41 protein-coding genes are annotated in these 41990 nt (G+C 69.1%); 22 read left to right on the top strand and 19 right to left on the bottom strand.

The genetic code is table 11. The features are described from left to right. Positions 1-97: 97 nt before the first annotated feature. Entirely contained in the window at positions 98-544 is a 447-nt protein-coding gene (locus KUTG_RS15200) for a MarR family winged helix-turn-helix transcriptional regulator (protein WP_043717525.1), read from the bottom strand. A gap of 28 nt (positions 545-572) precedes the next feature. Here KUTG_RS15200 and KUTG_RS15195 point away from each other — a divergent pair, with 28 nt between their 5' ends. Beyond that, positions 573-1394, top strand: coding sequence for a p-hydroxycinnamoyl CoA hydratase/lyase (locus KUTG_RS15195; RefSeq protein ID WP_043717524.1), 822 nt, complete (start codon positions 573-575; stop codon positions 1392-1394). Between the two features lie 44 nt (positions 1395-1438). Here the strand turns inward: KUTG_RS15195 and KUTG_RS15190 are convergent, their stop codons facing one another. Then, positions 1439-2314 (bottom strand): helix-turn-helix transcriptional regulator, encoded by an 876-nt coding sequence (locus tag KUTG_RS15190; RefSeq protein ID WP_052394561.1) that lies wholly within the window; start codon positions 2312-2314, stop codon positions 1439-1441. Positions 2315-2442: 128 nt separating this feature from the next. Here KUTG_RS15190 and KUTG_RS15185 point away from each other — a divergent pair, with 128 nt between their 5' ends. The 9 genes from KUTG_RS15185 to KUTG_RS15150 all read left to right on the top strand — a co-directional run bounded on the left by KUTG_RS15185 (position 2443) and on the right by KUTG_RS15150 (position 9063). Beyond that, positions 2443-3204, top strand: a complete 762-nt coding sequence (locus KUTG_RS15185; protein ID WP_043717523.1) for an SDR family oxidoreductase — start codon at positions 2443-2445, stop codon at positions 3202-3204. A 576-nt stretch (positions 3205-3780) separates the two neighbouring features. After that, a complete protein-coding gene (locus KUTG_RS15180; RefSeq protein WP_043717522.1) occupies positions 3781-4416 on the top strand; it encodes an HNH endonuclease family protein in 636 nt (211 codons plus the stop codon). A 180-nt stretch (positions 4417-4596) separates the two neighbouring features. Beyond that, positions 4597-4755, top strand: a complete 159-nt coding sequence (locus KUTG_RS61275; RefSeq protein WP_198047173.1) for a hypothetical protein — start codon at positions 4597-4599, stop codon at positions 4753-4755. 169 nt (positions 4756-4924) lie between these two features. Next, positions 4925-5416 (top strand): hypothetical protein, encoded by a 492-nt coding sequence (locus tag KUTG_RS15175; protein ID WP_043717521.1) that lies wholly within the window; start codon positions 4925-4927, stop codon positions 5414-5416. 72 nt (positions 5417-5488) lie between these two features. Next, positions 5489-6319 carry a lytic transglycosylase domain-containing protein gene (locus KUTG_RS15170; protein ID WP_052396594.1) on the top strand — a complete coding sequence of 277 codons (831 nt, stop codon included), beginning with the start codon at positions 5489-5491 and terminating at the stop codon, positions 6317-6319. Positions 6320-6354: 35 nt separating this feature from the next. Further along, positions 6355-6744 (top strand): hypothetical protein, encoded by a 390-nt coding sequence (locus tag KUTG_RS15165; RefSeq protein ID WP_043717519.1) that lies wholly within the window; start codon positions 6355-6357, stop codon positions 6742-6744. A gap of 4 nt (positions 6745-6748) precedes the next feature. Next, on the top strand, positions 6749-7066 hold the full coding sequence (locus KUTG_RS15160) for a DUF3817 domain-containing protein (RefSeq protein WP_043717518.1): 318 nt from the start codon (positions 6749-6751) through the stop codon (positions 7064-7066). Between the two features lie 46 nt (positions 7067-7112). After that, positions 7113-8426, top strand: coding sequence for a nucleobase:cation symporter-2 family protein (locus KUTG_RS15155; protein WP_043717517.1), 1314 nt, complete (start codon positions 7113-7115; stop codon positions 8424-8426). A 28-nt stretch (positions 8427-8454) separates the two neighbouring features. Beyond that, positions 8455-9063: a malonic semialdehyde reductase gene (locus tag KUTG_RS15150; RefSeq protein ID WP_043717516.1), complete on the top strand. Its 609-nt coding sequence runs from the start codon at positions 8455-8457 to the stop codon at positions 9061-9063. 7 nt (positions 9064-9070) lie between these two features. Here the strand turns inward: KUTG_RS15150 and KUTG_RS15145 are convergent, their stop codons facing one another. Together KUTG_RS15145 and KUTG_RS53460 are read right to left on the bottom strand one after the other, a co-directional pair. Further along, positions 9071-9514, bottom strand: a complete 444-nt coding sequence (locus tag KUTG_RS15145) for a hypothetical protein (RefSeq protein ID WP_157494547.1) — start codon at positions 9512-9514, stop codon at positions 9071-9073. 191 nt (positions 9515-9705) lie between these two features. Continuing rightward, a complete protein-coding gene (locus KUTG_RS53460) occupies positions 9706-10401 on the bottom strand; it encodes a hypothetical protein (protein WP_052394559.1) in 696 nt (231 codons plus the stop codon). A 251-nt stretch (positions 10402-10652) separates the two neighbouring features. On the opposite strand from KUTG_RS53460, the gene KUTG_RS15135 reads away from it, so the two are divergent. Beyond that, complete coding sequence (locus KUTG_RS15135; protein ID WP_043717514.1) at positions 10653-10856, top strand: cold-shock protein; 204 nt, start codon at positions 10653-10655, stop codon at positions 10854-10856. A 522-nt stretch (positions 10857-11378) separates the two neighbouring features. Here the strand turns inward: KUTG_RS15135 and KUTG_RS15130 are convergent. The 4 genes from KUTG_RS15130 to KUTG_RS15115 all read right to left on the bottom strand — a co-directional run bounded on the left by KUTG_RS15130 (position 11379) and on the right by KUTG_RS15115 (position 14720). After that, complete coding sequence (locus KUTG_RS15130; RefSeq protein WP_157494546.1) at positions 11379-11738, bottom strand: hypothetical protein; 360 nt, start codon at positions 11736-11738, stop codon at positions 11379-11381. 120 nt (positions 11739-11858) lie between these two features. Beyond that, on the bottom strand, positions 11859-12800 hold the full coding sequence (locus KUTG_RS15125) for a DUF3152 domain-containing protein (RefSeq protein WP_084579340.1): 942 nt from the start codon (positions 12798-12800) through the stop codon (positions 11859-11861). 36 nt (positions 12801-12836) lie between these two features. Then, a complete protein-coding gene (locus KUTG_RS15120; protein WP_043717512.1) occupies positions 12837-14153 on the bottom strand; it encodes an MFS transporter in 1317 nt (438 codons plus the stop codon). Between the two features lie 36 nt (positions 14154-14189). Continuing rightward, the gene (locus KUTG_RS15115; RefSeq protein ID WP_084581143.1) at positions 14190-14720 is read right to left on the bottom strand and encodes an NADPH-dependent FMN reductase; all 531 of its coding nucleotides are present in this window, start codon (positions 14718-14720) and stop codon (positions 14190-14192) included. 99 nt (positions 14721-14819) lie between these two features. Between KUTG_RS15115 and KUTG_RS15110 the strand changes: the two genes are divergently transcribed. Both KUTG_RS15110 and KUTG_RS15105 read left to right on the top strand, forming a co-directional pair. After that, positions 14820-15179, top strand: coding sequence for a helix-turn-helix domain-containing protein (locus tag KUTG_RS15110; protein ID WP_198047770.1), 360 nt, complete (start codon positions 14820-14822; stop codon positions 15177-15179). Positions 15180-15228: 49 nt separating this feature from the next. Next, a complete protein-coding gene (locus KUTG_RS15105) occupies positions 15229-15639 on the top strand; it encodes a VOC family protein (RefSeq protein WP_043717510.1) in 411 nt (136 codons plus the stop codon). Between the two features lie 74 nt (positions 15640-15713). On the opposite strand, the gene KUTG_RS15100 is transcribed toward KUTG_RS15105, so the two are convergent. Beyond that, positions 15714-16979 carry an alginate lyase family protein gene (locus KUTG_RS15100; RefSeq protein ID WP_232240809.1) on the bottom strand — a complete coding sequence of 422 codons (1266 nt, stop codon included), beginning with the start codon at positions 16977-16979 and terminating at the stop codon, positions 15714-15716. Positions 16980-17245: 266 nt separating this feature from the next. Between KUTG_RS15100 and KUTG_RS15095 the strand changes: the two genes are divergently transcribed. Together KUTG_RS15095 and KUTG_RS15090 are read left to right on the top strand one after the other, a co-directional pair. Beyond that, on the top strand, positions 17246-19918 hold the full coding sequence (locus tag KUTG_RS15095) for a lectin (protein WP_052396593.1): 2673 nt from the start codon (positions 17246-17248) through the stop codon (positions 19916-19918). A gap of 109 nt (positions 19919-20027) precedes the next feature. Next, complete coding sequence (locus tag KUTG_RS15090) at positions 20028-21923, top strand: serine/threonine-protein kinase (RefSeq protein WP_043717509.1); 1896 nt, start codon at positions 20028-20030, stop codon at positions 21921-21923. A gap of 407 nt (positions 21924-22330) precedes the next feature. On the opposite strand, the gene KUTG_RS15085 is transcribed toward KUTG_RS15090, so the two are convergent. Next, the gene (locus KUTG_RS15085; protein ID WP_043717508.1) at positions 22331-24124 is read right to left on the bottom strand and encodes an anthranilate synthase family protein; all 1794 of its coding nucleotides are present in this window, start codon (positions 24122-24124) and stop codon (positions 22331-22333) included. 156 nt (positions 24125-24280) lie between these two features. Beyond that, entirely contained in the window at positions 24281-25252 is a 972-nt protein-coding gene (locus KUTG_RS15080) for a magnesium transporter CorA family protein (RefSeq protein WP_043717507.1), read from the bottom strand. A 66-nt stretch (positions 25253-25318) separates the two neighbouring features. On the opposite strand from KUTG_RS15080, the gene KUTG_RS15075 reads away from it, so the two are divergent. Further along, entirely contained in the window at positions 25319-26686 is a 1368-nt protein-coding gene (locus KUTG_RS15075) for a serine hydrolase (RefSeq protein ID WP_157495559.1), read from the top strand. 40 nt (positions 26687-26726) lie between these two features. Further along, positions 26727-27014: a zinc-ribbon domain-containing protein gene (locus KUTG_RS15070; protein WP_043717505.1), complete on the top strand. Its 288-nt coding sequence runs from the start codon at positions 26727-26729 to the stop codon at positions 27012-27014. Between the two features lie 87 nt (positions 27015-27101). Here the strand turns inward: KUTG_RS15070 and KUTG_RS15065 are convergent, their stop codons facing one another. The 3 genes from KUTG_RS15065 to KUTG_RS15055 are packed head-to-tail and all read right to left on the bottom strand — an operon-like array spanning position 27102 to position 30754. Beyond that, a complete protein-coding gene (locus KUTG_RS15065) occupies positions 27102-28685 on the bottom strand; it encodes a DUF3558 family protein (RefSeq protein ID WP_043717503.1) in 1584 nt (527 codons plus the stop codon). A gap of 27 nt (positions 28686-28712) precedes the next feature. Further along, complete coding sequence (locus KUTG_RS15060) at positions 28713-30254, bottom strand: PH domain-containing protein (protein ID WP_063753526.1); 1542 nt, start codon at positions 30252-30254, stop codon at positions 28713-28715. Next, positions 30251-30754 (bottom strand): PH domain-containing protein, encoded by a 504-nt coding sequence (locus KUTG_RS15055; RefSeq protein WP_232240808.1) that lies wholly within the window; start codon positions 30752-30754, stop codon positions 30251-30253. The genes KUTG_RS15060 and KUTG_RS15055 overlap by 4 nt, the downstream gene beginning before the upstream one ends. Before the next feature lie 139 nt (positions 30755-30893). Between KUTG_RS15055 and KUTG_RS15050 the strand changes: the two genes are divergently transcribed. Then, positions 30894-32318: an amino acid permease gene (locus tag KUTG_RS15050; protein WP_043717500.1), complete on the top strand. Its 1425-nt coding sequence runs from the start codon at positions 30894-30896 to the stop codon at positions 32316-32318. A 56-nt stretch (positions 32319-32374) separates the two neighbouring features. Here KUTG_RS15050 and nagA read toward each other — a convergent pair whose 3' ends face one another. Then, positions 32375-33331 carry an N-acetylglucosamine-6-phosphate deacetylase gene (nagA, locus tag KUTG_RS15045; protein ID WP_369794472.1) on the bottom strand — a complete coding sequence of 319 codons (957 nt, stop codon included), beginning with the start codon at positions 33329-33331 and terminating at the stop codon, positions 32375-32377. 31 nt (positions 33332-33362) lie between these two features. Between nagA and KUTG_RS66200 the strand changes: the two genes are divergently transcribed. Continuing rightward, positions 33363-33569, top strand: coding sequence for a hypothetical protein (locus KUTG_RS66200; RefSeq protein WP_369794471.1), 207 nt, complete (start codon positions 33363-33365; stop codon positions 33567-33569). Between the two features lie 97 nt (positions 33570-33666). Here the strand turns inward: KUTG_RS66200 and KUTG_RS15040 are convergent, their stop codons facing one another. Next, positions 33667-34518 (bottom strand): hypothetical protein, encoded by an 852-nt coding sequence (locus KUTG_RS15040; protein WP_043717499.1) that lies wholly within the window; start codon positions 34516-34518, stop codon positions 33667-33669. Positions 34519-34676: 158 nt separating this feature from the next. Continuing rightward, a complete protein-coding gene (locus KUTG_RS15035; protein ID WP_084579338.1) occupies positions 34677-35411 on the bottom strand; it encodes a GAF and ANTAR domain-containing protein in 735 nt (244 codons plus the stop codon). A 261-nt stretch (positions 35412-35672) separates the two neighbouring features. On the opposite strand from KUTG_RS15035, the gene KUTG_RS15030 reads away from it, so the two are divergent. The 3 genes from KUTG_RS15030 to KUTG_RS15020 all read left to right on the top strand — a co-directional run bounded on the left by KUTG_RS15030 (position 35673) and on the right by KUTG_RS15020 (position 38621). Then, positions 35673-36041, top strand: a complete 369-nt coding sequence (locus KUTG_RS15030) for a PadR family transcriptional regulator (protein WP_052394553.1) — start codon at positions 35673-35675, stop codon at positions 36039-36041. Positions 36042-36395: 354 nt separating this feature from the next. Then, on the top strand, positions 36396-37223 hold the full coding sequence (locus KUTG_RS15025) for a hypothetical protein (protein ID WP_043717495.1): 828 nt from the start codon (positions 36396-36398) through the stop codon (positions 37221-37223). 48 nt (positions 37224-37271) lie between these two features. Beyond that, positions 37272-38621: an FAD-dependent monooxygenase gene (locus KUTG_RS15020; RefSeq protein WP_043717494.1), complete on the top strand. Its 1350-nt coding sequence runs from the start codon at positions 37272-37274 to the stop codon at positions 38619-38621. A gap of 1 nt (position 38622) precedes the next feature. Here the strand turns inward: KUTG_RS15020 and KUTG_RS15015 are convergent, their stop codons facing one another. Both KUTG_RS15015 and KUTG_RS53455 read right to left on the bottom strand, forming a co-directional pair. Continuing rightward, positions 38623-41295, bottom strand: coding sequence for a BTAD domain-containing putative transcriptional regulator (locus KUTG_RS15015; RefSeq protein ID WP_052394552.1), 2673 nt, complete (start codon positions 41293-41295; stop codon positions 38623-38625). Further along, positions 41296-41907: a TetR/AcrR family transcriptional regulator C-terminal domain-containing protein gene (locus tag KUTG_RS53455; protein WP_052394550.1), complete on the bottom strand. Its 612-nt coding sequence runs from the start codon at positions 41905-41907 to the stop codon at positions 41296-41298. Positions 41908-41990: the final 83 nt, after the last annotated feature.

Genomic DNA, 41990 nt, shown 5'->3' with positions numbered 1-41990 from the left:
CGTGCCGAGGTGGTGGCTGCCGGAGCGGATCGTGCTGGTCGAGGCGCTGCGCTGACCACCGTCGGCAAGCACGACAAGAAGGCGCTGCGGGCCCGGCTCAGCTCTCCGAACCGGAGCTGAGCATGCGCACACAGCTGCGCAGCAGCAGAGGCAGGCGGTCGCGGTCGCCGGTGGACAGCTCGGCCAGCATGCGCGTCTCGATCTCGTTGATCAGCGGCTCGCACTTGTCCAGCACCGCCTCGCCGGCCGCGGTGAGCTCGGTGCGCATGATCCGGCCGTGCGCCGGATCGGCCTCGCGCCGGATCAGGCCGGCCTTGGTCAGCGCCGCGATCACCTCGCTCATCGACTGCGGCGTGGTCATCGCCCGCCGAGCCAGCTGCGCGTTGGACAGCCCGGTCTGCCGCTGCAACACGGACAGGGTCGTGTACTGCGGCACGGTCAGGCCATGCGGGCGCACGGCGTCCTCGATGAGCAGCCGCAGGGCGCGGTCCAGCCGCCCCACGAGGTAGCTCAGCCGCGGCTCCGGCGCTTGCTGGGAAAACACGACAACAGACGTTACCCGGGAGGTAGCAATGGCTGAATGGACGACGGTCAATGTCGAGGTGGTTGACGGAATCGGCTGGGTCGAGCTGAACCGGCCCGACAAGCGCAACGCCATGAGCCCGACGCTGAACGCCGAGATGATCGACGTGCTGCACACGCTGGAGGCCGACCGCTCGTGCGGCGTGGTGGTGCTGACCGGCGCCGGCGACGCGTGGTCGGCCGGCATGGACCTCAAGGAGTACTTCCGCGAGGTCGACGAGTCCGGCGACGAGGCCCTGCAGGCCCGCGTGCGCCGCGACTCGTTCGAATGGCACTGGCGGCTGCTGCGCACCTACGCCAAGCCCACCATCGCCATGGTCAACGGCTGGTGCTTCGGCGGCGCCTTCGTGCCGCTGATCGGCTGCGACCTGGCCATCGCCGCCGACGAGGCCCAGTTCGGCCTGTCCGAGATCAACTGGGGCATCCCGCCCGGCGGCCTCGTGTCCCGGGCCCTGGCCGAGACCGTCGGCTCACGGGAAGCGCTGTTCTACATCATGACCGGCCGTCTGTTCGACGGTCAGCAGGCCGCCCGCATGGGCCTGGTCAACCAGAGCGTGCCCCTGGCCCGGCTGCGCTCGGAGGTCGAGACCCTGGCCCGCGAGCTGCTCGACAAGAACCCGGTGGTGCTGCGCGCGGCCAAGGTCGGCTTCCGCAACGCCCGCAACATGGACACCGACGGCGCGCTGGACTACCTGTACGCCAAGCTGGAGCAGTCCCAGTTCCTGGACAAGACCCAGGGGCGGCAGCAGGGTCTGCAGCAGTTCCTGGACGACAAGACCATCCGGCCGGGCCTGCAGTCCTACAACCGGTAGTCAGAGTTGTGTGCGGGCGGGCCGAGGGCTCTCCGGGGTTGGGGTCAGATATCGGTGTGGGCGCAGGTAGAGGTGTGGGCGGGGGCGGTCCAGTTGCGTAGGAGCTGGATTCGCTCGGCCGTTGGGGATCCTGGCTCCACGTTGTAGACGCACAGGGTCTGGTCGGGGTCGCCGGGGAGGGTGAGGGCCTCGTAGTGGAACTCGAGGTCGCCGACGAGGGCGTTGCGGTAGGTCTTGAGGCCGTGGGTGCGTTGCAGCACCTTGTGGTCGTGCCACCAGCCGGAGAACTCGGGGCAGCGCACGGTGAGCTCACCGATCAGATCGGCCAGCTGCTTGTCGTTGGGGTGACGGCTGGCGTCAAGGCGCAGCATGGCCACGGTTTCCGAGGCGTAGCGCTCCCATTCGTCGCTACATGAGCGGGACTCGGGATCCAGCAGCAGGTAGCGGGCGAGGTTGCGGCCGGACGGCGGCAGCGCCTCGAAGTCGGTGAGCACGGCGCGGCCCAGCGCGTTGGAGGCCAGGATGTCGGTGCGGCGGCCCAGCACGAAGGCGGGCACGTGATCCAGGGTCTGCAACAGCATGTACAGGCCCGGCCGCACCCGTTGCGGGCCGGACGCCGACGCGCGGCGGGCCGCCCCGCCGGGCTTGGTGAGCAGGTTGGTCAGGTGCTCGTGCTCGGTGGGATCCAGCCGCAGCGCGCCGGCGACGGCGTCGATGATCTCCGGCGACGGATTGCCGCCACGGCCCTGTTCCAGGCGCGTGTAGTACTCGATGCTGATGCCGGCCAGCCGCGCCACCTCGTCGCGGCGCAGCCCGGGCACACGACGGGTGCGGCCGTCCGCCGGCACCCCGGCGGCGTCCGGGCTGATCCGGGCCCGGCGGGTGCGCAGGAAGTCGGCGATCTCGGCGCTGCGGTCCATGTGTCCCAGTGTGGCCGAACCCGCGCGCCCGAGGGTGGCCCTCCGCGTACCAGTCAGCGGCGGGTCTGGTTGTGGCCTGCGGCCGGTGGTGATGTTGAGGCATCCCACCGAGACGAAGGAAAACCGAGATGTCCAAGGTTCTTGAAGGTCGCGTCGCCGTCGTCACCGGTGCGTCCAGCGGCATCGGCGAGGCCACCGCCGAGCACCTGGCCGAGCTGGGCGCCCGGGTCGTCGTGCTGGCCCGTCGGGCCGACCGGCTCAGCGAGCTCGTCACCCGCATCGAGAAGAACGGCGGGCAGGCGCTGGCGTTGGCCGCCGACGTGTCCGACGCCGCCTCCGTGCAGACCGCCGCCGACCGTGTCGCCGCCGACTTCGGCCGGGCCGACCTGCTGTTCAACAACGCCGGCGTCATGCTGCCCGCGCCGGTCGACACGCTGCGGTCCGACCTGTGGCAGCGGGAGATCGACACCAACATCACCGGGCTGATGAACGCCATCCGCGCCTTCGTGCCCCAGCTCGTCGCCTCCGCCGCTGACAAGGGCGTCGCCGACCTGATCAACACGTCCTCCATCGGCGCGAAGAACATCTACCCCAACTTCGCCGTCTACGCCGGCACCAAGGCCTTCGTCACGCACACGTCCCGCACCCTGCGGGCCGAGCTGGGGGCCAAGGGCGTGCGGGTGTCGGCCGTCGAGCCGGGGCTGGTGCGCACCGAGCTCCAGGACCACGTCACCGACCAGGGCGCCAACGACTGGCTGGAGGGCGTCAAGCACAGCCTGGAGTGGCTGGCCGCCGAGGACGTCGCCCGCCTGGTCGGCTTCCTCGCCTCCCAGCCCGCCCACGTCAACCTGGAGCAGGTCACCATCATGCCCACCGCCCAGGCCAGCTGACCAGAAGATCAAGGGACCGATCCTCGCGTTGAACGTCAGGAAGGGCCCCTTCCTGGCATCGCGACCAAGATCAAGGGACCGATCCTGGCGTTCAACGTCAGGAAGGGGCCCTTCCTGACATCAAAACTGGCCGTGGCGGCCGGTGCCGGCGATGGTGTCCGTGGCCCAGGAGTCCTTGCCGTAGCGGAACTCCTGGGCAATGGAGTCCACTTCGGACATTCCGTGCTGGTCCCGGGCCGACAGGCGGTCGTTGCGACGGCGTTCCCACTGACGGCGGCCTGCTGTGACGGTTGCTGGTGCCGTCAGCCCAGGAGAGTGCGAGGCCCCGCCGATGCTTCGCCCGGTTGCCGGATTTCGGCCGCCGCCACCCGACGTCCGCCCCACCCGAGCCGGATGCGGCGGGCGAAATCCGGCAAGGGCGAGGCGTCGGCTACCCGGGGGCCGAGCCCGCCGCGGAACGCGGCGCTAAAGGCACTGCGTCGGCTACCCGGGGGCCGAGCCCCGCGCGGAACGCGCGGCAAAGACACTGCGGCCAGGTTGCCGTGAAATTGCATGGCGACAAGAAATGATCTCGCCATGCGTGCTAGCCGATGGTTGCTGACCCTTGCCGGAGTTGTCGTTCTCGTGATAGCGGCGTTCGTCGTCAAGGACATCTCCGGACCGACCACCGCCAGTGGTTCCTCACCCGCTCAGGTGCAGCTGGCGGAGCTGCCGATCGCGACCTGGCATCCGATGGCCGGCTATTCCCGCGACCGGTTCAAGCACTGGGTCACGCAGGGTAACGGGTGCGACACCCGGGAGGTGGTCATCGCGCGCGACGGCAAGGACGTGCGCAAGGACGCCTCGTGCCGGGCGACCAGCGGGCACTGGACCAGCCCGTACGACAACAAGGTGATCAACAAGGCCTCCGACCTGGACATCGACCATATGGTGCCGCTGGCCGACGCCTGGCGGACCGGGGCCGACAAGTGGACCGACGAGCGGCGTTCGCAGTTCGGGAACGACCTCACGGCGCCCCAGCTGCTGGCCGTCTCGGCGTCGAGCAACCGCGGCAAGGGCGACCAGGACCCGGCCAGCTGGAAGCCGGCCAACCAGGCCTTCTGGTGCACCTATGCCACCAACTGGGTGATCGTGAAGCACAGCTACCAGCTGTTCGTGACCGCGGCCGAGCACGACGCGCTGGCGAACATGCTGGCCACGTGCCCGAGTTGACACCTTTGCGCGGTCTGACCTGCGATCATCGCTGCGTACGCTAACGTTCACCGGGACCCCGACGGTGTTACCCCGAACCGGGAACCGGCGACACACCGGTCGCGCTGGGCGACGCCGGCCGCGGCATGGTCGATCATGGGCCTCGAGGGCGGGTCCGCGAACGAAGAAGGTGCACGAGGGATGAAAAGGGTACTCATCATCGCCGGCGCGGCGCTGGTCCTGTTCGCGCTGATCGCCCAACCGGCGGCATCCGCGGGCTGGGTCAAGGAGATCGTGGGCGGCCTTGGTAACGCAGCGCAGGCGATCATCACGTTCGTGCGCGAACTCGTGCCCTCATGACACCTGCTCGGCCGATTGCGCAAAGTAGTCGGATCCGGGCACAGTTCCACCGACCGGGTGCATTAACCCCGATCACGCCCTGGTAACGGGAATCGGGTCTAGCGGTGCTCCGGCGGAACGCAATACGGTGCGCAGGCGTTGGGTGATCATCAGCCATGAGGAGGCACGGATGGTCGAAGACTCCGGGGTCGACGAGCTCGTCAGGCAGTGGACTGCCGAGCGGTCGCAGGACGCCGAGCTTCAAGAGGTGAATCGGATCAAGTCCCAGTGGCTTGCCGAGACACCGTCCGTGCCGCGGCAGCGGTCCGGAATTCCCGCGCAGCGGGGTGGGCGGGGCAGTGCGCGGGGCATGTTCGAGGTGGACGCGGTGGATCCGGCCTATCTGGCCGCGATGCGCAAGCGGCTGCCCGGGGTGCCCGACGAGCTGCTCACCGAGGTCGCGACGTGCTGGCAGCTGGCCGGCGCCGTCGAAGAGGCCGAGGCCTGGTGGGACGCGGGGATCAGCCCGCTCGACCAGCGTGCCCTGGACTACCGTGCGGCCGGCCTCGCGCCGTCCGACCTTGCGCGCCGACTCGGCCCGCTCACCGTGCTGGAGCATCTGCGTCGGGGCAGTGCGGCAGCGTGGTGCGTGGCCCGGCTGAACCGGCAGCAGCGTCCCTGAATCAGGCGAACCGGCGGTGAGTCGCCGCCGGCAGCCAGTGGTTTTGTGGCTACTTGTGGGTAGCCTGTGGTGATGGCGATCCAGCAGTCCGAGCCGACGGCGCAGCCGTCCGCTCGCCCGCCGAAGGTGGTGTTCCGGCTGCTGGTTGTCCTTCTTGTGCTCGCGGTGGCGGGCGCGGCGCTGTGGCTGGTCGATCGGGCCAGCACGCCCACGCCTCATCCCGTCGCGGTCGACTTCCCCGCGCTGCACGTCGCGCCGGCACCGGTGCGGGTCGGTGCGGCGGCCCCGGCCGCCGACGCCGCGCAGCCCTCGGCCCAGGCCAGTGCCGCCGGTAGGCAGGAGACCGCCGAGGTCTGGCTGGCGCGCGTGTCCGGCGCCACCGGCATACCGGCCCGCGCCCTGCGCGCGTACGCCAATGCCGACCTCACCATGGCCAAGGTGCAGCCCGGTTGCCACATCCCGTGGACCTTCCTGGCCGGCATCGGCCGCATCGAGTCCGACCACGGGCGCTTCGGCGGCGCCACGCTGGCCGCCAACGGGGACGAGACCCGCCCCATCGTCGGCGTGCCGCTCAACGGCTCCGGCGTGGCCGACATCTCCGACACCGACGGCGGCGGCCTCGACGGCGACCCGGTGCACGACCGCGCCGTCGGCCCCATGCAGTTCATCCCGTCCACCTGGCGGAACTGGGCCTCGGACGGCAACGGCGACGGGGTCGCCAACCCGCAGAACATCGACGACGCCACCGTGTCCGCGGCGCGCTACCTGTGCGCGGGCGGCCGCGACCTGGCCACCGCCGCCGGCTGGTGGGCGGCCGTGCTGTCGTACAACAACTCGGTGGAATACGGACAGAAGGTCTTCTCGGTGGCCGATGCGGCCGCCAAGGCCAGTGCCAGGCCCTGACCGGCCCCCGACCCACCAGTGTTACCGTCGACGACGTGGTTCGCGGTCTGCTCGCCCCTCGCTGGCTGCTGGTGCATCTGCTGGCCCTGGCGGCCGTGTTCGTGTGCTTCCGGCTCGGCTGGTGGCAGTGGGACCGGTCGCAGGAGTCGTCCGGCACCCTCCAGAATCTCGGCTACGCCCTGCAGTGGCCCCTGTTCGGCCTGTTCATCCCCTTCATGTACTGGCGGATGTGGAAGCTGGACAAGGAACGCCGGGCGTCGGAGCAGTCGGTGGCCCAGGCCCCGGCCGTCGAGGACGTGCCGGAGGCCAAGCCGCGGCGCTCGCCGACCGAGTGGCGGACCGCCGCGCCCGCCGACGGCCCGGACGACGCGATGGCGCAGTACAACAGCTACCTCGCGGCGTTGAGCGCGAGAGACGGAGAGTAAGTCGATGAAGGGGTCTCTCACCCGCTTCCGGTTCATGGCCTACCTGACCGGTGTCGGCCTGCTCGTGCTGACCGTCGGCGTGATCCTGAAGTACACCGCCGACGCGCCGACGCTGGTCGCGGTGGTCGGTCCGATCCACGGCTTCCTGTACATGATCTACCTGGTGTGTGCCTTCGACCTGTCGCTCAAGTCGAAGTGGGCGCCGCTGTACACGCTCGGCGTGCTGCTGGCCGGCACCATCCCGTTCCTGTCCTTCGTGGCCGAGCGCAAGGTGACGCACCGCGTGACCGCGAAGATGGCCGAGACCGCACCAGCCGCATAGGACATTGCGTGACGTCGCGGTAACGCGGCGGACCTAGACTCCGCCGATGACCGTGCACCCTGTCGACCAGCGGCTCCCCGCCGGTCAGCTGCTCACGTTCGGCCTCCAGCACGTGCTCGCCATGTACGCGGGCGCGGTGGCCGTGCCGCTCATCGTCGGCGGCGCGATGCATCTGTCCACTGCGGACATCGGCTACCTGGTCAACGCCGACCTGCTGGTGTCCGGCGTGGCGACCCTGGTGCAGTGCCTGGGAGTCTGGGTGTTCGGCGCGCGGCTGCCGATCATGCAGGGGTGCACCTTCGCGGCCGTGACGCCGATGGTGATGATCGGCACCACCGGCGGCGGGCTGCCCGCCGGCTACGGCGCGATCATCGTGTCCGGCCTGATGGTGGTGCTGATCGCGCCGTACTTCGCCAAGCTGACACGGTTCTTCCCGCCGGTGGTCACCGGCACGATCATCCTGGTGATCGGGGTGTCGCTGCTGCCGGTCGCGGTCGGCTGGGCCGCCGGCGGCGTCGGGGCGCCCGGATTCGGCCGGCCGGTCAATCTCGCGGTGGCCTTCGGCGTGCTGGTGCTCGTGGTGCTGGTGCATCGGTTCGTGCCCGGGCTGATCGGCCGCATCGCCGTGCTCGTCGGCATCGTGGTCGGCACGGTGGCGGCGATTCCGTTGGGACTGGCCGATTTCTCGGGTGTGGGCGGTTCGCCGGTGCTGGAGATCACCACGCCGTTCCACTTCGGACTGCCGACCTTCGAGCCGGGCGCGATCGTGGCGTTCGTGATCGTCATGCTGGTGACGATGACCGAGACCAGCGGCAGCGTGCTGGCCGTCGGCGACATCGTGGACCGGCCGGTGGACAGCGTGACCCTGACCAGGGCGCTGCGGGCCGACGGCCTGTCCAGCCTGCTCGGCGGCGTGTTCAACACGTTCCCCTACACGGCTTTCGGGCAGAACGTCGGCCTGGTGGCGCTGACCCGGGTGCGCAGCCGGTACGTGGTGGCCACCGCGGGCGGGATTCTGGTGCTGCTGGGGCTTTTCCCGGTGCTGGGGGAGATCGTCGCCTCGGTGCCGATGCCCGTGCTGGGCGGAGCCGGAATCGTCATGTTCGGCTCCGTGGCGGCCGGCGGTGTGAGGATGCTTCGGCAGGTGTCGTTCGACGGCAACTCCAACCTGATGGTCGTCGCCGTCGCCCTGGGCATCGGCCTGGTGCCGGTGGCCGCCCCCACCGTGTACGCCCAGTTCCCGGGCTGGTTCCAGACCGTCATGAACTCCGGCATCAGCGCCGGCAGCATCGCCGCCGTGCTGCTCAACCTGCTCTTCAACGGTGTGAAGGTGAACACTCAACCATCAGAGCCGAAATAGTTGAGCGCTTGACCATGTTGACCGGGGCATGACCGCGACGCTGACCGATGTCCTCGAGCTCGAGCGCTCCGCCCAGGAGCTGCTGTTCCACGAGGCGCGAACCGCCAACACCTTCGCCGACGAGCCCGTCTCCGACGAGCAGCTGCGGGCCATCTACGACCTGGTCAAGTGGGCCCCGACCAGCATGAACATCCAGCCCCTCCGCGTGACCTTCGTGCGCTCCGCCGAGGCCCGCGCGCGGCTGCTGCCGCACATGTCCGAGGGCAACCGGGGCAAGACCGGCACCGCCCCCGTGGTGGCGATCCTGTCCGCCGACAGCGACTTCCACGAGCACCTGCACCGCACCTTCCCGCACGTGCCCAACGCCAAGGACCGCTTCCCCGACGCCGGCAAGCGTGCGGAGACGGCCCGCTTCAACGCCCTGCTCCAGGTCGGCTACTTCATCCTCGGCGTCCGCGCCGCCGGCCTGTCCGCCGGCCCCATGACCGGCTTCGACGCCGCGGGCGTGCGTGAGGAGTTCTTCGCCGACGGCACCCAGGAGCCCCTGGTCATCGTGAACATCGGCAAGCCCGGCCCGGACGCCTGGTTCCCTCGACTGCCCCGCCTGGAGTTCGACGAGGCCGTCGAGGTGCTGTGATCCGGCGCTAGAACGGAATGTCGACCGAGCAGGACGGCACCGGGACCCGGGGAAAGCCGATGGGCGGCGAAACGAAATTGCAGATCTTCGCCTTGGTGATGTGCTGAACGAAGATGCCCGTGTTGGTCTTGTTGCGATCGGCGGAAACGGTGGCGAACACCCCGGTGTCCAGTGTCACGTCGACATCGGCCCAATGGATTTTGGCCGCGTTGCCGGTGTGGATCCAGACCCATCCGTGTTTGCCGTCGTTTCCCGCACAGTTGTCGACCTGGATTTCGGTGCCGTCGAACGTCGCCGACCGTGCGCACCCCGCCGGTCTCGCCGTGGCCGTCCCCGTGGTCACCGCGCTGGACAGGGCCAGTGTCAGCGCGACCGCACCGACCGCGCCGAGCAGACGTCGGCGCGAACGGGCGTGGTTTTCCGGCAATGTGAGACCGCTTCGATCCTGCACTGCTAACTCCCGGGTTCGAGGCCTGCCGATTGTTGCGGACAAGTCGAACCGTAGGCTTCGGCATTTGCTCCGATCCAGCGCCACGGGCCGTTGATGCAATTATCCGTGCCCGCCGAATGTCGTGTCGACCTCGGTGAACAGAAGTCAATCCCACATCCGGACGCCATGCCCTCGAATGAGGACACGGCCGCTCAGAGACGGACCGGCACGGGGACGATCCAGCGCTGGATGCTGGTGTCGGACAGGGTCTGGGCGATGAGCCGGTCCTGGATGCGGGCGTCGGGCTCGGCGCCGCGGGCCATGACGGCGGCCTTGGCGGCGAGGTCGGCCAGGATCGCCGCCTCGGCCTCGCCGCGGGTGAGGTAGACGGCGACCGGGGCGGTGATCTCGCGGCCGACCCTGGGGGTGATTCGCACCACGACGGCGTGCAGGTGCCGGAAGCCGGCCGGCGGCTCGGGGGTGTCGGAGGACAGGGCGTCGATCAGGTCGCCGAGGGGTATCGTGGGGCCGGTCGGCGTCCAGTCGGGGAAGGCCGCGCGGACCGGGAACGGCGGCTCGAAGGGCAGCGGCATCATCTTCGCCACCATCACCGCCGGGCCGAAGTCGGTCTCCTCGTCCTCCTGCCAGAAGAAGCCGGCGGCGCACACGTAGTCCCGGATGTCGCCGGACTCCAGCACGAAGGCGTCCGGCGGGAAGTCCTCGTCCTCGTGCGGCCGCCGTACGACCAGGCCGTCGTACTCGGACCGGATGCACTGCCGCTCCACGACCTTGAACAGCAGGTCAATGCGGGTCGGCGCGCCCGTCTCGGCGACGGACAGCAGCAGCTGCCCGTGGGTCACGGTCTGCAGCCAGATGCGGACGCGGCGGTCGGTGCGGAAGAGCTCCATGCCGGTCATGCTGCCCGCCGCCACCAGCGGATTTCGGCCGGCGGCGGCCGTGAGCGGGTGTCGGTTTGGCGCGCGGCGGCGGCTGTGGTTGGATATCCATGGTCGTTGGTTTTGTGTTCGTGTTCATCCACGCGCTCGCGAAACAAGTGTTGCGGGCATATTGGTTTTCCTCCAGGAAGAGCTTCCCGCCGCAAGCGGCTCGGTCCGTGGCAGCCGCGGCGGACCGATAGGCACCCTGTAGAGGAGACACCATGGCTGAGGGCACCGTGAAGTGGTTCAACTCGGAGAAGGGCTTCGGCTTCATCTCCCCCGACGACGGTGGCGCCGACCTGTTCGTGCACTACTCGGAGATCCAGGGCAACGGCTTCAAGTCGCTCGAGGAGAACCAGCGCGTGCGCTTCGAGGTCGGCCAGGGCCAGAAGGGCCCGCAGGCCCAGGCCGTCAACGCCGTCTGAGCGTAGACACCAGCAAAAAACCGCGGCCCGGTGGCGAAAGCCACCGGGCCGCGGTGCTGTCCGGGGTCAGAAGGCCGCCGGCACGACGTAGCTATGACACAGATTCCTCATTGATCACGAAATGTGGGACCAGGGTAATCCGTATGTAACAGACTACACTGGGGCCAGTACAGCCTCCTCAGGATTGGCGATAAGGCTCGCTGTTTTTAATATGCACACCCTCCGGCGGCTCAGTTTGATCAGGAATAGCTTAGATTTGAAACATCGTATAGTCGACCATAAGAGAATGCGTCACTAGGCAGTGTATGCTATCGTTCGAGACCCTGCGGTCCGGGCTACCCCTGAAGGGGAGCGTCACAAAGGCTGTCGTGGAGTGGTCTACGAGCATCCGGTTCCTTGTGTGGTAAGGTAATATGATAGCGACAGGTAGAATGCACCGCTTAAATCCCGCACGGACTGTGGGGATGTCGATGAGGGTAAAGCAAGGCATATCGAAGTGCTTAAGGCCGCGTGTGGCGAACCTCAACATGATCCGATAGTGTATCTCAAGCACGTTCGTTCGAACCGACGGGCAGCTGGTCGACACACAAGAAGCCATCGCCATCTGTATTTCGATATGTTCGCAGGCACGCCGACGGCGCGGGCCACGGCCCGAAGGTAGGCGTTGAGCCCGACGGTGAGCGCGGCCGAGACGTCCTCGCGGGCGCTGTCGTCGTCGAGGCCGAGCATTTCGAGCAGGGTGCCCCGGTCGTCGGCGTCGAGGCAGTGGTCGGCGACGGTGCGGGCGGCCAGGGCCTGCTGGGTTCGCATCGCCTGCTGGGCGTCCGAGTGGACCTTGGACATCCGGGCGCCGTCACCACTGGGCACGCGGTCCGACGTCATGTCGGCGCTCCCGTCTTCGGCCCCGTTGCTGCGGCCGATCACATAGCCGGGGGCCGACACCGGCTGAGGCGCTGGCGTGCGAGGTGCTCCCGACCCGGTCAACGTACCTCAGTTCCCGCCTCACTGACCCTGGCCCGCCACCGGGAACGGCCAGGGATTGGGCTGGCAGACCTTGCCGTCGCGGGGCACGACGATGCCCTGCGGGTTCTGGGTGGTGAGGTCGGCGAGGTCGTTGTTCGCGGTGGACAGTGTCTGCTGCATCATCACCGGCGCCAGCCCGCCGCTGTCGGCGCACGGCAGGTGGTTGCCGCCGAAGAAGTGCCCGACCTCGTGGTTCACAGCGTACTGCTGGTACAGCAGGATGTTGCCCTGGAACGCCACCGCGCCGCGCTCCCAGCGGGCGTCGTTGAGGTAGACGTTGTCGTCGAGGCGGCAGGACGTGTCGTACGGGATGTCGAAGCCGCACACCTTGGGATCACGGGTGGTCTGCTGCGACGCCAGGCGGATGTGCAGGTCGGCCTTTCCCGAGTCGACGCGCTTCAACGAGATCTGGCCGCCGCCGATCCAGCTCTTGGGGTTGGACAGGGTGTTCTGCACGGTCTCGGCGAACAGCGCGTCGCCGCCGACCGGCTGGAAACCGTCCTCCACCTCGATGGTGTACGTCGTGAGCTTGCCCTTGCCGATCTGGGCCGAGGCACCGGGCACGACGTGGAAGGTGCCCTTGCCGACCGCGGGAATGGGGCCGCCGTCGGGCAGTTGGGCCGACGCCAGCTGCTTGGCGAACTTGGCCCCGGGCGGGGCCTCGCCGATGGACACGGGCGTCGACGCGCCGGCGGCCACCGGCGTCGGTGTCGGCTCGGCCGGCGGCTGCTCCTTCAGCACGCGGAAGCCCGTGATCGCCGTCAGGGCGATGACCAGCGGAAACGCGTACACCAGCCAGCCCGCCCCGACCTTCTTGCGCGCGGGGCGCGGCGGCTCCGCGGGCGCGGCCAGGGGCTGGACCGCGCGCCTCGAGTTCTGCCGGGCCTGCCGTAGTCGGCCACCGGCCGTCAGTCGCGCCATGGTGCTTACTACGCGCGAGTAGGCATTTGGGTTTGCTCAGACGTTGACCAATTCCAGGTCGCGGCCGGTCGTGCGGGGACCGAACATGCCCACGTCGAAGGCCACGACGATCATGGCGGCGGCCACCACCGAGAACAGCACGGCCGAGTTGGTGGCGTGCAGCAGCGGCACCAGCACGAACGGCATGGCGGCGCTCGACAGCCGGGACAGCGCGTAGGTCGAGCCGGCGGCGGTGGAACGCAGTCCGGTCGGGAAGATCTCCGCCTGGTAGACGTGGAAGGCGTTGGAGAAGACGTTGCTCACGGCCGTGTACAGGAAGCCGAAACTCAGGATCAGCGCCTCCGACGAGGCGAAGCCGAAGGCCAGGCCGCACACCGCCATGCCGAGGCCGGCGGCGATCACCAGGTGCTTGCGCTCGACCCGCTCGATGATCGGCAGCGACAGCGCCGCCCCGACCGGGTAGCCGATGAACGTGATGCCGCTGAACAGCAGCGACTGCACGATCGGATAGCCCTTGGCCGCCAGCACCGTCGGCACCAGCGTGCCGAAGCCGTAGTAGCCGAACGTCTGGAGCAGGTGGAACACGGCCATCATCAGCGTGCGCCTGCGGTACGGCGGCCGCAGCAGCGCCCCGACCGAGGCGGTGGTGTTGGGCGTCTCATCGGCTGCCGGCTCCGGCAGGTCGCCGCCGGCCTCGGCCTCGAACCGGGCGACGATCTTCTCCGCCTCCTCGCGCCGTCCCACCGATTCCAGCCAGCGCGGCGACTCCGGCAGCCCGGTCCGCAGCAGGAAGACGACGACCGCGCCGGCCGCGCCGATCACGAACAGCCAGCGCCATGCGTCCGGGTTCAGCGGTACCAGCCCGGCCGCCAGGAAACCGACCGCCGGCACGCCCAGGAACGACAGCGTGTAGGCGATTCCCGTGTACAGGCCCCGTTTTTTCGGCGGCAGCAGGTCGCCGAGGTACGCGTCCGACACCGCGGGCTCGGCCCCGATGCCCACGCCGGCGAAGAAGCGGCTGGCCATCAGCGTCCACGGCCCGATGCTGAACGCGCCCAGCAGCGAGAACACCGAGTAGATGCCCAGGCTCAGCAGGAACGCCCGCCTGCGGCCGATCCGGTCGGCCAACCGTCCCAACAGGATCGCGCCGACGAACATACCGATGAACGTCGAGGCCAGCACCAGCGGCAGGATTGCCTTGTCCAGATGGAACTGCGCCACCAGCACGTTGGCCAGCGTGCCGGCCAGGAAGATCTCGTAGATGTCGAAGAACAGGCCGAGGCCCACCGCGACCGTGGCCAGCCGGTGCGACCGCGTGATGGGCAGCCGGTTCATTCTCGCCGCAACAGACACGCGAGCAACCTAGTGCAGCGGCGCGACCGCTGTGCGTCACCTGGCCAGCAGTGCCCGCAGCGTGTTCGCGGTGCCGGTGGATTCGAGCTCTTCGGCCAGCTCCTTGGTCAGGGTGTCCTGGTCGCCGGTCAGCCGGGCCTCGTTGACGAACACGCCCGCCCCCGGCACGGTCGCGCCCAGCTCCACGAGCACGGGCCGCAGGTGCAGGTCGACGGACAGGGCGTGCTTGTCCGACGCGGCGACCTGGAGCGGCACCGCCACCACGCCCTTGAGCGCGCCGCCGGGGAGCTGGTCGAGCACCGCCTTGAGCAGGCCGGTGTAGCTCGCCTTGTACGTCGGCGACGCCACCACGAGCACATTCGTAGCGGCCAGCGCCTCCAAGGCCGCCTTCACTGCGGTCGCGCCCGGCGTGAACACCTGCTCCGCCAGCTCGGCGGCGTCGACGACCGGGCCGGCCGTGGCGTCGCCGACAACACGGTGCAAGGCGTCGCGCAGCGCGAGGGCCGCGTTGAGGGTGCGGGAGGCGGGACGGGGGTTGCCGACGAGCACGCCGCTGGTGATGGACATGTCCCGAGCATCCTCATCCGGCCGGGCCGCCCGCAAGCGTTCTCATCATGTGGTGTGATCAGGCCCGTGAGCCGGGCCGTCGAGGACACCAACCGCCGCATGCTGCGGGCCCGGGACACCATGGACCGGCACTACGCCGAGCCGCTGGACGTGCCGGCGCTGGCCCGCGTCGCGCACGTGTCGGAGGCGCACTTCATCCGCACCTTCCGGGCCACCTTCGGCGAGACCCCGCACCGCTACCTCCAGCGGCGCCGGGTGGAGCGGGCGATGTTCCTGCTCCGCTCGTGCGATCGCAGCGTCACGGACATCTGCCTGGAGGTGGGCTTCACCAGCCTCGGCACCTTCAGCCGCACCTTCCGGGACATCGTCGGCGAGACCCCGTCGGCCTGCCGGGCCCGCGGGCCGCTCGCACCCGTGCCCACCTGCTTCGCCATGTCCTGGATGCGGCCCCACGACTGAGCAGTTTTGGATAAGCGATCGCCCGGGGGCCGGCACTAGCGTCTGAGTCATGTTCAACTCGCTGACCATTTCCCAGATCTTCGTGCTCGACCAGGACCAGGCGCTCGACTTCTACGTCGGCAAGCTCGGGCTGGAGGTCAACACCGACGCCGACCTCGGCTTCATGCGGTGGCTGACGATCAACGTGCCGGGCCAGAAGGACCGGGAGATCCTGCTGGAGCGCCCCGGCGCGCCCCGCATGGACGAGGCCACCGCGGCCCAGGTGCGCGAGCTGCTCACCAAGGGCGCCATGGCCGGCACCCTGTTCTTCACCACCGAGGACTGCCAGAAGACGTACGAGACGCTGCTGGCCAAGGGCGTCGAGTTCACCGACGCGCCGACCAAGCGCGACTACGGCATCGACTGCGGCCTGCGCGACCCCTTCGGCAACGCAATCCGTTTCAGCCAACCCCTTGGCTGACGGCCGCTCCATGCAGGGAAGGACGCCTTACCCTCGTTGACCGCGGGTAAGGCGTCCTTCCCTGCATCACAGGGTCACTTCAGGGGCGGGTCGAGGGAGGTCACGCCGGGGCGGATCGGCCAGTTGTCGCCCAGGGCCGGCACCGGCGTCCTGGCGATGGCCGCGCCGGCCGCCTTGTCGCCGGCCTGGTCCTTCGCGGCGTGGAAGATGTCCACCGCGATCGACTGGTCGAACACGTTGATCTGCTGGTACGGCCACACGCTCTGGCCCTTCTCGGCCGCCGGGATCAGGAAGTCCACGGCCTTGAGCAGGTTGCCGCCGCTGGGGCTGGTGTAGTGCCACAGGTCGATGCCGAGGTTGTGGCCGATCTCGGCCAGCCGGCCCAGCGCCACCAGGTTGAAGTTGGAGTAGTGCCACGACATCGTGCGCGACAGCTCCAGCGGCTGGCTGCCGTCGGGCTTGATCTGCTTGTCGATCCGGTTCAGCTTCACCGACTCGACAATGCTGCGGGCCAGCTTGGTGTTGCCGATGTAGACGGCCATCGCGGCGTTCTGCTGGTCGATGAAGCTGCCGTGGTTGTTGGTGGCGGCCAGTTCCAGCTTGGCCTGCGGGCTGGTCTGCATCCACGTCAGGAACTTGCCGAACCAGGCCTTCAGGCCCGTGGAGTCCTGGCCCTTCCAGCCCGGCGCGCCCGACTCCAGCACGGTGACCGCGTCCAGCACCTGGGTCAGGCTCTGCGAGGAGTCGATGATGCCCGTGCCGGAGATCTTGGTGCTGCACGGGATGATCTGCGCGAAGTTCAGGTTCGGGTTCATCGCCGTGGCCGGGTTCAGGAACCACGTGCGGATGTCCAGCTCGGCCCGCGCCGCGTACTTCGGGTCGCCGCTGTAGTACCAGGCCAGCGCCAGGTCGCGGATCGCGTCCCACGCCACCATGCGGTAGGTGTGGTCGGTGATCGCGTCGGCCTCGGGATTGCGCTGGCCGTCCTTGTTGACGTACGGGCAGCCCTGCGGGTTGTCCGGCGTCTTGGTGCCGGCCCACCAGTACGGGGCCTGGCTCATGTAGTCGTGCTTGTCGCCGCTGGGCGGGGTCTGCGGCTTGTCCGTCACCGACCACGGGCCGGTCTTCAGGTCCGCGTCCGCCGCCTTGATCAGCGCGGCGTACGCGGTGCGGGTCGCCTTGGACGCGGTGCCCGTCACGAGCTGGATCTTCACGGAGGCCAGGGCGTGGCCGTCCATCACCACGGTGTGCGGGGTCTTCACAGAGGCTGCGTCGTGGTTCAACGGGGCCATTATCAGGCCCACCGTCGTCACCAGCGCCGCACCGAGCTGTCCGATCACCTATCCACGTCCTCACGAGGAAGGAGCCGCGCTCGTGCTCGGGGACGAGTCGAGGCGGCAGGGCGGTGGCGGTCGGCAGTGCTTTTCTACGCGCGGGGAAGCGCCCAGGTCAACGGGTCTGAAGAGGTTTCCGGTTTGTCCTGGGCCGCATGGCTGACGTGACCGGCGCCCATGATCGGCCGCACGGCGGTGCGTGAGGGCGGGGCCGCGGCCGATGTTCACATTTGTGGACATGACAACGATGTCATCGCGAAAGGGTGAACACGATGTCGTTATCCCCGACGCTGGCTCTGGCCGCGCTGGCGACCCTGTCGATTCAACTCGGGCCGATTCCTGCTACACCCGCGGTGCCGGCGCAGCCGGCACTGGTGGCCGACCCTGCATCCGTGGTCAACACGTTCATCGGCACCAGCAACGCCGCCGATGACTTCCCGGGCGCTGACGTGCCGTTCGGCATGGTCCAGTGGAGCCCGGACACGCCGAGCCGCCCGGACGGCGGCGGTTACGAGTACAACGACTCCTCGATCACCGGCTTCAGCCTCACCCACATCGCCGGCCCCGGCTGCGGCGCCATGGGTGACGTGCCGTTCCTGCCGACGACCGGCGCGGTCAACGGCTCCGCCACGGCTGCGTTCTCGCACGCCAATGAGCAGGCCGACGCCGGCTACTACAAGGTCAAACTCAACTCCGGCATCACCACGGAGCTGACCACCACGACCAGATCCGGCATGGGGCGCTTCACGTTCCCCGCGACCAAGCAGGCCAACCTGCTGATCAAGCTGGCCGGCAGCCAGACCTCGGTCAGCAACACGACCGTCACGGCGGTCAGCAACACCGAGATCGTCGGGTCGGTCACGACCGGGCACTTCTGCGGTGCGAGCCCCACCTACACCGTGTACTTCGCCGCCAAGTTCGACCAGCCCTTCACCACCAGCGGAGGTTTCGCCGCCGCGTCCGGCCCCGCACCGGACACCGCCCGCCCGGGCGCGCCCGCCCAGCCGCCGACCGCCACCCCGCAGCTGGCCGGGCCGTCCGGCGAGTACCTGACCTTCGACACCACCGCCAACCAGGTCGTGCAGGCCAAGGTCGGCGTCTCGTACGTGTCGACGGCCAACGCCCAGGGCAATCGGGACACCGAGAACGCGCAGTGGAACTTCGACGCCGTGCACCAGGCCGCCCACACGGCGTGGAACAGCATGCTGGGCCGCATCGCCATTGCCGGCGGCACCACCACCCAGCAGCAGACGTTCTATTCGGCGCTGTACCACTCGCTGCTGCATCCGAACGTGTTCTCGGATGTGAACGGGCAGTACATCGGTTTCGACAACAAGGTGCACAGCGTGGCCGCCGGGCACGCCCAGTACGCCAATTTCTCCGGCTGGGACATCTATCGATCCCAGGCCCAGTTGTCGGCTCTGCTGGCGCCCGACAAGGCCAGCGACATCGCCCAATCCATGGTCAACGACTATTCGCAGAGCGGCATGCTGCCCAAGTGGTCGTTGAACAACGGTGAGACGTACGTGATGGTCGGTGACCCCGGAACGGCCATTCTCGCCGACTACTACGCCTTCGGCGCCCGCAATTTCGACACCTCCACGGCGTTGACCGCCATGGTGCACGAGGCGTCCGTGCAGAACAACATCCGCCCTGGTCAGAACTACCTGACCACCCCCGGCTACCTGCCGGCCGACGGCCAGTGGAACTGCTGCAACTTCTACGGACCCGTGTCGACGCAGCTGGAGTACGACACCGCCGACTTCGCTTTGTCTTCATTCGCCGGCGCTGTGGGCGATTCCGCTAACCAGACTCGATTCGCCAACCGTGCCCAGGAGTGGGCCAACGTGTTCAACCCCTCCAGCAAGTTCATGCAGCCCCGGCAGGCCGACGGCTCGTGGACCGGCGGATTCAACGCCGCCAGCGGCAGCAACTTCGTCGAGGGCACCTCATGGCAGTACACCGGCATGGTTCCGTTCAACGTCCATGGCCTGGCCACTGCCTTTGGTGGAAACGCGGCGTACATCTCGTATCTGAACAGCGTGCTGTCCGGTTTCAACGGCGCCGGCGGCAGCAAGTCTGATCTCGGCAACGAGCCCAGCATCGAGCTGCCGTGGGAGTACGACTACGTGGGTCAGCCGTATCGCACGCAGCAGGTGATTCGGCAGGTCCAGGACCAGATCTGGACCGACAAACCCAACGGCCTCGCCGGCAACGACGACCTGGGCACCATGAGCGCCTGGTACGTGTGGTCGGCGCTGGGCATGTTCCCGGAGACCCCGGGCACCGCCGACCTGGCGTTGGGCAGCCCGATGTTCACCCAGGCCGTCATCACGCTGCCCGGCGGGCACGCGCTGACCGTCAACGCGCCGCAGGCCGCCGACAACGCGCCGTACGTGCAGTCCTTGTCCCTCAATGGATCCACGTGGAACAACGCGTTTCTCCCACCGTCAATCGTCAACACCGGTGGGACGCTTGACTACGTGCTCGGCACCACCGCCAACACCTCGTGGGCCGCGTCCTCCCCGCCGCCGTCGTATCCCGGCACCGGGGCTCCGTACGTCAAAACGGGGCCGATCACCTCGGCGCTGGCCGGCAAGTGCGTCGACGACAACCACAGTGGTGTCGGCAACAACACCGCGATCCAGCTGTACGACTGCAACAGCTCCAACGCCCAGCGGTGGGCCGCTCCCGGCGACGGCAGCCTGCAGGTGATGGGCAAGTGCATGGACGTGGTGAATTCCGGCACCGCCAACGGCGTCAAGGTGCAGCTCTACGACTGCAACAGCTCCGGGGCCCAGCAGTGGCAGGTCAAGGGCACCGGCCTGGTCAACCCGCAGTCCGGGCGGTGCCTGGACGACCCCAACAGCACCACCGCCAACGGCACCCAGCTGCAGATCTACGACTGCAACAACTCCAACGCCCAGTCCTGGACCTTGTCCTAGCCGATCACCCCCGCGAGCCGCCCGGCGCGGGTGGCTCGCGGGGGTGAGTCCGGGTCTCGGTTTTGCGCTGTTCGGCCTACCACTCGTGCCTCGGCGATACAGTGGCTGCGTGGACGGTGTCGGCGCGCTGGTGATCGGCCTGCTCTCTGGACTGCACAGCGCGTTCGGACTGCGGGTCTGCAATGGTGACTGGCTGCTGACGACTGCGCTGGCCGGTGGGTTGTTCGCGTTGGCCCCGATCGCCGCGGCCATGCTCGTGTCGCTGATCCGCAAGGTCAGCGGCAACAGCTACCACCCCGGCATGGTGATCCTGTTCACGGCGATCGGCGTCGTCGGCAACCTGTTGCTGCCGCTCTCCGCCTTCAACGGGGCCACCGTGGCGTTGCAGAACCCGGGTCAGTTGGCCGGCGGCAACACCCTCGGCGAGAGCTTCTGTTACGTGCTGTCCAGCCAGAACGACCTGCTCGCCGGCTCCATGCGGGCCGCTCGGGCCATCACCAGCTCCGAGAGCGGGCCGGTGCGCTGGCTGGCCATCGCCTCGTTGATCATCGTGCCGGCCTTCGTGCTGTTCTGGATCACCCGGCAGGCCAAGAACGCCTTCCGTGGCGGCGCCCGGTGGCCCGCCCGGCTGTACTACGCGCCGTTCGTCATCTTCATCTTCTCCACCTTCAGCCTGCCTGCCGGTGTCGTCGGCATGCTGTGGCTCGGCTTCCTTCCCGTCAGCGCTGTCGGTGTCCTGGCCGTGAAGCTGCTCGGCACGCCCAGCGACGGCGTGCTCCATCCGTCTTCGCCGCCCGACAAGGCTTTGAGCGAGCAGCGCCCCGTGCCGCCTTCTCTGCCTCCCGCCTCACCGGTCAAGCCGGCGGCCAAGCCTCAGTCGCAGGCCCCCATGCCCCGCCAAAATCCGGCGACGGCCACCGCCATGCCTCGGCAGAACCCGCCCACGCAGATGTACTCGCAGTCTTCCCCGCCTGTTGGCCCCCCGCCGCGTCCTCAGGTTCGGCCTCCTCTGCCTCCCCCCACCCGTGTCCAGCCCGCCGGTCCTTCTCTGGCCAGCGGCTTGGCCATGACCCCCGGCCCTCTCCCGTGGGCCACCCCTCCCGCTCCCGATCCCGACAAGACCGTCTTCAATCCCTTGGACGCCCCGACGAAGTTCGACAACACCGGCGACTCCTTCGGCGGTCGCTTCCGTCGTATCCGTCAGCTCGGCGCCGGCGGGTTCGGCAAGGTGTGGCTGGCCATGGATTCCAACCTGAACCGCCAGGTCGCCATCAAGATCGCCCACACTTCGGATGCCGACACCCAGGAGCGCATGTACCGCGAGGCCCGCGCCCTGGCCGCCGTTCGTCATGAGAACTGTGTGCACGTGTACGACATTCTCGAGGAGGACGACGGCATCGCCATCGTCATGGAGTATGTCGAGGGTTTCTCGCTGGCCCAGGCCATGCAGCGCAACGGTCTGCTCGACGACGTCGCCGCCGCCCGCCTGTGGTCCACCCTCGCCGGTGCCCTGTCCGCCGCCCATGAGAAGTCCGTTCTGCATCGGGACCTCAAGCCCTCCAACGTCATCATCGATCCCGAGGGCATTCCCCACCTCATCGACTTCGGCCTCGCCCGTCGTCGGGGCGACAGCACTCTCACCGCCACCGGCATGATGATGGGCACCCCCGACTACCTGGCCCCCGAGGTCGCCCGCGGCGAGACCGCCAGCCCCGCCTCCGACGCTTGGCAGCTCGCCGCCACCGTCAGCTACGCCCTCACCGGCCACCCCCCTCGCGGCACCCGTGAAAACCCCATGGCCGCCCTGTTGGCCGGCGCCAACGCCGAGCCCAACACCAAGCTGCCCGAGCGTTCCGTGCACCGCCGGCTGTTGATGGCCTCCCTCGACAAGGAGGCCGGGCACCGTCCCACTCTCGGGCGGGTGCAGCAGCAGTTGGACGGCTGGCTGGCGAACTCCGGTGTGTCGCAGCGGGGTCCCGTGACCACCGTGACCCGCCGCATGTGACTGGCTGGATCTGACTGCCGGTTTTGGCGGCGGGTTGTCTGGTGGTGGACGTGTGCTGCGGCGGACGTGAGCACGGTTCGGGTGGCAAGGCCGCGACGTCATGGAGGGCGTCAAGTACACGGTTGGCCATCGTGGTCGCGGCAGCGGTCCCGCCGACATCGCTGCTTCCGGCCTTGGCCGACCGGTGGTCGAGGTCGCAGGACCGGGCGGGGTGGGTGCGGCAGGACATGGCGGACAGGACGTCGGGGGAGATTCGATCACCCGAGCGGGTTTGTCCTTCATATCAGCGAGTTGCGCCGGCAGCAAGATCGACTCGAATCGCGACAGACTGAAAGCCCTTGCCGGGCGACGACTTCAGGTGACGGAAGTTGTGGGCGTGAGAAGGGAATCTCACGCCCACAAGGGCTTCAGGGAAGCAACAAGCCGGTCAACAGGCGCTCCAAGATGTCGATGCCGTGCTCCGTAAGCACAGACTCGGGGTGGAACTGGGTGGAGGCGAAGCCGGGAGAGCGCAAGGCATGCACCTCGCCGGTGGCGGGGTCGGCACACACGTCGACGCCGGGAACGACACCGGTGGCGACGAAGGTGCTGTAGAAGCCGACACGCTGGGGCTGGCCGAACAGGTCGATGGAACGCTGCATTCCCTGGTACGGCTGGGACTTGCGGATGAGGGGGAAGCCGAGCAGCGAGGAGAGAACCTGGTGTCCGAGGCAGATGGCCAACAACGGGGTGCCGGACTCCAACACGTCGAGGATGACGCGGCGCAGGGCGGCGATCTTGGGGGAGGTGTGCTCGCGAGGGTCACCGGGGCCGGGACCGGCGATGACGAGGTCGTAGCCGGCGAACACGGGAGAAGAGTCATGGGAGACGACGGTGACGGAGAAACCCAAGGACTGTAGGAGATGTGACAGCATGGCGGTGAAGGTGTCCTCGCCGTCGACGACCAAGGCGCGCAGGCCGGAGAAGGGGCCGACGGAAGAATCCCGGTGGTCCAACCAGAAGCGGGCGAGGCGGTCGTTGCGGGCGGCCAAGGCGGACAAGACCTGGACGTCGTCGGCGAAGGAAACACCGCCACTGTCCGGAGTGGACCGACCGTGCAGGGCGGACAGGATGCCGGCGGCCTTGGCGTAGGTCTCGGCGATCTCGTTCTCGGGCACGGAGTCGCGCACTAGGGTGGCGCCGACGGAGACGGCCAACGAGCCGGACGGGGAGATCTCGGCGGTGCGGATCAGGATGGGGGCGTCGAGGGAAGAGCCGTGGGGACCGATGAGGGCCAACACGCCGGCGTAGTAGCCACGGCCGCGCTGCTCGTAGCGGGCGATGACCCGGCAGGCGTTCTCCAACGGACTGCCGGTGACGGTGGGCGCGAACATGGTCTCACGAAGGACATCCCGAACGTCCACGGTGGTCTCACCGGCCAACAGGTACTCGGTGTGGGTCAGCCGGGACATCTCCTTCAGGTATGGCCCGAGCACCCGGCCGCCACGGGCGGCGACGCGGGCCATCATCTTCAGCTCCTCGTCGACGACCATGTACAGCTCGTCGGTTTCCTTGCTGTCGGCCAAGAACGCCAACAGCTCGTCACGATCGGACTGGCCGGAAGGGTGGCGGTAGGTGCCGCTGATGGGGTTCATCATGGCGATGCCGTCGGCCACGGAGACATGCCGCTCGGGAGTGGCGCCGACGAAGGTGCTGGCGCCGGTGTGCACGAGGAACGTCCAGTAGGCCCCACGTTCGGAAGCCAACAAGCGGCGGAAGACGGCCAAGGCGACGGCGGGCGTGTAGGACGGAATCGTTGCGGTGTAGGTCCGTTTGATGACGAAGTTGGCCCCGGCGCCCTGCCCGATCTCCTCGGCGAGCACCTTGCGCACGATCTCGCCGTAGGCCTCGTCGTCCACGTCGAAGCCGGCGTCGACCAGGTCGAAGGGGACGTCTTCGATCCGGGCCAACACGTCGGACAAGCTGATGGTTTCCCGTTCACGGACAAGCAGAGCCAACAAGGGCGCGCCGTCGTCGACGCACTCGAAGCCACGCTCGGCGATCTGCCGGTAGGGCACGATCGCCAGTACTTCCTTGTCGGACAAAGGAATTTCGGCCAACGACGCCACCTCGACGACGTCGCCGACGAGTACGTCGACGGTGTCGGGGGAGCGGCGCAGCAACGCGTAGGCGGTGGCAGAGGTGATCCGGTCGAGCAACATGGTCGGGCTCCTGGGAAAAGGGGCCGTCACAACCGAAGCCGGGCAAACAAAATGGCCGCCTCGGATGAGACGGCCACGGGGATGCGCGTGGGAGTGGGCCGCCTACCAGGCGGGCCACCAGTTCATGTTCTGACGCGCGGACACGGGCACAACGTACTACAGCCACCCGCGCCGACGGAAGGACCACCACAGCGCCACCGAAGCCACCACGATCACCAGCGACGACACCCAGAAGCCCCACTCGGTGTTGATGCCGGGATAGGTGACGTTCTGGCCGTAGAAGCCGGTGATCAGCGTGGGCACAGCGATGATCGCGGCCCAGCTGGTGACCTTCTTCATGATCACGTTGAGCTGGTTGCTCTGCACGGTCAGCTCGGTCTCCCGCAGGGTGGCGGCGAGGTCACGGAGCGCCTCGATGCGGCCGGCGGCCTTCAGCACGTGGTCCTGGACGTCGCCGAAGTACGGGCGCATGGTGCGGTCGACGAGGTGCGAGCCGTGCCGCAGGACGCCCTCCAGGACCTCCCGCATGGGCCCGGCGACCTTGCGCAGGGCCATCAGGCTGCGGCGCAGGCGGTACGAGTGGCGCTGGAGGGGCTGGAGGTCGACCCGCTCGGCGAACAAGGCCTCCTCGATCTGCTCGATCCGCTCGTCCAGCAGCTGCACGGCGTCGATGTGGCTGTCCACGATGAAGTCGAGCAGCCCGTGCAGCAGGAAGGCCACGCCGCTCTTGGCCAGGTCGGCGTTGGTGTCCCAGCGGTCGACGACCTTGTTGATGTCGAAATGGGGATCCTTGCGCACGGTGACCAGCGCCGAGGGCGTGATGAACACGGAGATCTCGCTGGTGCTGAGCTTCTCCGTGTCCGGATCGACCGAGGCCAGGTAGGCCGACATGAACAGGTGCGACTCGTAGTGGTCCAGCTTGGGCCGCTGGTGCTCGGAGATGGCGTCCTCGACGGCCAGCCGGTGCAGGCCCAGCTCCTCGCTGATGACAGCCAGATCCGATTCGTCCGGTTCGCACATGTCCAGCCACAAGGTCACACTCGGTTCGGCCAGGTGGTCTGAGATCTCCGCGGGGTTGAAGTCCTCGGACGCGAGGACGCCGTTACGGTAGAGCCGGGTGCGAGCCATGGCTGCCAGGCTAACGGCCCGCCTCCGCCGCCCAACGCCGTTGAACGGGAAGGACCTGGCGTGCCGATCGAACCCCTGCTGCCCTCCACGGAGCGCGCCCTGCTGCACCGCGTCGCCGCCGAGCAGTCCACCAAGCGCGCGCCCTCGCTGGTCGCGGCGGTGGTGCGGGACGGGCAGATCGCGTGGAGCGGCGGCCGCGGCCGGGTCACGGGCGAAGTGCCCGGCGTGGACACGCAGTACCGGATCGGCTCGATCACGAAGACCTTCGTCGCCGCGCTGGTGATGCGCCTGCGCGACGAGGGCAAGGTGGAGCTGAACGCCCCGTACGACAAGTACGTGCCGGGCACGGCCTTCGGCGACGTGACCGTGGCTCAGCTGCTGGCCCACGCCAGCGGTATCACGGCGGAGTCGCCGGGCCAGTGGTGGGAGCGCACGCCGGGCGTGGAGTGGCCGGAGATGGCGGAGCGGGTCGGCGCGGAGGAGCTCAAGCACCGCCCGGGCCGCCGGTTCCACTACTCCAACCTGGGTTACGGCGCCCTCGGCGAGCTGGTGGCCCGCCAGCGCGGCATGAGCTGGCTGGACGCGGTCCGCACGGAGCTGCTGCAGCCGCTGGGCATGACCCGCACGACGCCGATGCCGGAGAAGCCGCACGCCGACGGCCTGGCCGTGCACCCGTGGGCCGACGTGCTGCTGCCGGAGCCGTCGCACGACGCGGTGTCGATGGCCCCGGCCGGCCAGCTGTGGTCGACGCTGACCGACCTGTCCCGCTGGGCCCGCGTCATCGCCGGCGACACGGGCGGCGTGCTGCGCCCGGACACCGTGGCCGAGATGCGGGAGCCGGCCGTGGTCGAGGACGGCGAGCAGTGGACCGGCGGCTACGGCCTCGGCTTCCAGCTGGCCCGCAACCGCAACCGCCGGCTGGCCGGGCACACCGGCTCGATGCCGGGCTTCCTGGCCACGGTCTGGGCGCACCCCGAGACCGGCACCGCCGCCATCGCCATGACCAACACGACCACCGGCGTCGACGTGCCGATGCTGGTCGCGGACCTGATCGACATCATCTCCACGCTGGAGCCGTCGATCCCGGCCGAGTGGGCGCCGCTGCCCGAGGTGGACCAGGACCTGCTGGCCCTGACTGGAACCTGGTACTGGGGCCCGGCGCCGCGGGCGCTGCGGCTGTCGCACGACGGCTGGATCAGCTTCACGGCGCTGTCGGGCGTCGGCGGGCGCGCGTCCCGGTTCCGGCCGACCGGCAAGGACACCTGGATCGGCCTCGACGGCTACTACGCGGGCGAGACGCTGCGGGTGGTGCGCCGTGAGGACGGCTCGGTCAGCCACCTCGACCTGGCCACGTTCATCTTCAGCCGGGAGCCGTACGAGACTGCGGCCGAGATTCCCGGCGGAGTGGACCCGAACGGGTGGCAGGCGCTGTAAACTGCCGCTCGATCGTTTCGACTTTAGGGGTGGAGAAGACGTGCTTCTGATCTGGGGTTTCCGCAGATACGTGCAGCAGCTGCTGATGACCATGCTGGTGTGCAACAACTGTCACAATCCGGCGGCGCACGCGCTGCGCAAGTTCACCACCAAGTTCACGTTCTTCTTCATCCCGCTGTTCCCGGTCAGCAACCGCTACCAGTTGCAGTGCACGTACTGCGGCAACGTCAGCGAGCTGTCCAAGGAGCAGTCGCTGGCCCTGGTGGCCCAGAACGAGACCGCCGCGCAGCAGCCGGCCGCCCAGCAGCTTCCGCAGAACCTGGGCTGAAGATCAAGGGACCGATACTGGCGTTGAACGTCAGGAAGGGCCCCTTACTGACGTTCAACGTCAGTAAGGGGCCCTTCCTGACATCGGTCACTTCACGTACTGGCTGATGACCTTGGTCATGACCTTGTCCAGTTCGTGCAGCTTGCTGATGTCGGGCACGGCGTCCTGGTTGCTGCCGCGCGGGGTGCTGGCCTGGATCAGCCCGGCGATCATGCCCAGCTGGTCGAGGTCGTTGTGCGGCGACACGTACACGTCGTACTCGTCGTAGGCCGGGTGCCCGGGCTTGGTGGTGTGGATCGTGTTGGTGAAGGCCTTGGCCGCCTTGCCGGACACGGACATGGTCTTCACGTTGGAGAACAGGTCGGGGCGGGCCCCGTACTTGCCCGGCGCGTACTTGGTGGCCACGTCGATGGTGATGGTCAGCGAGTGCGTCGGCTCAACGAAGAAGCAGTGCTGGCCCCACACCACGGGCCTGAAGGCGTCGCCGAACACCTCCTTCACCGCGTCAGCGGCGATGGCGCAGCCGATGGACGGCTGGGAATCGGTGCTGGGAAACCACTCCGCGAACGAGGCCGGCAGCGTGAACGGCTGGTACGGCGCGCAGTTGCCGTCGTTCTGGGGGAAGTCGATGCACGCGCCGACGGCGTCGGTGTCGGGCTCGTCGGGCTTGAACAGCAAGGGCCGCTGCGGTTTGGCGTTGCCGGGCGGCGCGCCGGCCAACGCCTTCTGGATCTTCACGGCCAGCGCGGTCGCGTTGTCGCAGCCCTTCAGCTTCACCTCGACGGTGACGGTGCCGTACAGCTTGTCGGGCGAGCCGGACGGCCCGAGGCCCCACTCGACGTAGCAGCTGGTGCTCATGTCGGAGACGTTGGCGGTCTTGTCGCCCACCTGACGAGGCGTGCGGTTGGCGCCGGCCAGCGGATCCGAGTCGTACTTGACTTCCACCTGTCCCAGCTCGGTCAGCTTGCCCTTGCCGTCGTCCTGGCTGGCCGAGCAGCTGTCGTACGGCGAGCGCGCGGAATCCATGTCCAGCTTGACCTTCTTGGCGTCCAGGTCCGGCAGCGCCGCGGTCAGCAGCGAGCAGCCGTCCCAGTTGCCCATCGGCCGCGAGGCCGGCATGGCGACGGCGTCGGGGTTGCCGAGCTTGCCGATCACGCCGGCGGCGGCCGCCTTGGCCTGGTCACAGGAATTGGTCTTGGACTCGTAGCCGGGCTTGTCCCGGAGCTCGATCGACATGAAGAAGCTGACCGGGATGTCGACGGAGCACTCCGGGCGGCCGCTGAACGTCAGGTCGTCCACGTACGCCTTGGCGCCGGCGATGGTGACCGGCAGTTCGTGGTACTTGGCGGCGAAGCTGGTGTTCTTGCCGACCATCACCTCGACGGCGTCGCCGAGGACCGGGTCCGCGGTGAACGTGCAGGCGTGCGCGGCCACGGGGACCGGCCGCGCGTTGCCCGGCAGGCCGGCGGCGGCCATCGCCGGACCGTCCATCAGCGCGCAGGCGTCGAGCAGCCGCAGGGCATTCAGCACCGCGTCGCCGTCACGGTCCGGCGGACCCTTGACCTTGCCCTGCGCACCGAGAATCGGCTCCGCCTGGCCCTCCACAGCGCTGGCACATCCGCCCAGAGTCAGCACCGCCACCGCGGCGGCGACCCCCCGAATCCACGACATGGATCGGACCCTAACACCGGACTTGTCCTATGTGGCCGGTTCCAGGAACTGGGCCACCAGATCGGGGACGGCCTCGTCGGCGAAGGCCAGTGCCTGGCTCGTGCCGGCATCGGTCACGTGGTATCCGCCACGTCCGGCCGCGGTGGTGGCGACCAACGTGACCAGCCCGGATCGGCGCTGCCAGTACGAGGCGTGCACCCGCCAGCCGATGATGCCGTCGGACCGCAGCGCCACCGTCTCCCGCACCAGCGAGCCGGATCGCGAGACGAGGTAGCCGTGGGTCAGGGTGTGCCCGAGGCTGCGGTACCGGTCGTGGCCCAGCCACGCGGAGAACGGTGTCAGCACAACAAAAACGATCCACACCCAGAACGGCAGGAGGTCCAGCTCGTACCCGATCCACGCCGCCAGGGCCAGCACCAGCACGGCGACCACGGCCCGCGTGAGCCGGCGTCGCAGCGCCGCGCGGGGGTGCGCGGTGAGGGAGGCGGTGGTCGGATCTTGCGGCTCTCGCAACACCTTTGCCGCCACGAGGTGCGCCTCGGCGACCGGGGCCGCCGGCAGCAGCAGGCCGCCGCCGCGCTCGTCGCCACGGCCGGTGCGCAGGCCGCTCACCACGGCGGTGGCGCGCCCGCCGCCGACCATGCGTAGCGGCAGCGTCTCCTTGACCTCGACGCCGCGCAGCCGTGCCTCCTCGATCGACACGGAGCGGGTGTTGAGCAGGCCGTGCCGGATGTGCAGGGTGCCGCTCTGCTCGCGGGTCACGGAGAAGTTCCAGTACGACAGGATGTAGCCCAGCACCGAAGCGATCGTCGCGACCAGCAGCAGCACGATGACCGCCGCCGGGATCAGCACCCACGGCGACTCGGTGCCGACCAGGTCCAGCCCGTCGTGCAGCAGGGTGATGTCGTCCGGCCGGATGTGCAGGTCGTTGGCGAAGTGCCAGACCGCGCCGAACGCCGCCGCCACGACGGCGATGCCGGACAGCGTGAACGGGGCGTACCAGGTCCAGCGCCGGTCCACCCGGACCAGCTCGGTCGCCGCCGCCGGCACACTGTCCACGGCGGACTGCTCGGGCGCTGCGGCGGCGGTGTTCTTGGTCAGCAACAGGGTTCGCAGCCGCTCGGCCTCGGCCTTGGTGATGGCGTCCAGGACCAGCTCGTCGTCCTTGCCCTTGTCCTGACGACCGGTGCCGATCTTCAGCGCGCTCAGCCCGACCAGGCGGTGCTGCCACTCCGAGGTGATGTCCACGGTGCGGATCCGGTCCCGCGGCACCGCCCGCGTCTTCCGGTTGAACAGACCCGAGCGCAGCTCGACCTGCTCGTCGGTGATGCGGTAGCGGGCCGTCGCCCAGTGCGTGACGCCGCGGGCGATCAGCACGCCCACGCCGACCAGGCTCAGCCACTGCCACCAGCTGTGCGCGCCGGCCACGAACACCACGACCAGTGGGACCGCGGCCCGCACGATCTCCTTGAGCGGGCTGACGATCACCATCAATCCGTTGAGCCGCAACCACTCCGGCGGCTCGTTGAGCGGCGGGGCGGGCGCGATGTCCACCTGGTGCTCGCTCACGTCGCGTCGCCCTTGCTGGCCTCGGTGGCCGCGGTCAGCTCGTCCACCAGCCCGCGGGCCACGTCCAGGTCGAGGCCGTGGATGTGCAGCGGGCCGGCGGCGGACGCGGTGGTCACGGTGACCTTGGCCAGCCCGAACAGCTGCTCCCACGGCCCGCGCTCGGTGTCGACGGTCTGGATCCGGCTCAGCGGCGCGACCCGCCACTCCTGGTCGATCCAGCCGGACTGGGTGTAGACGGCGGTCGGCGTGACCTCCCAGCGGTGCACCCGGTAGCGCCAGCTCGGCATCACCGCCAGGTGGATGAGCGCCAGCACCGCCGTCACCACGATGACGACGGTCAGCCACGTCCCGGGCGGGTCGTCCGGCAACACCTTCAACAGCACCTCGCCGACCAGCAGCACGATCCATCCCGGCAGCGCCCGCACGGTCCAGTACGGAACGGCCTTTCGGCTGATCCGGTGCCGTGGCGCCCGCAGCCGCACCCCCGTCGTCTCACTCACGTCCACGAGCAAACCATGCCCCACCGACCGGCCGTTCGCCCGGGACAGATGTCACGTCCGTCCCGTGATCGGCGGCTCCCCTGAGTGAGCGCTTCGTCACTCTGCTACAAACGGCGTAATCCGCGGCCGAAAGGACGACATGTCGCACATCCCGGAGGCCGTTGCCGTCGACGACGGCGACGCCGGCTACCACAAGGGCCTGAAGAGCCGTCAGGTTCAGATGATCGCCATGGGCGGGGCCATCGGCACCGGCCTGTTCCTGGGGGCCAGCGGCCGCCTGGTGACCGCTGGCCCGTCGCTGGCCATCGTCTACGCCGTCGCCGGCGTGTTCGCGTTCTTCGTGGTGCGGGCCATGGGCGAGCTGGTCATGCACCGCCCCAGCTCGGGCTCGTTCGTGTCGTACTCGCGGGAGTTCCTCGGCGAGCGCTCGGCGTTCTTCGTCGGCTGGATGTACTTCCTGAACTGGGCGTGCAGCGGCGTCGCCGACGTCACCGCGGCCGCCAAGTACGTGCAGTTCTTCTGGCCGACCGTGCCGCAGTGGATCCCGGCCCTGTGCGCGCTGCTGCTCGTGCTCGCGGTGAACATGGTGTCGGTGACCCTGTTCGGGGAGCTGGAGTTCTGGTTCGCCGCGATCAAGGTGCTGGCCCTGGTCGTGTTCATGGTGATCGCCATCGTCGTGCTGGTCTCCCGCACGCCGGTCAACGGCAACGTCACCGGTCCGCAGCTGATCGTGGAGCAGGGCGGCTTCTTCCCGAACGGGCTGCTGCCGGCGGTGCTGATCCTGCAGGGTGTGGTGTTCGCCTACGCCGCCATCGAGATGGTCGGCGTGGCCGCGGGCGAGACGGCCGAGCCGCGCAAGGTGATCCCCAAGGCGGTGAACTCCGTCGGCTGGCGCATCGCGATCTTCTACGTGGGCTCGGTGCTGCTGCTGGTGATGCTCATGCCGTCCAGCTCGTACGACAAGAACGTGAGCCCCTTCGTCACGTTCCTGTCCTCGCTCGGCGTGCCCGGGGCCGCCGGCATCATGGACATCGTCGTGCTGACCGCCGCCCTGTCCAGCGTCAACTCGGGGCTGTACTCCACCGGCCGGATCCTGCGCTCGCTGTCCACGGCCGGCTCCGCGCCGAAGTTCCTGGGCGTGATGAGCCGGGGCGGCGTGCCGTACGGGGGCGTGCTGCTGACCGCCTGCGTGTACGTGCTGGGCGTGGTGCTCAACCTGTTCGTGCCGGGGGAGTCGTTCGAGATCGCCCTGAACTTCTCGGCGCTGGGCATTCTGAGCATGTGGTCGATGATCATGATCTGCAACCTGGCGCTGCAGCGGAAGGCCCGGCGCGGGGAGATCGAGCGGCCGGCCTACCGGCTGCCGTGGGCCCCGTTCACCAACTACGCCACCCTGGTCTTCCTGGTGCTCGTGCTGGCGCTGAGCTACTTCGACGTGCCGGCCGGCCGGATCATGATCTACAGCATCCCGGCCGTCGTGCTGCTGCTGGTGCTGGGCTGGTTCGCCGTGCGCAAGCGCGTCCGGGCCATGGCCGCCGCCGCGCCTCCCGGGCACCTGCCCTGACGCGGGGAAGGACGCCTTACCCGCGTTGAATGCGGGTAAGGCGTCCTTCCCTGCGTTCAGCTGGTGACCTGGTTGACCAGCGGCGCCGGGACCTCGGTGATCCAGCGGCCGTGGGACATGACGCCGGCGACGTTGAGGCGGTCGTCCAGCACGACGAGATCGGCGCGCTTGCCGACCTCCAGGGAGCCGACCAGGTCGTCGATGCCGAGCACCCGCGCCGGGGTGCCGGAGGCGGCGACGGCGGCCTGCTCCAACGGGATCTCGTTGACGAGGACGGCCCGGCGGAAAGCGCTGTCCATGGTCAGGGTGGAGCCGGCGATGGAGCCGTTGTCGGCCAGCCGGGCCACGCCGTCGACGACGTTCACGGCCAGCGCGCCCAGCTCGTAGCTGCCGTCGCCGGCGCCGGCGGCGCTCATCGCGTCGGTGATCAGCGAGACGCGAGAGTGGCCGGCGGCCTGGAAAGCGAGCTCCACGGCGGCGTCGTGCAGATGGTGCCCGTCGTTGACCAATTCCACCGCGATTGTCTCCGACTCCAGCATGGCGGCGATCGGCCCGGGCTCGCGGTGGTGCAGGCCGCGCATGGCGTTGAACAGATGCGTGGCCACGGTGACGCCGGCGTCGATGGCCTCGCGGGCCTGCTCGTAGCTGGAATCGGTGTGCCCCAGGGCGGCGATGACGCCGTTGTCGGTCAGCTGCCGCACGGCCCGCAGGCCGCCGTTGAGCTCGGTCGCCAGCGTCACCATCTTGATGGCGCCGTGCCCGCGCTCCAACAGCTTGGCGATCACGTGCTCCTCGGGTTCTCGCAGCAGCGCCGGATCGTGCGCGCCGCAGCGGGCCTTGCTGATGAACGGGCCCTCCAGGTGGATGCCCGCGAGCAGACCGTCCTGCACCAACGCGGACATCGCCTCGACGGCCCGCTCCAGCTCCGGCAGCGCCATCGTGACGGTGCTGCCGATGGTCGTCGTGGTGCCGTGGGAGCGGTGGAACTCCACGACCTTGCGCGCCTGTTCCAAGTCCTCGCCGAAAGGAGCCGCCGCCGCCCCCGTGGACGTGCATGTCCACGAATCCGGGCACCACCACGTATCCGGTGAGGTCGACGACCTCGGTGCCGGCATGCGGGCCGCCGTTGGCGCCGGTGCCCAGCTCTGTGATCCATTCCCCGCCGACGGCGAGGCGGCCGTCGTGGACGACTCCTCCCGGCAACACGAGCCGGGCGTGGCGCAGCAGGTACACGGGTGCCTCCTGGACTAGGCGTCTGGTCCGACTGCCGCCACGGCAGCTTGGCGGTATTGGTATAGACCTTATCGGAAGGTGTGGCGTGCACACGACCGCCGGGCCGATCGGCCCGTCATCCGGGACCGACCAGCCGCAGCGTCGCCTCCCGGTGGCCGATCAGGGCGGTGGACCTCGTCCGCTCCAACAGCACCGCCCCGGCCAGGCCGATCTCCGCGCCTGTCAACGCCGAACACAAGCCTGTCACGGTGGCCCGGTCCCGGCACACCAGTTGCCAATGTCGGCCCCGGCCCCACAACGACCGCAGCGGCGAGGGCGTTCCCCGTTGGTGCGCACGGGCGAGCGTCGCCCCCACGTGCCAGCGGCCTTCCGGCTCGTCGGAACCCAGGCGCACCACCACGGCGGCCATCAGCTGCTCGGCGTCGACGTGCATCGGCGGCACCGACCGCAGCGCCACGTCCTCTTCGGGCAGGATCTCCCAGCTGCGGCTGGCGATCTCCCACGCGATCGGCACCTGCGGATGCACCGCCGTGCCCTCGGATTCGACTGCTTCGATGCGCAGCAGCGTGCGCGTCGGCACGTGCCGAAGCCGGAACCACAGCCCGTCGGGATGGGCGTTGAGCGGGCGCAGCCCCGGCAAACCCTGGCGCCGCACCGGATCCGGATGCACCAGCGCGGCCGAGGCCAGCAGGTGCGGAATGGGGGTGAGCACGACGAGGGCGTGCTGCTCGGGGGAGTAGACGATGCGGCCGGCCACCGACCAGTCGAGCTGCCACCGCGTCAGCTGGTTCTCGGTGCCGTCGGAATTGCACGCCAGCAGGGCGAGCAGGGCGCGGAAGCGGCGCTGGCCGGCCGAACAGAAGTCGAGTCCGTGGCCCGCCAGATCACCCACCGCGGCGCTGGCCCGGCTCAGCGGCTCACCGGTGTACGCGGACCGCTGGGCCGAGACGGACACCCACCCGGACACGGCACACCTCCCTGGTGCTTCTCACGCATGAAGTGGTGATCCGCCAGGGTCCGGAGCGGTGCGACGGGCGAGGGCCGGCGACAATGCGCGGCGAATTCGTCCATTCAGGGTCAACTTTGCACCCGGTGAATTAACGTCGCAACCCATCAGGACGAAGATCACTTCGATGCCGGCGGCAGCGGCGGCACCTGCTCCGATCCGGCGACGACGGCGTTCGCGAGGTCGGACAGGCGCAGGTTGCGCCGCCTGGCGTACTCGCGAAGAGCGCCGAATGCGCCGTCCACCGAGCTGCCGTGCCGTTCGGCGAGCACGCCTTTGGCTTGTTCGATCACTATTCGGCTGTTGAACGCGGTCTGGAGCTGCGCGGCGAGCGTTTGCGCCTGCGTCAGCTCCCCAAGTCTGCGCACGCCGGCGGCGGCGGTCAGCGCCATCGCCTCGACGATTCGGCTGTCCTGATCCGACAGTGTTCCACGCTCGGCCCGTAGCACTGTCAAGGCCCCGATCGTGGTTTCCCGCACGCGTAACGGCACGGCGGTGAGCGAGCCGAAGCCGGCCGCCCTCGCCTCGGCGAGAAAACGGTTCCATCGGTTGTTTCGCTGGTCGGTGTCGGGCACCACGATCGCGGTTCCGGTGCGGTGGCACTCCATGCTCGGCCCGTCGCCGCGCAGCAGCGGCCACAATGGCGAAGCGGCGAGCCGATCGGGCGCGGAGTGGCCGATGTGGGTCTGTCCACGATGGTCGACGAGAACCGCGCCCACGGCGGGCACGAGCAACGTTTCCCGCGCGCGGGCGGTCAGAAATCGAGCGAACTCGACATGGTCCAAGTCGTCGACGAGCGTATCGGCGATGCGGGCGAACGTTTCCGCCAGCCGCGCCGGGGACATCGCGGTCATCGTTGAACCGTACCGGTGCCGTCGGTGGCCGCCGCACGTTATCAGGCCAAATGGGTTCCGGTTGTTCCGGTCGGACCAGAGCACACTCTACCTTTCGGCGGCTGCATCCTTGATTTACCCGGTGAACGGGGCTCGTTCGGTACCCGATTGGACGCGGCGGTCTCCCTGTGCGTGGGTGTCATTCGGTTTTATCCTTGGTCGGGGTCACGGGCGAGAATTCGACGTGGAGGCCGTCATGAATTCAGCAGGAGGAGACGCCTGATGCGCGACGGGGAACCGCGCAACTTCGTCCAACCATGCCTGCTTCTGTTGCTCGACGAGCGGCCGGACCACGGCTACGAGCTCATCGAGCGGCTGCGGCTGTTGTGTGGCGTGGACAACGACGCCAGCGGCATCTACCGCGCGCTGCGCAACCTGGAGCGGGCCGGGCTGGTGTGTTCCAGTTGGACCACCGCCACGCCGGGGCCGGCCCGGCGGATGTACCACCTGACCGCCAACGGGGCCGCGGTGCTGGCCGAGTCGGCCGCCGCGCTCACCCGCACCCGCGCGTCGATCGACGCGTTCCTGCACCGGTACGCCCGGCGCGCGGAGAACTCCCGTGGCGCCGCGGTCTATCGGTTCCAGAGATGAGCTGATTGGCTTAGGCCGTACGGCGGTCCTGGCTGCCGCCCGTCGCCGACAGCGGTGATCTTCTTCTACACAAAGGGATCGCCGGCACGGTCCATTGTGGAGTCATGGCCGGCGGGCCCGGCAAGTGCGCTCCGTCGACCATGCCTGCACGGTGCGTGGCGATCTTCCTGTGGCAGGCCAGGACTTTTTCACATTGTTACGTGACCGACCACACTAGACAGATGTCATGACCTGGGCTTTCTTCAAGATCCGCTGCTCGGCCGCAGTGGTTCGCCCAATGTGACGACCGGTGCACCCATTCGGGGCGGATACGATTTTCGGGCGATGTCGTGATTCTTGGCCCCGGGGAGCCCTGTGTACGCCCGAAGTGTGATCGCCGACACCTGCGCCTCCGTCGCGCCGGTAGCGGTTCCGCGCGTCCGGCGGGCCGCGGCCCGCCCGCTCGGTCACACCGTGGCCGAGCTCGACCACATGCCGGTGGCCGACCGCCTGGATTTCCTGCGTGACCTGCAGTCGGAGTGGGCCAGCCGGCTGGCTGTCGACCCTTGTCGATGGCGGAACATCGAAGGTGTGCTCGAATTCTTCCGGGACGACGAGCTGGCCCGGCCGGGCAGCTGGATGTCCATTGTGGACGCGTCCATTCTGGAGGGGATCGAGCGCGGGACGGCCATCGCGCTCGGTCTGTCCGAGGACACGTTCGGCAATCCCGGCTCCACCGAATGGGCTACGTACTTACGTCGGCTCAGTGACGGCGAGCTCGACCGGCGCAGCGTGCACGACGCCGCCTGGAGCCGGGCCGAGCAGGCCGCCACCGAGCACGGCCTGGCCCTGGCCAACGCCATCGGCGTGGCGCCGACCGCCGCCGAATGGCGGTTCTTCCAGTTCTCCCAGGTGTACCGCTGGGCCATGCGCAACGAGCCGACGGCGCTGCTGGCGCTGGGCGGCCCGCTGGTCAACTCGCGCATCCGCGAGCTGCGCATGCCGTTCCTGAGCTGGTTCACCGATGTCACCACGCCGGTGCCGGCCTACCGCGGGTGCGCCTTCGCCTGGGCGCTGTCCCGCCTCAACCCGGTCGGCGGGGCCTTCTCCGCGGTCGGGCTGCTGGTGGCGTACCTGCCCAATCTGTTCGACGACTTCCTCATCGACACCGGCAGGACAGCCGCGCGCAAACGGGCGCACTGACAGCGTGGTGTCGGTGGCCTGACAGCGGCCCCGGGCACGGTGTGCGTCATGGACAACGAAATCCTCATCGTCGGCGCCGGCCCGACCGGACTCACCCTCGCCGTCGACCTCGCCCGGCGCGGTGTCGACCACCGCATCGTCGACCGTGACACCGAGTTCGCCGGCTCCCGCGGCAAGGGCATCCAGCCCCGCACCCTGGAAGTGTTCGCCGACCTCGGCGTGCTCGACGCCGCCCAGAAGCACGGCGGGCCATACCCGCCGATGCGCGGCTACCAGGACGGGCAGGTGGCCTGGGAACGCGTGATGGCCCCGACCGTGGACGCGCGCCCCGACGTGCCGTACCCGAACCCCTTGATGCTGCCGCAATGGCGCACCGCCGAGATCCTGCGGGACAAGCTGACCGAGCTCGGCGGGCGGGTCGAGGCCGGCGTCGAGTTCCAGGGCTTCACCCAGGACTCCGACGGCGTCACCGCGATGCTGGACGGGCAGCCCGTGCGGGCCCGCTACCTCGTCGGCGCCGACGGCGGGCGCAGCGTCGTGCGCAAGGCCACCGGCGTCGAGTTCATCGGCGAGACCTTCGAACAGCACCGGATCCAGATCGCCGACGTCCGTGTGACGGGGCTGGACCGGGACCACTGGCACATCTGGACCAACGCCGAAGGACCGGTGCTGGCGTTGTGCCCCATGGCCGGCACCGACACCTTCCAGCTCACCACCACGCGGTACGACTCGGTGGACCTGCCCGGGCTGGTGCGGGAGATCGCCGGCTTCACCGTCACCGACGTCGGATGGTCCAGCCAATGGAGGGCAAACGTTCGTATGGTCGACCGCTACCGCATTGGCCGGGTGTTCCTGGCCGGCGATGCCGCGCACGTGCACACGCCGGCCGGCGGGCAGGGGCTCAACACCGGGGTACAGGACGCGTACAACCTCGGCTGGAAACTGGCTTCCGGCTCGGAGGAGCTGCTCGACAGCTACGAGTCCGAGCGGCTGCCCATCGCCGCCGATGTGCTCGGCATCAGCAACAAGCTCTTCACCCGCGGGATCGACCGCCGGGACGACGCCATGGACCGCTCCGACCCGGTGCTTCGGCAGTTGGGTCTGCACTACCGGGACAGCAAGCTTTCCGTCGACACCCGGTCGTCTCCGGGATCGCTGCGCGCGGGCGACCGCGCGCCCGACGGGCTGGCCGGTTCGCGGCGCATCCACGAGGCCTTGCGTGGCCCCCAGTTCACCGTGTTGACCTTCGGCGCCGCCTCGTACCCCGGTGGGGTAGTGGTGACCGACGCGCCCGCTTACGACATCGAGGACGCCTATGTCGTGGTGCGGCCGGACGGCTACATCGGCATGATCGCCACCGAGGCGGCGGACGTTCGGCAGTACCTGGGGCGCTGGTAGTTCATCCCCTCAGCGCCGCGGCTTTCGCGCGGAGGGCGGCGGCCCGGTCTTGGTCGCCGCCGCTGTCGAACCATTCCGCCTGCGCCTCCAGCACCATGGTCCGGGCGGGCGCGTCCTTGGTCCGCATGGCCAACTCCACCGCCATCTCGTGCTGACGGCCAGCCTCCGCCCGTTCCCCGAGCGCGGTCAGGGTGAGCGCGTAGTTCATTCGCAGCAACGCCAGGAACTGCGCGGGGGCGCCGGTGACGTCGGCCGCCAGGGCGGTTCGGTGCCAGGCAACGGCTTTCGGGAGATTGCCGTCGAGGCGTTCCAGCTCGGCCAGGGCGTTGTGCACCCGGGCCAGGGACACGGCATCGTCCTTGGGGGTGCTGCGCTCGGCCCGTTCCAGCAGGAGGCGGGCGCCGGCGATGTCGCCGGTGCGGGCCTGGAGCTGCGCGGACTGCACGTGCAACAGCGTGGGCACGTGCACGCCGAGGCTCAGGGCCTCGGAGGCGGAGCGCAGGGCCGCCTCGTTCTCGCCGCGGCTGGACTGGGAGATGGACAGGAAGGTCAAGGCGTAGGTGAGCCCGACCTGATCGCCGAGTTCACGGAAAGCCGTTGCCGCCTGGGCGAAATGCCGTTCGGCTTGAGGGACGGCGCCATCGCTGATCTCCGAGGCGACATAGCCGTGCAACAGCTCGCCGGCCGCCCGCCGCCACGGGTCATCGGACTCGCTGAGCCTTTCTGGTATGCCGGCCAGGCGTTTCGTGTTGTTGCCGCTGCGGATGACGACCAGTGCCAGCGTGGCGGGGCCGTCCGCCATGGCGAGGCGGTCGAGCAGCTCCTCGGTCGGCGCTCTCAGTAGCTTGGCCTCGTCGGTGTCGATGGTTTCCGCCCAGCGCAAGGGATCCTGCAACTGGCCCAGCACCAGCCACAGCCAGAGGCGGGCGGTGAACATGCGCGGAGACATGGCCAGGTCCAGATTCGCCCGCTCGGCGGTCAACCGCGTCAGCCACGCCGCCTGCCCGAGGCCGCGCAGCAACGGCTCGACCCGCTCGACCAGTTCCGTGTAGTAGGCGGCGTGCCGCTGCCGGGTCTCGTCACCGTCCAGTTTGGACGCCGCGTATTCGCGGATAGTCTCCAGCAGCCGGTAACGCTCCTCGGTCGCCACGACCAGCGACTTGTCCACAAGGGACGTCAGCTGGTCCAGGGTTCCCTGAGTGACCTGCTCGATCGCCTCCAGCGTCGCCCCGCCGGCGAAGACCGACAGCCGGCTCAACAGGGTTCGCTCGTCCTCGTCGAGCAGGTCCCAGCTCCAGTCGATCACCGCCCGCAGCGTGCGGTGCCGTTGTGGGGCGGCCCGGGTTCCCTTGTCCAGCAGGCCGATTCGGTCGCCCAGCCGGTCGACGAGCTGGGATGGCGTGAGCGACCGGATCCGCGCTGCCGCGAGCTCGATCGCCAGCGGCAGGCCGTCCAAGGCTCGGCAGATGTCCATAACGGACTCGTCGGCGCGGAAACCCGGACTCACGGCGCGGGCTCGGTCCGTGAACAGGGCGACGGCTTGGTTGTCGGACAGTGGGCGCAGCGGGCACAGCGTCTCGCCCGTGACATTCAACGGCTCGCGACTGGTGGCCAGGATCTTCAACCGGGGGCAGCGGGTCAGCAGATCCGCCGCGAAGTCGGCCGCCGCGTCGATCACATGCTCGCAATTGTCCAGCACCAGCAACGAGTTCCGGGTCACCAGGTAGTCGCGCGGATGGTCGGCCGTGTCCAACGCCTCTCGCGTCGCCGCCATGACGTCCGTCGTCGAGGTGAGGTCGATGAGCCAGACGCCGTCCGGGAAATCCGTCAGCAGCCGCTCCGCCGCCTCGACCGCCAGCCTTGTCTTGCCCGTGCCGCCGGTCCCGGTCAGCGTCACCAGCCGTGCGCCGGCCAAGGCTCGCGTCACCTGGTCCAGTTCCAGGTCACGGCCGACGAAGCTGGTCAGCCGGGCCAGCAGGTTCGAGCGGGTCGACGTCGTCCGCAAGGCACGCAGGTGCGCCTCCCGGAGCTCCGGCCCCGGATCCACGCCCAGCTGATCGGCCAGCAGCTTGCGCACTCGGTCGTACGCGGTGAGGGCATCGGCCTGGCGGCCCTTCGCCGTCAGCGCCAGCATCAGCCTGGCCTGCAAGCCTTCGCGCAGTGGCTGCGCCGCCGCCAACTCCTCGACCTCGGCGATCACGTCCCGCTGCGCTGCGATGTCGGCGTCGATCCGCGCCTCGACCGCCGTTGCTCGCAGCTCCTCCAGCCGCGCGATCGGGGCCCGGGCGAACTCCGCGTCACCGACGTCGGCCAGCGGGGCGCCCCGCCACAGCTCCAGCGCTTCCCGCGGCCGTTCCTCGGCGATCGCCCGCTCGAACTGCTTGGTGTCGACCTCGGCGTCCAGCCGGTAGCCCGTGGGATGCGAGTCGACCGCCTCCCGCCCGACCGCCCGGCGCAGCCGCGCCACCAGCGACTGCAACGCCGCCCCCGGCTCCGCCGGCGCCGACTCCGGCCACAGGTCGGCGATCAGCCGGTCCGTCGTGACGATCCGCCCCGCGTCCACCGCCAGCCGCACCAGCAGCGTCCGGAGCATCGCCCCGCCGACCTCCACCCGCCCGCCATCGAACCCCCGAAAATCCAGCTCCCCCAACACCCCGACCCGCACCGCGCCCATTCAACCCCTCGCCGGGGTCAAGGTGTCGGCCTCGGCGCGCATGCCCAGGACGATGGTCCGGACCGAGGCGGCGAAGGTCTCGGCGCTGCTGGGGTGCCCGTCGGTGAAGAAGTCCCGCAGCTCGGGGCCGACCTCGCCGACCTCGACCGGCACCGGCGCGGGGCTGCTCTGCTCCTGGAGCACGTAGCCCGTGACGTAGCTGGCCATGATGTCGCCCCAGCGGGCCGCGATCGGCAGCGGAATGCCCTGGTCGGTGAACCGGGCGAGGGTGCGCTCCATCAGCTCGACCCCGGACTGGCTCAGCGTCACGTTCGCGGCCACGAGCCGGGCGCCGTCCCGGTGGGCGAGCATGGCGGCGCGCAGCCGGTGGGCGAATTCCACCAGGTCGTCGGCCCAGTCGCCGCCTTCCTCGCCGGTGTCGGCGAAGACCGGTCGCACCACCAGCTCGGTGACCGCGGCCAGCAGGTCCTGCTTGCTCTTGACGTGCCAGTACAGGGCGCCGCGCTGCACGCCGAGGCGGTCGGTCAGCGCCCGCGTGGTGAAGGCGTCCAGCCCCACCTCGTCCAGCAGCTCCAGCGCGGCCTCGACCACCTGGTCCCGTCGCAGCGGCATCCGTGGCCCCTCTCCTCTTGACGGGAGCAGTCTAGCCGCCGTAGTTTGAGCAGCGCTCAATTGAGCGCCGCTCAAGACGATCA

Source organism: Kutzneria sp. 744 (assembly GCF_000568255.1).
Lineage (GTDB): Bacteria > Actinomycetota > Actinomycetes > Mycobacteriales > Pseudonocardiaceae > Kutzneria.
This window is presented reverse-complemented; position numbering and strand designations above follow the sequence as displayed.

Excerpts from the sequence above, each read along its gene's own strand:
- KUTG_RS15035 (WP_084579338.1), bottom strand. The coding sequence starts at position 35,411 with ATGACCGCGATGTCCCCGGCGCGGCTGGCGGAAACGTTCGCCCGCATC.
- KUTG_RS15175 (WP_043717521.1), top strand. The coding sequence starts at position 4,925 with ATGGTCGAAGACTCCGGGGTCGACGAGCTCGTCAGGCAGTGGACTGCC.
- KUTG_RS15125 (WP_084579340.1), bottom strand. The coding sequence starts at position 12,800 with ATGGCGCGACTGACGGCCGGTGGCCGACTACGGCAGGCCCGGCAGAAC.
- KUTG_RS15110 (WP_198047770.1), top strand. The coding sequence starts at position 14,820 with ATGCTGCGGGCCCGGGACACCATGGACCGGCACTACGCCGAGCCGCTG.
- KUTG_RS53460 (WP_052394559.1), bottom strand. The coding sequence starts at position 10,401 with ATGGAGCTCTTCCGCACCGACCGCCGCGTCCGCATCTGGCTGCAGACC.
- KUTG_RS15180 (WP_043717522.1), top strand. The coding sequence starts at position 3,781 with ATGCGTGCTAGCCGATGGTTGCTGACCCTTGCCGGAGTTGTCGTTCTC.
- KUTG_RS15015 (WP_052394552.1), bottom strand. The coding sequence starts at position 41,295 with ATGGGCGCGGTGCGGGTCGGGGTGTTGGGGGAGCTGGATTTTCGGGGG.
- KUTG_RS15105 (WP_043717510.1), top strand. The coding sequence starts at position 15,229 with ATGTTCAACTCGCTGACCATTTCCCAGATCTTCGTGCTCGACCAGGAC.
- KUTG_RS15080 (WP_043717507.1), bottom strand. The coding sequence starts at position 25,252 with ATGGCTCGCACCCGGCTCTACCGTAACGGCGTCCTCGCGTCCGAGGAC.
- KUTG_RS15130 (WP_157494546.1), bottom strand. The coding sequence starts at position 11,738 with ATGACGTCGGACCGCGTGCCCAGTGGTGACGGCGCCCGGATGTCCAAG.
- KUTG_RS15085 (WP_043717508.1), bottom strand. The coding sequence starts at position 24,124 with ATGTTGCTCGACCGGATCACCTCTGCCACCGCCTACGCGTTGCTGCGC.
- KUTG_RS15135 (WP_043717514.1), top strand. The coding sequence starts at position 10,653 with ATGGCTGAGGGCACCGTGAAGTGGTTCAACTCGGAGAAGGGCTTCGGC.
- KUTG_RS15065 (WP_043717503.1), bottom strand. The coding sequence starts at position 28,685 with ATGTCGTGGATTCGGGGGGTCGCCGCCGCGGTGGCGGTGCTGACTCTG.
- KUTG_RS15050 (WP_043717500.1), top strand. The coding sequence starts at position 30,894 with ATGTCGCACATCCCGGAGGCCGTTGCCGTCGACGACGGCGACGCCGGC.
- KUTG_RS15095 (WP_052396593.1), top strand. The coding sequence starts at position 17,246 with ATGTCGTTATCCCCGACGCTGGCTCTGGCCGCGCTGGCGACCCTGTCG.
- KUTG_RS61275 (WP_198047173.1), top strand. The coding sequence starts at position 4,597 with ATGAAAAGGGTACTCATCATCGCCGGCGCGGCGCTGGTCCTGTTCGCG.
- KUTG_RS15160 (WP_043717518.1), top strand. The coding sequence starts at position 6,749 with ATGAAGGGGTCTCTCACCCGCTTCCGGTTCATGGCCTACCTGACCGGT.
- KUTG_RS15115 (WP_084581143.1), bottom strand. The coding sequence starts at position 14,720 with ATGTCCATCACCAGCGGCGTGCTCGTCGGCAACCCCCGTCCCGCCTCC.
- KUTG_RS15185 (WP_043717523.1), top strand. The coding sequence starts at position 2,443 with ATGTCCAAGGTTCTTGAAGGTCGCGTCGCCGTCGTCACCGGTGCGTCC.
- KUTG_RS15195 (WP_043717524.1), top strand. The coding sequence starts at position 573 with ATGGCTGAATGGACGACGGTCAATGTCGAGGTGGTTGACGGAATCGGC.
- KUTG_RS15030 (WP_052394553.1), top strand. The coding sequence starts at position 35,673 with ATGCGCGACGGGGAACCGCGCAACTTCGTCCAACCATGCCTGCTTCTG.
- KUTG_RS15190 (WP_052394561.1), bottom strand. The coding sequence starts at position 2,314 with ATGGACCGCAGCGCCGAGATCGCCGACTTCCTGCGCACCCGCCGGGCC.
- KUTG_RS15170 (WP_052396594.1), top strand. The coding sequence starts at position 5,489 with ATGGCGATCCAGCAGTCCGAGCCGACGGCGCAGCCGTCCGCTCGCCCG.
- KUTG_RS15150 (WP_043717516.1), top strand. The coding sequence starts at position 8,455 with ATGACCGCGACGCTGACCGATGTCCTCGAGCTCGAGCGCTCCGCCCAG.
- KUTG_RS53455 (WP_052394550.1), bottom strand. The coding sequence starts at position 41,907 with ATGCCGCTGCGACGGGACCAGGTGGTCGAGGCCGCGCTGGAGCTGCTG.
- KUTG_RS15020 (WP_043717494.1), top strand. The coding sequence starts at position 37,272 with ATGGACAACGAAATCCTCATCGTCGGCGCCGGCCCGACCGGACTCACC.
- KUTG_RS15155 (WP_043717517.1), top strand. The coding sequence starts at position 7,113 with ATGACCGTGCACCCTGTCGACCAGCGGCTCCCCGCCGGTCAGCTGCTC.